This window comes from Aeromonas sp. R4-2 (assembly GCF_040908295.1).
Taxonomy (GTDB): domain Bacteria; phylum Pseudomonadota; class Gammaproteobacteria; order Enterobacterales; family Aeromonadaceae; genus Aeromonas; species Aeromonas veronii.
This window is the reverse complement of the sequence record NZ_JBFODL010000014.1, coordinates 543,032-598,899: the sequence shown is the minus strand read 5'-3', so window position 1 is coordinate 598,899 and position 55,868 is coordinate 543,032. Positions and strand designations below refer to the sequence as shown.

General features: G+C 59.8%; 53 protein-coding genes and 2 tRNA genes (1 of these 55 cut by a window edge). 28 read left to right on the top strand and 27 right to left on the bottom strand.

Annotated features, from left to right (window positions below; translation table 11 throughout):
* Positions 1-582 carry the 3' portion of a type II toxin-antitoxin system death-on-curing family toxin gene (locus AB5Y99_RS13245; protein ID WP_323909902.1) on the top strand. It extends 150 nt beyond the left edge of the window, so only the last 582 of its 732 coding nucleotides appear in the window; its start codon lies off the left edge, out of view; it ends in the stop codon at positions 580-582.
* A gap of 64 nt (positions 583-646) precedes the next feature.
* Here AB5Y99_RS13245 and thrC read toward each other — a convergent pair whose 3' ends face one another.
* The 4 genes from thrC to AB5Y99_RS13225 form a co-directional block, all read right to left on the bottom strand.
* On the bottom strand, positions 647-1,921 hold the full coding sequence (gene thrC / locus AB5Y99_RS13240) for a threonine synthase (protein WP_368209863.1): 1,275 nt from the start codon (positions 1,919-1,921) through the stop codon (positions 647-649).
* Positions 1,918-2,913 (bottom strand): homoserine kinase, encoded by a 996-nt coding sequence (gene thrB, locus AB5Y99_RS13235; RefSeq protein WP_368209862.1) that lies wholly within the window; start codon positions 2,911-2,913, stop codon positions 1,918-1,920. Before thrB ends, thrC begins: the two co-directional genes overlap by 4 nt.
* Positions 2,914-2,915: 2 nt before the next feature.
* Positions 2,916-5,375: a bifunctional aspartate kinase/homoserine dehydrogenase I gene (thrA, locus tag AB5Y99_RS13230; RefSeq protein ID WP_368209860.1), complete on the bottom strand. Its 2,460-nt coding sequence runs from the start codon at positions 5,373-5,375 to the stop codon at positions 2,916-2,918.
* Between the two features lie 250 nt (positions 5,376-5,625).
* Positions 5,626-6,333 (bottom strand): tRNA/rRNA methyltransferase, encoded by a 708-nt coding sequence (locus AB5Y99_RS13225; RefSeq protein WP_323891007.1) that lies wholly within the window; start codon positions 6,331-6,333, stop codon positions 5,626-5,628.
* Positions 6,334-6,539: 206 nt separating this feature from the next.
* Between AB5Y99_RS13225 and aceK the strand changes: the two genes are divergently transcribed.
* Positions 6,540-8,267 (top strand): bifunctional isocitrate dehydrogenase kinase/phosphatase, encoded by a 1,728-nt coding sequence (gene aceK, locus AB5Y99_RS13220; RefSeq protein WP_199416634.1) that lies wholly within the window; start codon positions 6,540-6,542, stop codon positions 8,265-8,267.
* 78 nt (positions 8,268-8,345) lie between these two features.
* Here aceK and tesB read toward each other — a convergent pair whose 3' ends face one another.
* Positions 8,346-9,212, bottom strand: coding sequence for an acyl-CoA thioesterase II (gene tesB / locus AB5Y99_RS13215; protein ID WP_005338122.1), 867 nt, complete (start codon positions 9,210-9,212; stop codon positions 8,346-8,348).
* 190 nt (positions 9,213-9,402) lie between these two features.
* On the opposite strand from tesB, the gene AB5Y99_RS13210 reads away from it, so the two are divergent.
* Positions 9,403-10,131: a transporter substrate-binding domain-containing protein gene (locus AB5Y99_RS13210; RefSeq protein ID WP_265784249.1), complete on the top strand. Its 729-nt coding sequence runs from the start codon at positions 9,403-9,405 to the stop codon at positions 10,129-10,131.
* A 154-nt stretch (positions 10,132-10,285) separates the two neighbouring features.
* Here the strand turns inward: AB5Y99_RS13210 and rluB are convergent, their stop codons facing one another.
* The 5 genes from rluB to AB5Y99_RS13185 form a co-directional block, all read right to left on the bottom strand.
* Positions 10,286-11,209 (bottom strand): 23S rRNA pseudouridine(2605) synthase RluB, encoded by a 924-nt coding sequence (gene rluB, locus AB5Y99_RS13205; RefSeq protein WP_005347347.1) that lies wholly within the window; start codon positions 11,207-11,209, stop codon positions 10,286-10,288.
* 134 nt (positions 11,210-11,343) lie between these two features.
* Positions 11,344-11,916, bottom strand: a complete 573-nt coding sequence (scpB, locus tag AB5Y99_RS13200) for an SMC-Scp complex subunit ScpB (protein ID WP_005350230.1) — start codon at positions 11,914-11,916, stop codon at positions 11,344-11,346.
* A complete protein-coding gene (locus tag AB5Y99_RS13195; RefSeq protein ID WP_162517490.1) occupies positions 11,900-12,769 on the bottom strand; it encodes a ScpA family protein in 870 nt (289 codons plus the stop codon). The genes scpB and AB5Y99_RS13195 overlap by 17 nt, the downstream gene beginning before the upstream one ends.
* Positions 12,762-13,382 (bottom strand): L-threonylcarbamoyladenylate synthase, encoded by a 621-nt coding sequence (locus AB5Y99_RS13190; protein ID WP_005338129.1) that lies wholly within the window; start codon positions 13,380-13,382, stop codon positions 12,762-12,764. Before AB5Y99_RS13190 ends, AB5Y99_RS13195 begins: the two co-directional genes overlap by 8 nt.
* Positions 13,383-13,608: 226 nt before the next feature.
* Positions 13,609-14,490, bottom strand: a complete 882-nt coding sequence (locus tag AB5Y99_RS13185) for a PHP domain-containing protein (protein ID WP_323891003.1) — start codon at positions 14,488-14,490, stop codon at positions 13,609-13,611.
* A 436-nt stretch (positions 14,491-14,926) separates the two neighbouring features.
* Between AB5Y99_RS13185 and AB5Y99_RS13180 the strand changes: the two genes are divergently transcribed.
* From AB5Y99_RS13180 to AB5Y99_RS13145, 8 genes are all read left to right on the top strand, one after another.
* Positions 14,927-16,561, top strand: a complete 1,635-nt coding sequence (locus AB5Y99_RS13180) for an anthranilate synthase component 1 (RefSeq protein ID WP_368209858.1) — start codon at positions 14,927-14,929, stop codon at positions 16,559-16,561.
* Positions 16,554-17,153, top strand: coding sequence for an aminodeoxychorismate/anthranilate synthase component II (locus AB5Y99_RS13175; protein WP_016351382.1), 600 nt, complete (start codon positions 16,554-16,556; stop codon positions 17,151-17,153). The genes AB5Y99_RS13180 and AB5Y99_RS13175 overlap by 8 nt, the downstream gene beginning before the upstream one ends.
* 10 nt (positions 17,154-17,163) lie before the next feature.
* On the top strand, positions 17,164-18,192 hold the full coding sequence (gene trpD, locus AB5Y99_RS13170) for an anthranilate phosphoribosyltransferase (RefSeq protein ID WP_346213980.1): 1,029 nt from the start codon (positions 17,164-17,166) through the stop codon (positions 18,190-18,192).
* Positions 18,192-19,688, top strand: coding sequence for a bifunctional indole-3-glycerol-phosphate synthase TrpC/phosphoribosylanthranilate isomerase TrpF (gene trpCF / locus AB5Y99_RS13165; RefSeq protein WP_368209952.1), 1,497 nt, complete (start codon positions 18,192-18,194; stop codon positions 19,686-19,688). The genes trpD and trpCF overlap by 1 nt, the downstream gene beginning before the upstream one ends.
* 76 nt (positions 19,689-19,764) lie before the next feature.
* The gene (trpB, locus tag AB5Y99_RS13160) at positions 19,765-20,958 is read left to right on the top strand and encodes a tryptophan synthase subunit beta (protein WP_005347359.1); all 1,194 of its coding nucleotides are present in this window, start codon (positions 19,765-19,767) and stop codon (positions 20,956-20,958) included.
* Positions 20,955-21,761, top strand: coding sequence for a tryptophan synthase subunit alpha (gene trpA / locus AB5Y99_RS13155; protein ID WP_043851420.1), 807 nt, complete (start codon positions 20,955-20,957; stop codon positions 21,759-21,761). Before trpB ends, trpA begins: the two co-directional genes overlap by 4 nt.
* Before the next feature lie 633 nt (positions 21,762-22,394).
* On the top strand, positions 22,395-23,138 hold the full coding sequence (locus AB5Y99_RS13150) for a toll/interleukin-1 receptor domain-containing protein (protein ID WP_290043833.1): 744 nt from the start codon (positions 22,395-22,397) through the stop codon (positions 23,136-23,138).
* A 134-nt stretch (positions 23,139-23,272) separates the two neighbouring features.
* On the top strand, positions 23,273-23,872 hold the full coding sequence (locus AB5Y99_RS13145; protein WP_368209856.1) for a hypothetical protein: 600 nt from the start codon (positions 23,273-23,275) through the stop codon (positions 23,870-23,872).
* Positions 23,873-24,349: 477 nt separating this feature from the next.
* Here AB5Y99_RS13145 and AB5Y99_RS13140 read toward each other — a convergent pair whose 3' ends face one another.
* A complete protein-coding gene (locus tag AB5Y99_RS13140) occupies positions 24,350-24,883 on the bottom strand; it encodes a metal-dependent hydrolase (RefSeq protein WP_368209855.1) in 534 nt (177 codons plus the stop codon).
* Between the two features lie 347 nt (positions 24,884-25,230).
* On the opposite strand from AB5Y99_RS13140, the gene AB5Y99_RS13135 reads away from it, so the two are divergent.
* The gene (locus AB5Y99_RS13135; RefSeq protein ID WP_368209854.1) at positions 25,231-26,007 is read left to right on the top strand and encodes a BPL-N domain-containing protein; all 777 of its coding nucleotides are present in this window, start codon (positions 25,231-25,233) and stop codon (positions 26,005-26,007) included.
* A 182-nt stretch (positions 26,008-26,189) separates the two neighbouring features.
* Here the strand turns inward: AB5Y99_RS13135 and AB5Y99_RS13130 are convergent, their stop codons facing one another.
* Positions 26,190-26,339 carry a hypothetical protein gene (locus tag AB5Y99_RS13130; RefSeq protein WP_005338159.1) on the bottom strand — a complete coding sequence of 50 codons (150 nt, stop codon included), beginning with the start codon at positions 26,337-26,339 and terminating at the stop codon, positions 26,190-26,192.
* A 444-nt stretch (positions 26,340-26,783) separates the two neighbouring features.
* Here AB5Y99_RS13130 and AB5Y99_RS13125 point away from each other — a divergent pair, with 444 nt between their 5' ends.
* Positions 26,784-28,883 (top strand): hypothetical protein, encoded by a 2,100-nt coding sequence (locus AB5Y99_RS13125; RefSeq protein ID WP_368209852.1) that lies wholly within the window; start codon positions 26,784-26,786, stop codon positions 28,881-28,883.
* 76 nt (positions 28,884-28,959) lie between these two features.
* On the opposite strand, the gene AB5Y99_RS13120 is transcribed toward AB5Y99_RS13125, so the two are convergent.
* The 7 genes from AB5Y99_RS13120 to AB5Y99_RS13090 form a co-directional block, all read right to left on the bottom strand.
* The gene (locus AB5Y99_RS13120) at positions 28,960-30,168 is read right to left on the bottom strand and encodes a NupC/NupG family nucleoside CNT transporter (RefSeq protein ID WP_279464554.1); all 1,209 of its coding nucleotides are present in this window, start codon (positions 30,166-30,168) and stop codon (positions 28,960-28,962) included.
* A 358-nt stretch (positions 30,169-30,526) separates the two neighbouring features.
* Positions 30,527-30,952 (bottom strand): glutaredoxin-dependent arsenate reductase, encoded by a 426-nt coding sequence (arsC, locus tag AB5Y99_RS13115; protein ID WP_203977043.1) that lies wholly within the window; start codon positions 30,950-30,952, stop codon positions 30,527-30,529.
* 76 nt (positions 30,953-31,028) lie between these two features.
* Positions 31,029-32,093 (bottom strand): ACR3 family arsenite efflux transporter, encoded by a 1,065-nt coding sequence (gene arsB, locus AB5Y99_RS13110; protein ID WP_047440564.1) that lies wholly within the window; start codon positions 32,091-32,093, stop codon positions 31,029-31,031.
* 109 nt (positions 32,094-32,202) lie between these two features.
* Positions 32,203-33,966, bottom strand: coding sequence for an arsenical pump-driving ATPase (gene arsA / locus AB5Y99_RS13105; protein ID WP_323890990.1), 1,764 nt, complete (start codon positions 33,964-33,966; stop codon positions 32,203-32,205).
* Between the two features lie 27 nt (positions 33,967-33,993).
* Positions 33,994-34,362 carry an arsenite efflux transporter metallochaperone ArsD gene (arsD, locus tag AB5Y99_RS13100; protein WP_139428829.1) on the bottom strand — a complete coding sequence of 123 codons (369 nt, stop codon included), beginning with the start codon at positions 34,360-34,362 and terminating at the stop codon, positions 33,994-33,996.
* Between the two features lie 4 nt (positions 34,363-34,366).
* Positions 34,367-34,735 carry a helix-turn-helix transcriptional regulator gene (locus tag AB5Y99_RS13095; protein WP_042054961.1) on the bottom strand — a complete coding sequence of 123 codons (369 nt, stop codon included), beginning with the start codon at positions 34,733-34,735 and terminating at the stop codon, positions 34,367-34,369.
* 239 nt (positions 34,736-34,974) lie between these two features.
* Entirely contained in the window at positions 34,975-35,373 is a 399-nt protein-coding gene (locus AB5Y99_RS13090) for an META domain-containing protein (RefSeq protein WP_279489502.1), read from the bottom strand.
* 157 nt (positions 35,374-35,530) lie between these two features.
* Between AB5Y99_RS13090 and AB5Y99_RS13085 the strand changes: the two genes are divergently transcribed.
* Positions 35,531-36,010 carry a hypothetical protein gene (locus AB5Y99_RS13085; protein WP_167557897.1) on the top strand — a complete coding sequence of 160 codons (480 nt, stop codon included), beginning with the start codon at positions 35,531-35,533 and terminating at the stop codon, positions 36,008-36,010.
* 1 nt (position 36,011) lies between these two features.
* Here the strand turns inward: AB5Y99_RS13085 and AB5Y99_RS13080 are convergent, their stop codons facing one another.
* Positions 36,012-36,491: a putative 4-hydroxy-4-methyl-2-oxoglutarate aldolase gene (locus AB5Y99_RS13080; protein ID WP_005338188.1), complete on the bottom strand. Its 480-nt coding sequence runs from the start codon at positions 36,489-36,491 to the stop codon at positions 36,012-36,014.
* A gap of 42 nt (positions 36,492-36,533) precedes the next feature.
* A complete protein-coding gene (locus AB5Y99_RS13075) occupies positions 36,534-36,941 on the bottom strand; it encodes a DUF3293 domain-containing protein (protein ID WP_368209849.1) in 408 nt (135 codons plus the stop codon).
* Positions 36,942-37,337: 396 nt separating this feature from the next.
* Here AB5Y99_RS13075 and arcA point away from each other — a divergent pair, with 396 nt between their 5' ends.
* Positions 37,338-38,057, top strand: coding sequence for a two-component system response regulator ArcA (gene arcA / locus AB5Y99_RS13070; protein WP_005338193.1), 720 nt, complete (start codon positions 37,338-37,340; stop codon positions 38,055-38,057).
* 161 nt (positions 38,058-38,218) lie between these two features.
* On the opposite strand, the gene AB5Y99_RS13065 is transcribed toward arcA, so the two are convergent.
* Positions 38,219-38,293: transfer RNA gene (locus tag AB5Y99_RS13065), tRNA-Gly, on the bottom strand.
* Between the two features lie 15 nt (positions 38,294-38,308).
* A tRNA-Gly gene (locus AB5Y99_RS13060) sits at positions 38,309-38,382 on the bottom strand.
* A gap of 201 nt (positions 38,383-38,583) precedes the next feature.
* On the opposite strand from AB5Y99_RS13060, the gene cydD reads away from it, so the two are divergent.
* The 4 genes from cydD to AB5Y99_RS13040 all read left to right on the top strand — a co-directional run bounded on the left by cydD (position 38,584) and on the right by AB5Y99_RS13040 (position 43,018).
* A complete protein-coding gene (cydD, locus tag AB5Y99_RS13055) occupies positions 38,584-40,353 on the top strand; it encodes a cysteine/glutathione ABC transporter permease/ATP-binding protein CydD (protein WP_368209848.1) in 1,770 nt (589 codons plus the stop codon).
* A complete protein-coding gene (gene cydC / locus AB5Y99_RS13050; RefSeq protein ID WP_368209847.1) occupies positions 40,346-42,076 on the top strand; it encodes a cysteine/glutathione ABC transporter ATP-binding protein/permease CydC in 1,731 nt (576 codons plus the stop codon). The genes cydD and cydC overlap by 8 nt, the downstream gene beginning before the upstream one ends.
* A gap of 174 nt (positions 42,077-42,250) precedes the next feature.
* Positions 42,251-42,622 carry an Rcs stress response system protein RcsF gene (gene rcsF / locus AB5Y99_RS13045; protein ID WP_368209845.1) on the top strand — a complete coding sequence of 124 codons (372 nt, stop codon included), beginning with the start codon at positions 42,251-42,253 and terminating at the stop codon, positions 42,620-42,622.
* A 9-nt stretch (positions 42,623-42,631) separates the two neighbouring features.
* On the top strand, positions 42,632-43,018 hold the full coding sequence (locus AB5Y99_RS13040; RefSeq protein WP_368209844.1) for a DUF488 domain-containing protein: 387 nt from the start codon (positions 42,632-42,634) through the stop codon (positions 43,016-43,018).
* A 159-nt stretch (positions 43,019-43,177) separates the two neighbouring features.
* Here the strand turns inward: AB5Y99_RS13040 and AB5Y99_RS13035 are convergent, their stop codons facing one another.
* Positions 43,178-44,176 carry an NAD-dependent epimerase/dehydratase family protein gene (locus AB5Y99_RS13035; protein ID WP_368209843.1) on the bottom strand — a complete coding sequence of 333 codons (999 nt, stop codon included), beginning with the start codon at positions 44,174-44,176 and terminating at the stop codon, positions 43,178-43,180.
* A gap of 210 nt (positions 44,177-44,386) precedes the next feature.
* On the opposite strand from AB5Y99_RS13035, the gene tsaA reads away from it, so the two are divergent.
* Complete coding sequence (gene tsaA, locus AB5Y99_RS13030; RefSeq protein ID WP_368209842.1) at positions 44,387-45,091, top strand: tRNA (N6-threonylcarbamoyladenosine(37)-N6)-methyltransferase TrmO; 705 nt, start codon at positions 44,387-44,389, stop codon at positions 45,089-45,091.
* 288 nt (positions 45,092-45,379) lie between these two features.
* Complete coding sequence (locus AB5Y99_RS13025) at positions 45,380-45,928, top strand: cytochrome b (protein ID WP_274161576.1); 549 nt, start codon at positions 45,380-45,382, stop codon at positions 45,926-45,928.
* Between the two features lie 87 nt (positions 45,929-46,015).
* Here AB5Y99_RS13025 and AB5Y99_RS13020 read toward each other — a convergent pair whose 3' ends face one another.
* Entirely contained in the window at positions 46,016-46,696 is a 681-nt protein-coding gene (locus AB5Y99_RS13020; protein WP_368209840.1) for a polymer-forming cytoskeletal protein, read from the bottom strand.
* A gap of 199 nt (positions 46,697-46,895) precedes the next feature.
* Between AB5Y99_RS13020 and AB5Y99_RS13015 the strand changes: the two genes are divergently transcribed.
* From AB5Y99_RS13015 to AB5Y99_RS12995, 5 genes are all read left to right on the top strand, one after another.
* Positions 46,896-47,570, top strand: a complete 675-nt coding sequence (locus tag AB5Y99_RS13015) for a response regulator transcription factor (RefSeq protein WP_041201856.1) — start codon at positions 46,896-46,898, stop codon at positions 47,568-47,570.
* Entirely contained in the window at positions 47,570-48,955 is a 1,386-nt protein-coding gene (locus AB5Y99_RS13010; RefSeq protein ID WP_005338217.1) for an ATP-binding protein, read from the top strand. The genes AB5Y99_RS13015 and AB5Y99_RS13010 overlap by 1 nt, the downstream gene beginning before the upstream one ends.
* A 183-nt stretch (positions 48,956-49,138) precedes the next feature.
* Positions 49,139-49,627, top strand: coding sequence for a TIGR00645 family protein (locus AB5Y99_RS13005; RefSeq protein ID WP_040065876.1), 489 nt, complete (start codon positions 49,139-49,141; stop codon positions 49,625-49,627).
* An 85-nt stretch (positions 49,628-49,712) separates the two neighbouring features.
* On the top strand, positions 49,713-50,141 hold the full coding sequence (locus AB5Y99_RS13000) for an N-acetyltransferase (RefSeq protein ID WP_368209839.1): 429 nt from the start codon (positions 49,713-49,715) through the stop codon (positions 50,139-50,141).
* A gap of 112 nt (positions 50,142-50,253) precedes the next feature.
* Entirely contained in the window at positions 50,254-50,502 is a 249-nt protein-coding gene (locus AB5Y99_RS12995; RefSeq protein WP_005338226.1) for a DUF3297 family protein, read from the top strand.
* 124 nt (positions 50,503-50,626) lie between these two features.
* Here the strand turns inward: AB5Y99_RS12995 and AB5Y99_RS12990 are convergent, their stop codons facing one another.
* Together AB5Y99_RS12990 and puuR are read right to left on the bottom strand one after the other, a co-directional pair.
* Positions 50,627-51,904: an FAD-binding oxidoreductase gene (locus AB5Y99_RS12990; protein WP_064336976.1), complete on the bottom strand. Its 1,278-nt coding sequence runs from the start codon at positions 51,902-51,904 to the stop codon at positions 50,627-50,629.
* 45 nt (positions 51,905-51,949) lie between these two features.
* Positions 51,950-52,552 (bottom strand): HTH-type transcriptional regulator PuuR, encoded by a 603-nt coding sequence (gene puuR, locus AB5Y99_RS12985; protein ID WP_368209837.1) that lies wholly within the window; start codon positions 52,550-52,552, stop codon positions 51,950-51,952.
* Between the two features lie 413 nt (positions 52,553-52,965).
* Here puuR and AB5Y99_RS12980 point away from each other — a divergent pair, with 413 nt between their 5' ends.
* Both AB5Y99_RS12980 and gabT read left to right on the top strand, forming a co-directional pair.
* Positions 52,966-54,429 carry an NAD-dependent succinate-semialdehyde dehydrogenase gene (locus AB5Y99_RS12980; RefSeq protein ID WP_043818781.1) on the top strand — a complete coding sequence of 488 codons (1,464 nt, stop codon included), beginning with the start codon at positions 52,966-52,968 and terminating at the stop codon, positions 54,427-54,429.
* A 123-nt stretch (positions 54,430-54,552) separates the two neighbouring features.
* Complete coding sequence (gabT, locus tag AB5Y99_RS12975; protein ID WP_368209836.1) at positions 54,553-55,842, top strand: 4-aminobutyrate--2-oxoglutarate transaminase; 1,290 nt, start codon at positions 54,553-54,555, stop codon at positions 55,840-55,842.
* The last annotated feature ends 26 nt before the right edge of the window (positions 55,843-55,868 follow it).

Sequence of the window (55,868 nt, the reverse complement as noted above, 5' to 3'; positions counted from 1 at the left end):
GCCTACGAAAGTATATTTGATAAAGCTGCTGCATTATTTCACTCATTAATAAACAATCATTGCTTTCATAATGGAAATAAACGTGTGGCTCTTCTATCTACTCTTGTGTATCTAAGTGAAAATGGTTACCTACTTAACTCCGCCTCTGATGAGGAGTTATTTGAATTTACTAGAAAAGCTGCTGCACATGAATTATCAGAAGATCGAACCGATGAACTGCGCATAATTTCAAGCTGGCTTATGACTAATTCAAGGCGGCGTAAACATGGTGAAAACCAACTTAAATTTTCAGACCTAAAAGAAATATTGGTTGGATTTGGATTTGACGTATCTGACTGTATGGGAAGAACTCATGATGTAATAAAAAATGATCATGTAGTAACAACCATCCTGCAGAAAGGAAGTAAAGGTAAAGAAGATTATGACAAACAATACATATCTAAATTAAGGAAGAAATTAAAGCTTACTGCTGAATATGGCGTTGATAGTTATGCTTTCTATGGTGATCGTGGCTTTGACCAAACGCTAGGTCGCTTTATGAAGATGCGAGACAAGGTCATGCGTGAGCTAGCTAAAATATAATGCCATAAAAAATCCCCCGTCACCGGGGGATTTTTCTTTCTATCGGTTATCTCAGCTCAACGGCTTAGCCCACCAAAAATGCCCTTAACCGGGCAAACTCCGCTGGCAAATTAACAGAGAGCAGTGGCAGCTCGGCGTGCTTGGCGAGCGGGCCGGGTAGCGGTACATCGAGACTCAGGATCTCGTCCACCGACTCCTTGAACTTGGCGGGATGAGCGGTGCAGAGGAACACCCCCACTTCGTCCTCGGCCAGCTGTTCACCCAGCAGATCCCAGGCAATGGCGCCGTGGGGTTCGCACAGGTAATCCAGCTGGTGCAGCCGTTTCAGGGCATCGCGGGTCTGGGCGTCGTCACGCATGCCTGACCCCAGGGTCTCCAGCGCCCAACCCTTGCGACGGCACAGCTCTTCTACCCGTGGCCAGTTGTTGGGGCGGCTGACATCCATGGCATTCGACAGGGTTGCCACTGTCTGGTATGGCTCCCACTGACCGGTTTTCAGGTAGCGCGGCACAGTGTCGTTGGCGTTGGTGGCGGCGATAAAGCGCTTCACCGGCAGCCCCAGCGCCTTGGCGATAAGACCTGCGGTGAGGTTGCCGAAGTTGCCGGACGGCACGCTGATCACCACCTTGGCGCGATCGGCCTTGGGCAGCTGGGCCACCGCCTCGAAGTAGTAGCAAACCTGCGCCAGCAAGCGGCTGATATTGATGGAGTTGGCGGAGTTGAGGCCAATGGCCTTTTTCAGCGCCTCGTCGTCAAAGGCCTGTTTTACCAGCGCCTGACAGGCGTCGAAGTCGCCGTCGATGGCGATGGTGCGGATATTGCCGCCGAGGGTGCAGAAGAGCTTCTCCTGCAAGGGGCTGATCTTGCCCTTGGGATAGAGGATCACCACTTCAATCCCCTCCAGCCCGTAGAAGGCGTGGGCCACGGCGGCGCCGGTGTCGCCGGAGGTGGCGGTGAGGATGGTGATCTTGTCATTTGTTCTGAACGCCGCGAGACACTGGGCCATAAAGCGGCCGCCGAAATCCTTGAACGCCAGGGTCGGGCCGTGGAACAGCTCAAGGGCATAGGTGCCATCTTTCAATTTGACCAGCGGCGCCGGGAAGGTGAAGGCGGCATTGATCAGCTCGCTCACTTTCGCTGCGGGCACTTCGTCCCCCAGCAGGTGGCTGAGGATGCGGGCAGAGCGTTCGGCCAGCGGCAGATCGAGCAGGGCATTCACATCGGCGAGCGGTTCGAGTTGTTCGGGGAAGAAGAGCCCCTGTTCGCGACCCAAGCCCTGACGCACCGCCTGCGCGAAGCTCACCTGTTCGCTGTTGTCCTTGATGTTGTAGAGATTCATAGCTCGCTTCCTGTTACCCGTGCCCCGGCCATGTCCAGTTTGCAGACCCGGGCAAATCCATCTTCGTTCTGCACGAAATGTGCTTCCATCCAATCCTTCATCCGCTCGGCCTGCGCCAGCTCCTTCATCACCACAAACACGGTGGGGCCGGAGCCGGAGATGCCGGTCGCGAGCGCCCCGTTCTGGGCCGCCTGCGCCCGCACCTCGGCAAAGCCTTCGATCAGCGCCGCGCGGTAGGGCTCGGCAATCACGTCTTTCAGTACGCTCGCCGCCAGCGGCTCCTGCCCGGTGTAGCTGGCGTGGACAAAGGCAGCCAGGCGGCGGCCATAGGTGAGGCAATCCTGACGGCGATATTGGGCCGGCAGAATGGCGCGAGCGGCAGCGGTGGAGACCACAGTGCCCGGGTAGCAAACCACCCAGTACCACTCGTCAAACACCGGGATGCCCTGGCTGATAACGCCCGCCTCCTCCACCACCAGCTGCATGCCGCCGAGATAACAGGGGGCGACGTTGTCGTAGTGAACGGAGCCGGAGATGCGCCCCTCCATCTCACCCATCAGCAGCAGCATGTCGTGCTCATCGAGGGGCGCGCCGTGGAAGGCGTTGATCCCCTCAAGGGCCGCCACCACGCTGCAGGCGCTGGAACCCAGACCAGAGCCCACCGGCAGGTTCTTCTCCAGCACCATTTCGAGCGGCTTGAGTTTAAGGCCGCGCTTCTCCAGCGCCGCGCCATAGGCGACCCAGCAGTCGTGGAGGATATTCTTTTTCGGATCATCCGGCAGCTTGTGGGCGTAACGGCCCACGGATGAGAGGGCGAACGGCACGTCAGCCGCTTTTACCTGCACCCGGTCGCCGAGCAGAGAGCCATCCACGGGGGCGAGCGCCGCCCCCAGTACATCAAATCCCACGCTCAGGTTGGCGCTGGAGGCGGGGGCGTAGGCGACTACGCTGCCGCCTTCAGTCATATAAGAGGGGTACATGTCTGAACTCATGCTTACAACTCCTGCTTCCAGTTCTGGGTGCGCAGCACGTCGGCAAAGACGCCCGCCGCAGTCACTTCGGTACCGGCGCCATAACCGCGCAGCACCAGCGGGATCGGCTGGTAGTAGGTGGAGAAGAAGGCGAGCGCGTTCTCCCCGTCTTTGACCTTGAACAGCGGCTCGTCGGCCCCGACCGCCTTGATGGCGACCTTGCACTTGCCACCCTCGATGGAACCCACATAGCGCAGCACCTTGCCCTGAGCTTGCGCTGCGGCGAACTGGTCGCGGAACCAGCCGTCGGCCTCCGGCAGGCGGGCCATAAAGGCTTCGACATCGCCACTGACGTCAAATCCGGGCGGCAGCGCCTGCTCCACCTCCACATCGGAGAGCTCCAGCGCCATGCCGGCTTCGCGAGCCAGAATGAGCAGCTTGCGCGCCACATCCATGCCGTTGAGATCGTCGCGGGGATCCGGCTCGGTAAAGCCGTTGCTGCGGGCGATTTTGGTCGCCTCGGAGAAGGCCATCCCCTCGTCCAGCTTGCCGAAGATAAAGGAGAGGGAACCGGAGAGGATGCCGTCAAACGCGCGCAGCTTGTCACCGGCCATGATGAGGTTCTGCAGGTTCTCGATAACCGGCAGACCGGCGCCGACGTTGGTCTCGTACAGGAACTTGCGGCGAGTCTGGCGGGCGGTGCGACGCAGCGCCTTGTAGTAATCGAGCGAACCGGTGTTGGCCTTCTTGTTCGGGGTGACCACATGGAAACCGGCGGCGAGGAAGTCGGCATACTGGACAGCCACCGCCTCGGAGGAGGTGCAGTCGACGATCACCGGGTTGATGATGTGGCTATCTTCCACCAGCTTTTTCACCCCTTCCAGCGAGAAGCTGTCACGGGCTTCCGCCAACTGTTCGCGCCAGTTGGCGAGGTTCAGGCCATCCTTGTTGACCGCCATCTGGCGGCTGTTGGCGATGCCGACCACGCGAAGGCCAGTGCCCTGCTCGGCCAAAACCGGTTGCTGGCGGGCGATCTGATCCACCAGCGCGGCACCGACGCCACCGACACCGACCACAAAGAGATCGATAAACTGCTGGCTGCCAAAGAAGTTCTGGTGGCACGCCTTGATGGCTTCCGCCACCTTGCGATCCCGCACCACCGCCGAAATGGAGCGCTCGCTGGAGCCCTGCGCAATGGCGACGATATTGATGGAGGCTTGCGCCAGCGAGGTGAAGAAGCGGGCCGCCATCCCCTTGCTGGTACGCATGCCGTCACCGATCAGGGAGATGATCGCAAGATCGCTGATGATATCCAGCGGCTCCAGCAGCTGGTTTTTGAATTCGAGCTCGAACTCGCGCTCCAGCACCTTGCGGGTCTTCTCGCTGTCGTAGCTGTGGATACAGAAGCTGACGCTGTACTCGGAAGAGGACTGGGTGATCAGCACGATACTGACCCCGGCGCGGGAGACGGCGGAGAAGATGCGACCGGCCATGCCGACCATCCCCTTCATGCCGGGGCCGGAGACGTTGAACATGCACATGCCGGAGAGATCCGAGATGGCCTTCACTTTCAGGTCATCGTCGCCGCTCTCCGGGCCAATCAGGGTGCCCGGACCTTGCGGGTTGAAGCTGTTCTTGATGAGGCAGGGAATATGGAACTGGGCCACCGGCGCGATGGTTTTCGGGTGCAGCACCTTGGCGCCGAAGTAGGAGAGCTCCATCGCCTCCTTGTAGGAGAGGGTTTTCAGCAGGTAGGCATCCGGCACCAGACGGGGGTCGCAGCTGTAGCAGCCCTCGACGTCAGTCCAGATCTCGCAGCACTCGGCATCGACACAGGCGGCCAGGACGGCGGCGGAGTAGTCGGAGCCGTTGCGGCCCAGCAGCACGGTCTCGCCCTTGTCGCTGCCACCGGTAAAGCCCGGCATCAGGTAAAGACAGTCGCTACGCAGCCCCTTGGCGGCAAAGCGCAGGCGGGAGGCTTCGATATCGACATGGGCTTCCAGATAGCCGCCGTCGGTGACCAGCAGCTCTTCCGGTACGATCAGCTCCAGATCCAGACCGCGCACCCGCAGCAGTTCGTGCATAAAGGCGATGGAGAGGTTCTCGCCACGGCTCAGAATGCGCGCCTGCACGTTGTCCGGGCAGAGGCCCAGCAGACGAATGCCCTGCATCAGGCGCTCCACCTGATCCAGCTCGGCGGTGAGGCGGGCCAGCAGCGCCTTGTCATCGAGCGCCGGATAGGCCGCTTTCAACCCGGCCAGCAGGCGGGAGAAGATGCCGTTGACTTCAAACAGGGTGGAACTGGCATCCATGCCGCGACTGGTCTGCTCCACCAGCGCTACCAGATGATTGGTCACCTTGGCAGGTGCAGAGAGCACCAGGGCTACCTGAGATTGGCCGTGGGTGTTGACCGCGATATCGGCCACCCGTAAAAAACGTTCTGCATCGGCCAGTGAAGACCCGCCAAATTTCAACACTCTCATCGCTTTCTCTCCCTGTAAATCTATGAAATTCAATCTAAAAACCAATCCAACAAAAAGGCCCGTACTGGGTGGGTACGGGCCTTTTCTGATTTCTGTGCTTGTTCGTCAGCGCATCAACCGGCCCCAGTGCCACCTGTGGTGGTACCGGTAATAATGGTGGTGGTGATGACGTTGGTGAATAACTGCATGACGAACACTCGTTGACGAAGCTGGCTTTTAGCAATACCGCGGCGGGCGATGGGCTGTCAACTTAAACCTCTTTGCCAAGTTTGCGCGCAAGGTCTTTGCAGAGCAGGTGGAGCATGTTCAAATCCCGCTGCGGCAGCATGGGCACCCGGTCCATCACCCACTGATGCAGTTTTTCATCCTGCGAAACTCCGAGTTCACCCAGAATTTCTGCTGTTTTGCTTTTCAGCACCCGAACCTGCCCGGCATTATCAAAATTTTCTGCTACCGCAGCGCCGCCGTCGGCGTTCAGCTCATCCATCAGCTGACTCATCTCGTAGGCGTAGAGCATGATCGCCTGCCCCAGATTGAGAGACGGGTAGCTCACCTTGAGGGGCAGATAGCTGATGAGATCGACCTCGGCCAGCTGCTCGTTGGAGAGCCCCGACTCCTCGCAGCCAAAAACGATGGCGACCTTGCCGAGGGAAGGCTTGCTGCGGATCTGCTCGCGGATCTCCCCCGGCGTGAGGTAGTGCTGGTAGCGACCGCGCTCACGGGCGGTGGTGGCGATCACCAGATCCATGTCGGCCAGCGCCTCGGGCAGGGTATCGAACGCTTCGGCCTGAGTCAGGATCTCCTGGGCGCCGTGAGCTACCCAGCTCGCCTCCTCCTCTTCGTGTACCCGGCTCGCCACCAGTCGCATGGCATCGAATCCCATGGTTTTCATGGCGCGGGCAGCCGCCCCCACATTCGCAGGACGGGCAGGTGCCACCAGGACAAAATAGAGCTTCATCGGGTTTCCTCACAGGCCGGACGGCCTCTCAAACAGACAGCAAACAGTCGCTAAACCATCACCAAAACAGGGGCGCAATCTACCGTTTATCCCCGAAAATTGCCACTTGAACAGACGTTTGAATGTTGCGATAGTGGCCTGACGTGTGAACAAATTACACCCAATCCTTCGCGCTATCGGCCCGACAGATCACAAGGAAGAGAGAGATGCAGCAGCCATTGGAACAGGCCGTCGCCGAGACTATCCTGCAACGCTTCGAGTCGTTTTACAGCCGGTTTCTCGAGATAACCCAGGGCAGCAAGAGCCGCTTCGAGAACAGTGACTGGCTGGGGGTACAGCTCGCCGGACGGGAGCGTATTCGCCTCTATGACCACCATGTGGGGGCCACCGCCAGCTCCATCCGCCAGATGATGGGGGAGCACCACGCCACCCAGGAGTTGCTCAAGCGGGTCAAAAGCGCCTTCAGCGATCTGCTGCCCCGTTGTGACAACTTCGAGGTGGCGGAGTCCTTCTTCAACTCCGTCTATCGCCGGATCTTTCGCCATCGCAATATCCGTGACGAGAACCTCTATATCCACCCCTTTGTCAGCCGTGGCGAAAAACCGGACCTGAGCGCCCTGCTGCGGATCTATCGCACCGATCTCGCCCACCTGCCGCAGACCTTGAGCCAGCTTTTGGGGGATTACAGCTTCACCCTCCCCTACGAGGACAAGCAGCGGGATATTGTCGACATCCACCGCCATCTTGCGGAGAACGGCCCGCAAATTATCCATGACGAGCCGTTTGCCATCGAGCTATTGAAAGAGGTGTTCTACCGCAACAAGGGGGCCTATCTGGTGGGACTGATCCGGGCCCGGGAGCAGGTGTTCCCGTTTATCCTGCCCCTGCTCAGCACTGGCCACAGCATCTATGTGGACACGGTGATCTTCGAGCCGGATCTCGCCTCCATCGTGTTTGGCTTCGCCCGCGCCTATTTCATGGTCTATGCCCGCGAACCGGCCCTGTTTGTCGCCTTCCTGCGTCAAATCATGCCCCACAAGCCCGATTACGAGATCTACAACGCCATCGGCTGCCAGAAGCACGGCAAGACCGAGCTCTATCGCCACTACCGCCACCATCTGGCCCAGAGTCGGGATCAGTTCATCATCGCCCCCGGCATCAAGGGGATGGTGATGAGCGTGTTCACCCTCCCCTCCTACGATGTGGTGTTCAAGGTGATAAAAGACGAGTTCACGCCACCCAAGGATGTGAGCCACGAGCAGGTGAAGGCAAAATACCGGCTGGTTAAACAGCACGATCGGGTGGGTCGGATGGCCGATACCCAGGAGTTCACCAACTTCGAGTTTCCGCTGGATCGCATCTCGCCGGAGCTCCTTGCCGAGCTCAAGACGGTGGCACCCTCGGCGCTCACCATCAGCGACGACAAGCTGGTGATCAAGCACCTCTATACCGAGCGCAAGATGATCCCCCTCAACCTCTATCTGGACAAGGCGGACGAGCAGCAGACCCGCCTCGCGCTGGAGGAGTACGGCAACGCCATCAAGCAGCTGGCGGCGGCCAACATCTTCCCGGGGGACATGCTGTTCAAGAACTTCGGCGTCACCCGCCACGGCCGGGTGGTCTTCTACGACTACGACGAGATCTGCTACATGACGGAGTGCAACTTCCGCCAGATCCCGCCGCCGCGCTACCCCGAGGATGAGTGGAGCGCCGAGCCCTGGTACTCGGTGGCCCCCAACGACATCTTCCCCGAGGAGTTCGCCACCTTCCTGCTGCAAAAGCCGCAGGTGCGGGAGATCATGCTGCAGCTGCACAAGGAGATGTTCGACGCCAACTACTGGAAGAGGCTGCAGAGCAACATCAAGGTGGGGGTGTTCGAGGATGTCTATCCCTACCGGCGCAAGAAGCGCTTCAAGTACCAACGCGGCGGCTGATCCCGCAGCGCCCGCCCACATCGCAGCAACGAAAACGGGGTGGCCCAGCCACCCCGTTTTGCTATCCGCTTTGAGGCCTTAACTGCCGCGACGGCGGATCACCCCCTCCTGCATGGTGCTCGCCACCAGCACCCCGTCACGGGTAAAGAACTGGCCGCGCACCAGACCGCGACCGCTGCTGGCGCTCGGGCTGTCTACCACGTAGAGCAGCCAGTCGTCGAAGCGAAAATCCCGGTGGAACCACATGGAGTGATCGATGGTCGCCACCTGCATATCCGGTTCCCAGTACGACACCCCGTGCGGCTGCAGCGAGGTGAGCAGGAAGTTGAAGTCGGAGGCGTAGGCCAGCAGGTATTTGTGCACCCGCAGATCGTCCGGCATCTGGCCGTTGGCCTTGAACCAGACGTGACGCACCGGATCCTGCACCGTCGGGCGAATAGGGTCGACCAGGGTCACCGGGCGCATCTCGATGGGCTGCTCACAGAGGATCTTGTCCCGCAGGGAGGCCGGGATCAGGTTCTCGTAGGGGCGCACCAGCTCCAGCTCGCTCTTGAGCTCCTCCGGCGGAGTGATGCCAGTCGGCATCTGCGCCTGATGCTCGAAGCCGTCGGCCGGCACCTGAAACGAGGCGTTGAGATAGAAGATGGGCTTGCCGCCCTGAATCGCCTTGACCCGGCGGGTGGAGACGGTCTGGCCGTCACGGATATTCTCCACGTCATAGACGATGGGACGGGTCACATCCCCCGGACGCAGGAAGTAGGAGTGAAAACTGTGAACCTGACGGCCGGTCTCGACCGTCTGCTTGGCGGCTGACAAGGCCTGCCCCATTACCTGTCCGCCAAACACGGCCCGCAGACCGAGATCCTGGCTCTGGCCCCGAAACAGGCCCTCCTCGATTTTTTCCAGCGCCAGCAACGCCAGCAGCTCATCAAGTACCTTGCTCATCGTTCACTCCTCTATCAGAGCCGCACAGGCTAACAAGCTCACCGGAGCAGAGCAACCGCCACAACCCCTTCCGCCCGCCAAAGGGAACGCCAAGGGCCATACGCCGCGACCAACAGCATTTATCGAGTCTGTTTTTTCCCTGCCAGAACCGCTACGCTGTCAGCAATCGATAGAGGTGAGGTCACCCGCCATGCACATCCGTTATCCGGTCACGCCCTCTGCCACTTATCGCCTCCGCTCGTCCCTTCGCTTTCTTGCCACCCTGTTTGCTCTCTCGCTGCTCCCGGCCGCCACGGTGCAGAGTGCGGTAATTATCACCGGCGAATTGCCCCCCTACTCTTCAGCGACGCTGGCCAATGGCGGCGAGCTGGCGAGCAAGGTGCTCACCACCCTCAAAGCGGCAGGCCACCCGGATCTGAGGGTCTCCTACCAGCCCTGGCCGAGGGGGCTTAAAAACATCGAGCTGGGCAACGCCATCGCCGCCTTCCCCTTTACCTGGACCAACGAGCGCAGCAACACCCTGCTGTTCAGTACCCCCATCGCCTTTGATATCCAGTCCTGGTACACCACGCCCGACAAGAAGGGACTGGAATCCCCGCCCTGGCAGCAGAAAACCGCCTGCGTGCCCAAGGGGTGGTTCTCCGATGCTATCGAGCGGGTGACCATCGAGCAGAAGCTGATCGTCAGAACCACCAACCGCCTCAACCAGTGTGTCGAACTGCTGAAAAAGGGCAAAGTCGATCTGGTGCCCATCAACGACACCTCGAAAAAGAACCTCTCGGAGGAGGACAACGCCGCCCTCTACCGCCTCTCGTTGTTTCGCCAGAACGTCACCTTCTATCTGGTCACCGCCCGCAATGAAGAGGGAGAGATGTTTATCCGCGACTTCAACAAAGAGTGGATGACACCGGCCAACTGAGGAGTGTGAGAGCAATCATTGCCATATGACCGGAGCCAGCCGGCAGCTGGAGGTCCCCCGCTAGAGATGAAAAGGCCCGCACCAGTTGGTGCGGGCCTTTGCTTGGCCGACTGCGCGCTCTTTGACGGCCCGCAGTTCGCAACGGGTTGTCGGCTTACTTGCTGCCGGTACCGGAGTTGCGGGTAGAAGCTTGCGGCTTGCGACGGGCGGTGGTGGCGCGAGCGCGGGGCTCTTTGCCCTGCATCTCTTTGTGACGCTGCACAGCGCGACGGATCTGGGCGGCCTGCTTGTGACGGCTGGTTTTGCCATCCTGCTGCAGATCGACCTTGGATTCGGTCTCCGGCGGCAGGTTGACCAGACCGCGCAGGTAGTTCACTTCCGGCAGTTTCAGCTCTTGCCAGCCGCCGCGCGGGATGCCGCGGTCCAGCTTGACGTCGCCGTAGCGGATCCGCATCAGGCGGCTCACCTGCACTTCCTGGGATTCCCACAGGCGGCGCACTTCACGGTTGCGTCCTTCGGTCAGGGTAACGTTGAACCACTGGTTCAGACCCTCACCGCCAGCCGGTTTGATCTTGTTGAACTTGGCGGTGCCATCTTCCAGCTGCACGCCCTTGCGCAGACGCTGCAGCATGGCTTCGGTGATTTCGCCAAACACGCGCACAGCGTATTCCCGCTCCACTTCGTGGCTCGGGTGCATCAGACGGTTGGCCAGCTCACCGTCGGTGGTGAACAGCAACAGACCGGAGGTGTTGACGTCGAGGCGCCCGACCGCAATCCAGCGGGCACCTTCCATCTTGGGCAGACGATCAAACACGGTGGGACGACCTTCCGGATCGTGACGGGTACACATCTCCCCTTCCGGCTTGTGGTAAGCCAGTACGCGGCAGATCACTTCCTCTGCGGCACGGGTCTTGACCTGGTGACCATCCACCCGGATCACGGCGTTCACTTCGACGCGATCCCCCAGTGTGGCGACCTTGCCATCCACACTGACCCGACCTGCGGTGATCAGGGCCTCCATCTCACGACGGGAGCCGTGACCCGCGCGGGCCAACACTTTTTGCAGTTTTTCACTCATCGGGGTTACCTGATTGTTGATCGCTGCCCACTGGTAAAAGGGGCAACGGGGTTAACTGTAACAAACGCCGGTTGGAGCACTCGCCACTGTTGAAAAATGTATATCTCGGTGACATCGGCACGCTTGGGCGCCATTCACCGGGCATCGCTCTCCCCGTCCACCGCAGAGGGCAACAGGGGTTGCAGCTCAGGATCCAGCTCGGGGAGCTGCTCCAGACTCTGCAGATTAAAGTAATCCAGAAACTCTCTGGTGGTGGCGAGCAGCTCGGGGCGACCTGCCACCTCTTTGTGACCGATGCTGCGCACCCAGCCACGCTCTTTCAGGGTATTAACTATCTGGCTCGACACCGCCACTCCGCGGATCGCTTCGATCTCGGCCCGGGTGATGGGTTGGCGATAGGCGATCAGGGTCAGCGTCTCCATCACGGCGCGGGAATAACGCGGCGCCCGCTCGCTCCAGAGCCGCGAGAGCTCTTCGGCATACTCCTGACGCGCCTGAAAGCGCCAGCCGGAGGCGACCTCTTTGAGCTCGACGCCCCGCGAGCTGTAATCTTGCCTGATCTCGGCCAACAGTAGCTGAACATAGCGACTGGTCACCGGATAATCCGCCAGCACGCTGCTTTTCAGTTCGCTGACATTGAGCGGGCGCCCGGCCACAAACAGCGCCGCTTCGATCAGGGTCTTGAGTCGTTCAGTGGGCAGCGCCACGGTTGCCCTCCTCGCTCTGCTCGGCCAATGCGAAATGAATTGGGCCGAGTGGTTCTGCCTGCAGGATCCAGATCAGTTGCTCCTTGCACAGCTCCAGCAGGGCCAGAAACGTCACCAGTACCCCCATGCGCCCCTCTTCGGCGCGCAGCACCTGCTCAAGGCGCAGGGTCTGCCCCAGCGTGAGCATGGCGAGGATCTCCGCCATGCGCACCCGGGTCGGGATCTGTTCGCGGCGGATCTGGTGATGTTCGAAATGAGTCGCGCGTTTTACCACACTTTGCATGTAAAGGGCGAGCTCAACCAGCGAAACATCGGGTGCCAGTGGCTTGAGGGCACCAAAATCGGGGGGCAAGGCAGTGGCGATATAAATCTCCCGCTCCACACGTGGCAGCTCATTGACCCTCTCTGCACCTACCTTGTAGCGCTCGTACTCCTGCAGGCGGCGAATAAGCGTCACCCGCGGGTCTTCCCCCTCCTCTTCATCCTCCAGCTCCGGAGCTTTGGGCAACAACAGACGGGATTTGATCTCCGCCAGCCAGGCCGCCATCAGCAGATACTCCGCCGCCAGTTCAAGGTTGAGCCCCTGCATCAGCTCCACGTACTCCATGTACTGGGCGGTGATCTGCAGGATCGGCAGGTTGAGGATATCGAGCTGCTGACGCCGGATGAGGTAGAGCAACAGATCGAGCGGCCCCTCGAAGGTATCGAGGAACACCTCCAGCGCATCGGGCGGGATGAACAGGTCCTGAGGCAACTCGTGATAGGGCTGCCCCAGGACTTTCGCGATGGGTAGCGCGGCGCCAGTCCCCGTCTCGGCGGAAGGAACTGTCACCGGTTCAGCGACATCACTCAAACGGAGTCGGGTCCCCGGCGCCGCGACGACGCAATACCGGCTCGTCGTCAGAGAAATCGACCACTGTGGTGGGCTGCTCACCCAGATAACCGCCGTTGACCACCAGATCGATCTGCTTGCCCAGCTTGTCGAAGATCTCTTCCGGATCGAACTCGGCCATCTCGGAGTCCGGCAGGATCAGTGTGGTGGAGAGCAGCGGCTCGCCGAGTGCTTCCAAGAGCGCCTGAGCTATCTTGTTGTCCGGCACCCGGATGCCGATGCTCTTCTTCTTCTCGTTCATCAGGCGGCGCGGCACCTCTTTGGTCGCCTTGAAGATGAAGGTGTAGGCGCCCGGGGTGTTGTTCTTGATCAGGCGAAACGCGCTGTTGTCGACCTTGGCGTAGGTGGAGATCTCGGAGAGATCGCGGCACACCAGGGTGAAGTCGTGGTTGGCGTCGAGGCGACGGATGCGGCAGATGCGCTCCAGCGCGCCCTTGTCACCCATCTGGCAACCCAGCGCATAACCGGAGTCGGTCGGATAGACGATAACGCCGCCGTTCTGGATGATCTGTACCGCCTGACCGATCAGTCGGGCCTGGGGGTTTTCAGGATGTACGTAAAAATGCTGACTCATAGCTTGTTCTCGCAATGGGGGCAGCAATACCTGCCCGCTCGTATGGTCACGGATCAAAGATCCATGACACTACCTTAACCTGTTTGTGGCCGCTTCGCTGGCGCCGTTACCGGCTCGCCAGCAGCTCGGCATGTTGTTCGGTGGTGAGCCCAAAGTGACCGGGATAGGCAAGCCACACTATGGGAATCCCCTCTTGCCCGGCTTGTTCCCTATTTCGCTGGCGCCGTTACCGGCTCGCCAGCAGCTCTGCATGTTGCTCAGTGGTGAGCCCAAAGTGACCGGGATAGGCCAGCCAGACGGGCATTCCCTCTTTGGGCAGCCAGAGGTGGCGGCCCAGCTCCGTCCAGTTGGAGGGGAAGTGAAAATCCGATCCCACCGAGATATAGAGGTCGTGATCCTTGGCCCACTGGCCCAGATTGGCCCGCTCCTGCGGGCTCTGCTGGGGCAATGAGACCTCCATGGCATCGCCACCGGCCGCCTTGAAAGCCACCAGCAGCCGCTTGATCCACTTGGCGGTGAGATCGTAACGGCTGGGGTGGGCCAGCACCGCCAGCCCGCCGGCAGCGTGAATGGCAGTGATTGCTTCGCGCATCTCGGGCCACTCGGCCGGGGCATAGCCTTTATTGCCACGGCTCAGGTACTTTTTGAATACCTTCTGCATGTTGTCGGCCACCCCGCGCGCCACCAATACCCGGGCAAAGTGGGCGCGGGTCACGGCAGCATCACCGGCGAGCTGTTTGGCCTCTTCATAGGTGCCCGGGATAAGGCACTTCTCCAGACGACGCCCGATTTCCTGCGCGCGCGCCTCACGGCGTGCCAGCTGACCGGCCAGAAAGTCGGTCAGCTGCGGATTTTTTTCTTCCACCCCCAGCGCCACGATATGAATTTCGTGATGCTCCCAGCCGGTGGAGATTTCGACCCCGCTCACCAGCCGCAGCGGCAGTTGCTCGTTCTCGATGGTGCGGCGCACCTCATCAAGTCCGGCAAGGGTATCGTGGTCAGTAACTGCTAACACCTCGACCTGTTTTTCGGCGGCGCGGCGCACCAGTTCGGCCGGGCTCAGCACCCCGTCGGAGGCAGTGGTATGGCAGTGAAGATCGAATCTCATCAGGTTATTCCGCTCTCGTGGTCAGGTCACCATTCATGGCAAATCGGTGAAAGAAGGCTAAAAAGCGACTTGACTTGGCCGCGGCTTTATCGTTTTCTGTAGGCACTTCATTGCAAACATCTTTTTACAGGACTTTATCATGCAAACGACTTCCATCCTGACCATCTGGTGGTGGCACACTCCCTGACATGCGGGCGTGTGGTCGTTGCTGTACCTGTAATCTGACAGCAAATTAAGAACCCAAAGAAAAAGCCCGCTGACCCCAGCGGGCTTTTTTATTATCCGGCAAATGGACCTGTGATGAAACCGAGAATTCAGACAAGCAAGCTGACCTGGCGATGGCGCCCCTGAACCAGCCACCCCGGACCAATTAAATTTTCAAGGAATTCAACGTCATGAACATCGGTAAAAAGCATCACACGCAAGGGAACGCACTATGACAGCCACACATCGCCTTCCTCTGGGTGAATTCGATACCCTCAAACTCAACGCCCCCTATGTGGCCGATCCGCTGGCGCTCTATACCCGCCTCTGTCAGGGCCGCCCCAACAACCTGCTGCTGGAATCGGTCGAGATCGACTCCAAGGCAGGCAAACAGAGCCTGCTGCTGGTCGATGCCTGCCTGCGCATCGAGTGCCGTGGTCGCACCGTACGGGTGCGCAGCCTGAACGACAACGGCGCCCAGTTGCAGAGCCTGCTGACCAAACGCCTGCCCGCCGCCGTTATCCAGAGCCTGGTGGCCGGTGAGCTGCAGCTCGACTTCCCGGCCTCCGATCGGGAGCAGGATGAAGATAGCCGCCTCAAGGGGATCAGCGTGCTGGACGTGCTGCGCACCCTGCAGCGGGAGCTTGATTGCCAGTTGGGTAAAGAAGCCCTCTTTATGGCGGGCAGCTTTGCCTACGACCTCATCGCCTCTTTTGAAGATCTGCCCGAAGTGCCGGAGGGGAGCAACGACTGCCCCGACTACTGCTTCTATGTGGCCGAAACCCTGATCACCATCGACCATATCGAGCGCACCACTCAACTGCTGGCCTGCATCTTTGGCGGCGACAGCGACGAAAGCCAGGTTGAAGACAGATACACCCGCCTGACCGAGCGACTCACCGACTTCAAACAGATTTGCCAGCAACCTCTAAGCGCCGAGCTGACCACCCAGCCCCTGACCGGTGGCATGAGCGTGGACAAGAGCGACAAGCAGTTCTGTGCCGAGGTGGAGAAACTCAAGGGCTTTATCCGCCGTGGCGACATCTTTCAGGTGGTGCCGTCCCGCTGCTTCTCCCTGCCCTGTCCGAGCCCCCTGGCCGCCTATCGCCGCCTCAAGCAGACCAACCCCAGCCCCTACATGTTCTACGTGCAGGATGAGGGCTTCACCCTGTTTGGCGCCTCGCCGGAGAGCGCGGTGAAATTCTGCGCCGCCAGCCGCGACGTGGAGATGTACCCCATCGCCGGTACCCGCCGCCGCGGCTTCAACCCGGATGGCAGCATCAACCGCGATCTCGACGGCCGCATCGAGCTGGAGCTGCGTCAGGACGAAAAAGAGGTGGCCGAGCACCTGATGCTGGTGGATCTGGGCCGCAACGACATCGCCCGCATCTCGGAGCCTGGCACCCGCTACGTCAAGGAGCTGCTGAAAGTGGATCGCTACAGCCACGTGATGCATCTGGTCTCCAAGGTGGTGGGCACCTTGCGCGCCGACCTTGACGCCCTGCACGCCTATCAGGCCTGCATGAACATGGGTACCCTCACCGGCGCCCCCAAAATCCGCGCCAGCGAGCTTATTCGCATGGTGGAAGGCAAGCGCCGCGGCAGCTACGGCGGCGCGGTCGGCTACATCAACGGCGCCGGCGAGATGGATACCTGCATCGTCATCCGCTCCGCCTTTGTCAAAGATGGCGTGGCCCATGTGCAGGCCGGTGCCGGGGTGGTCTATGACTCCAAGCCGCAAGCCGAAGCGGATGAAACCCGCGCCAAGGCGGCCGCCGTGCTGGCCGCCATCGCCGCCAGCCATGGCACCTCCCTGCAAGCCCTGAGCGCCCAGCAGGAGCAACATAAGGACGTGAGCCATGACTAATATCTTTCTGCTCGACAACTTCGACTCCTTTACCTACAACCTCGTCGACCAGTTCCGCTCCCTCGGTTATCCGGTGCGGATCTACCGCAACAGCCTGCCGGCCAGCCGCATCATGAGCGAAATTGCCGCCTGCGAAGGGGACGCCGTGCTGGTGCTCTCGCCGGGGCCGGGCGCCCCCCACGAGGCGGGCTGCCTGATTGATCTGATCAAGCTGGCCCGCGGTCAGGTGCCCATCCTCGGCATCTGCCTCGGCCATCAGGCTCTGTGCGAAGCCTACGGCGGCACCGTCGGCGCGGCAGGCGAAATCGTCCACGGCAAGCGGTCCCTGATTGAGCACAACGGCCACGGCGCCTTCGCAGGGCTGCAAAGCCCCTTGCCGGTGGCCCGCTATCACTCGCTGGTCGCCACCTATGTACCGGAAGAGCTGACGGTGATTGCCCACTATCAGGGCATGCCCATGGCCATCGAGCAGCAGGATGAGCGGGTACTGGGCTTCCAGTTCCACCCGGAATCCATCATGACCTCGGAAGGGGCCCGTCTGCTGACTCAGGCGCTCGCCCATATCACCCGTCCAGAAAGCAGTGTGCGGTAAGGAGACCAACATGCATCAACATCTCAACACCCTCTATCAGGGTCAGTCTCTGAGCCGTGAAAGTACCCGCGACGCCTTCGGCCAAGTGGTTCGTGGCGAAGTGGACCCCATCGTGCTCGCAAGCCTGCTGACTGCCCTCAAGATCAAGGGGGAGACCCCGGAGGAGATCGCTGGCGCCGCCGAAGCGTTGCTGGCGGAAGCGCGCGACTTCCCGCGTCCGGATTATGAGTTCTGCGACATCGTCGGTACCGGTGGCGATGGCCTCAACACCATCAACGTCTCCACCACCTCGGCGCTGGTCGCCGCCGCCTGCGGCCTGAAAGTGGCCAAGCACGGCAACCGCTCGGTTTCGAGCAAGTCGGGCTCGAGCGATCTGCTGGACAAAATGGGCATCAAGCTCGACATGAGCCCGGCGCAGGCGCGCCGCTGCCTGGATGAGCTCGGCATCTGCTTCCTGTTCGCCCCCCAGTATCACGCTGGCGTGCGCCACGCCATGCCGGTGCGTCAGGCCCTCAAGACCCGCACCCTGTTCAACGTGCTGGGGCCGCTCATCAACCCCGCTCGCCCCACCTATCAGCTGATGGGGGTCTATGCCCCCGAGCTGGTGCGCCCCATCGCAGAAACCCTGCTGGCACTGGGGCTGAAAACCGGTATGGTGGTGCACGGTGCCGGGCTAGATGAAATTGCCATCCACGGCCCGACCCAGGTGGCCCAGATCCGTGACGGCGAGATCCGCGAATTTCTGCTCACCCCGGCTGACTTTGGCCTGGAGACCTATCCGGTCAGCGCCATTCAGGGTGGGGAGCCTGAGGAGAACCGCGCCATCACCGCCGCCATCCTGGAAGGGCGTGGCACCCCGGCCCACAACGCCGCCATTGCTGCCAATGTGGCGCCACTGCTGCTGATGGCGGGCAAGGCGAAGGATCTCAAGAGCGCGGCGGCCGAGGTGCTGGCGGTGCTGGCGAGCGGCAAGGCAGCGGATCTCGCCGCCCGGCTCGCCACTTTGAGCCATCAGGAAGCGGGCAATCAGGAGGCATGATGTCAGCCACCATGTCGCACAGCAGTCATTCAGAACGCCCACAGGGCAAGAGCCAGTTTCGCAAGGATAACGAGATGTCAGACCTTATTGCCCCCCATGCATTTCTGAACATGGCCTCCATCAGCCAGACCATTCTCGGCAAGATCGTGGCGGCCAAACAGGAGTGGGTTGCCGCCCGCAAGCTGGCCCAACCGCTGGATAGCTTCCAGAGCGAGCTGACCCCCAGCGATCGGGATTTCGTAGGCGCCCTCAAGGCGGGCTCCACCCGCTTTATTCTGGAGTGCAAGAAGGCCTCTCCCTCCAAGGGCTTGATCCGCGACGATTTCAGCCCGGAGGCCATCGCCGACATCTATGGCAAATACGCCACCGCCATCTCGGTGCTGACCGACGAGAAGTTCTTTCAGGGGGATTTTACCTTTTTGCCACGGGTGCGTAGCCGCGTATCGCAGCCGGTGCTCTGCAAGGATTTCATGATTGACCCCTATCAGGTCTATCTGGCCCGCCACTATCAGGCGGACGCCATCCTGCTGATGCTCTCGGTGCTCACCGACGAGGGCTATCGCGCCCTGTTCGCGGTGGCCAAGGAGCTGGGCCTTGGCGTGCTCACCGAGGTAAGCAACGAGGAGGAGCTGACCCGCGCCATCGCGCTGGGCGCGCCGGTGATTGGCATCAACAACCGGGATCTGCGCGATTTGAGCGTCGATCTCACCCGCACCAAACAGCTGGCCGCAGACATTCCAAGCGATCGGGTAGTGATCAGCGAATCCGGCATCAACCACCGCGCTCAGGTGGCGGATCTGCGCCACCACGCCAAGGGCTTTCTGGTGGGCTCATCCCTGATGGCCGAGCCGGATCTGGAAGCGGCGGTGCGCAAGCTGGTACTGGGCCAGAACAAGGTGTGCGGCCTCACCCGCGCCGAGGATGCCGCCGCCGCCCATCAGGCGGGTGCGGTATTTGGGGGTCTTATCTTTGTTTCCAAAAGCCCGCGCTATGTGGACATTCCCGCTGCCCGCGCAGTAATGGCGGGCGCGCCGCTCGCCTATGTGGGGGTATTTCGCAACGCCCAGCCCGCCACCATCGTCAAGACGGTGGAGGCGCTGGGGCTCGCCGCGGTGCAGCTGCACGGCGATGAAGATGCCGCCTATATCGAGGGACTGCGCGCGCTGCTGCCGGCTGGCTGCCAGATCTGGAAGGCAGTTGGAGTCACAAGTGGCGAACCGCTGCCCGCCCTCGACTACCCGGCCGATCGGCTGCTGCTGGATACAAAAGTGGGCAGCCAGAGCGGCGGTACCGGTCAGGCGTTCGACTGGGCCATGCTGGCCACGCTCGATAAAGCCAAGCTGATGCTGGCGGGTGGCCTCAATCCCGACAACGCCCTGCAGGCTGCGCAAGTGGGCTGCCTCGGCCTTGATTTCAACTCCGGGGTGGAGAGTGCCCCGGGCCAGAAGGATGCGCACAAGATTGCAGCTGCCTTCGGCGCTCTGCGCCAACTGTGAAAGAGCGCTGCGAACCCGCTAAATACATGCACCAAATGAATGAATCGCTTAAGCCTATAAATACAAGGAATAGTCTATGACCCTGCTCAACCCGTTTTTCGGTGAATTTGGTGGCATGTATGTGCCCCAAATCCTTATCCCGGCCCTGCTCCAGCTGGAAAAAGCCTTTGTCGATGCCAAGGATGACCCGGCCTTTATCGCCGAGTTTCAGTCGCTCTTGACCGAGTATGCCGGTCGCCCGACCCCTCTCACCCTGACTCGCAATCTGACCAAAGGCACCAAGACCCGCCTCTATCTGAAGCGTGAAGACCTGCTGCACGGCGGCGCCCATAAGACCAACCAGGTGCTGGGTCAGGCGCTGCTGGCCAAGCGGATGGGCAAGAGCGAGATCATCGCCGAGACCGGTGCCGGTCAGCATGGCGTTGCGACTGCGCTGGCCTGCGCCCTGCTCGGCCTCAAGTGCCGGGTCTATATGGGTGCCAAGGATTGCGAGCGCCAGAAGCCCAACGTCTTTCGCATGAAGCTGATGGGCGCCACCGTTATTCCGGTGCACTCAGGCTCCAGCACCCTGAAAGATGCCTGCAACGAGGCGCTGCGCGACTGGGCCGCCAACTACGAGTCGGCCCACTACCTGCTCGGCACCGCCGCCGGTCCGCACCCCTTCCCCACTATCGTGCGGGAGTTCCAGAAGATGATCGGCGAAGAGGCCAAGGCCCAGTGCTTCGAGAAGGAGGAGCGACTGCCCGATGCGGTGATCGCCTGCGTCGGCGGTGGGTCGAACGCCATCGGCATGTTTGCCGACTTTATCGATGAGCCATCAGTGCGCCTTATCGGCGTCGAGCCGGGTGGTCACGGCATCGAGAGTGGCGAGCACGGTGCGCCGCTCGGTCACGGCAGCAAGGGGGTCTTCTTTGGCATGCACTCCTACCTGATGCAGGACAATCAGGGGCAAATTCAGGAGTCCTACTCCGTCTCGGCGGGGCTGGACTTCCCCTCCGTCGGCCCGCAGCACGCCCATCTGGCCGCCATCGGCCGCGCCGAGTACCCATCGGTAACCGACAAGGAGGCGCTGGATGCCTTCCAGGAGCTGGCCAAATCCGAAGGCATCATACCCGCGCTGGAGTCCTCCCACGCGCTGGCCCACGCCCTCAAGATGGCCCGCAGTGAACCGGAAAAAGAGCAGGTGCTTATCGTCAACCTCTCCGGCCGTGGCGACAAAGATATCTTCACCGTCGCTGACATCTTTGAAAAAGAAGGAACCTTGTCATGAACCGTTACGCACAACTCTTCTCCCGTCTGGACGCGGCCAATCAGGGCGCCTTTGTGCCGTTCGTGATGCTGGGTGACCCCACCCCCGAATTGTCGCTAGCCATCGTCGATGCGCTGGTAGAAGGGGGCGCCGATGCCCTCGAGCTCGGCATTCCCTTCTCCGATCCGGTGGCGGACGGCCCCACCATTCAGGGCGCCGCCCTGCGCGCATTTGCCAGCCACACCACCCCGGATGACTGCTTCGAGCTGCTCGGCCGCATCCGCGCCAAGTACCCGCAGCTGCCCATTGGCCTCTTGGTCTACGCCAATCTGGTCTATGTGCGCAAAATTGACGGCTTCTACGAGAAGTGCCAGCAAGCAGGCGTGGACTCGGTGCTGGTCGCCGATGTGCCGGTGCAGATGTGCGCCCCCTACAAGGCGGCCGCCGACAAGTTCGGCATCGACAGCATCTTTATCGCCCCGCCCAATGGCGACGCCGAGACCCTGAAACAGGTGGCGGAGCTCGGCAATGGTTACACCTATCTGGTGAGCCGCGCCGGCGTCACCGGTGCCGAGACCAAGGCCGGCATGCCGGTGGAAGGGCTGATCAATACCCTGCGCGAGTTCAACGCTCCCCCCGCCCTGCTCGGCTTTGGCATCAGCGAACCGGCTCAGGTGCGTGAGGCCATAGCCGCTGGCGCCGCCGGTGCCATCTCCGGCTCCGCCGTGGTGAAGATCATCGAGACCCACCACCAGAATCCGGAGCATATGCTCACTCGTCTGAAAGAGTTTGTGGAAGGGATGAAGGCCGCGACAAATAGATAAAGTCGGGTATGGGGTCGGCTGGTTGTGACCCTGATCTGCCAGTTCGCATAACCACGCCATAACCATGAGAAAGGGAGCCTGACCGGCTCCCATTCTTTTTATCTCGCTTGTGCCCGCTTGCTGCTCTGGGCGTCTTGCCCCCTCTCCCTCCGGGAGAGGGCTGGGGTGAGGGCGGCTTTGCATTCCCTGCCAAAGGAGTTGTTCACACAGCCCACGCCCCAATGACTAATTTATTGATCCAACACAGATTCCCGCCAAAACCCGCTTCTCAACGCACCACTCTCCCCCTTAAGATACCCGAATGACAATCAACCTCTCGGAAAACGCCATGACAGCGATTGTTACTATCTCGCAGGTTAAAAGCAGCGAACTGGGGGCTGTCACTCAGGGGCGGTAGCGTGGTTTTTTGTAGGTTGGCGCTGCGCAGAGCGAAGCCCAGCAGGCGAGCATTATTACGCCAACCAGTGCGGGATAAATATGGATGTGACAGATCCGTAAAACAGATTTACAAATATATTTCGCGGTAAACGTTGGGTTTCAATTCATTCAGCTCCAACCTACGCTTTTTAGCCCAACATTCGAGATGTGAAGTGAAAAATCTAACTGCATCTAGTTTAAACATCAGGATAGACAATGAATCCACCAAGAGCTTTTATTTCATACTCACATGATACAGCCCCACATAAAGAGTGGGTTTTAGATTTTGCAACCACACTTAGAAATCGAGGAATTGATGCAGTCTTAGACCAATGGGATTTGAAACCAGGAGATGATTTACCCCATTTCATGGAAACACAGCTAGAAGCAGCTGACTACATTCTTATGATATGCACTGAGAAATATGTTGAAAAAGCTAATGCTGGAGAAGGTGGTGTTGGCTATGAAAAAATGATTATGACATCCTCATTGTTATCAAAAATTGATAGCCGTAAAGTTATACCAATTATTCGACAGTCAGGAACTGATTATCGTCCAACGTTTTTAAAATCGAAGCTATATATCAATTTTTCTAACAATTCAGATATTGAATATAGTTTTGACGATTTACTTAGAACACTGCTAAATGCCCCGCTATATGAAAAGCCAGCAATCGGTGAAAATCCATTCAAACCAATGGAAAGTGCTAGACCAGATAGATCAGCTGATGGCGTTAAAGAAGTGATGAAAGCTGTAGCTAGATGCTATGAAGGAAGAGAGTATGACTATATTTGGTATAAATCTCTTATGCTAAACGTATCTATGCATAGATTTACGCTTGATAAGTACATTGAACAAGCATGCAATCAAAACCTACTAACCTGGTACTCCAATGAGAAATTAAGCATTACAAAACAAGGTATTAGTTATTTGGAGCAACATGGTATTATAGACGAGTGAAAAATTAGGATATCCACCTTTCTGATCACAAAAAACACGAAATAATGGTCTCAGCGTTGCTTGGCATTTCCTGCATATTACGCGAGAGTTATGAAATTCAAATCCTCATTATAATCAACAACAAAGGAAATAAATTGAACAAAGTAATATCTTTTATAATTATGCTATTACCTGGTATCGCGCAAGCCTTAGAAGTACCACAAATCGTCCGAGAAAAGGTAAAAGAACAACTCGCCTACACAGAATGTAGCAATCTTAAGTTAGATGACTGGCAAATCTATCCAAACCAATATATCGACGATTCAAGATTTCTCTACCATAAAATGGTCGATGACAATGATATTATCGTATTAGATATTGGAGCAGCACAAAAGGATGGTAAACGTTGCTATCTGGGAGGTAGTGCAGGCACGCCATTAGTCGTATTTATTAAAACACAAAATGGTCAATGGGATATAGCCTTTGACAGTGAACTTGCAGTTCAAGAACATACCTGGAAGAAACAAAGCGGTAGAGATCAACTAATACTTGCTCTACACGGTAGCTACTGTAATGGTGCTGGAGCTCAGGAATGTTGGTCAGCACTCGAACTAAGAGGAACAAAATTTACTCAAGTTAAAAAACACTCAGACTATAAAAAATCGCCATACAGCAGTGGTGAAAATAATGTTATTCGTTCTTATGCACCAAGTAACTCTATTGCAAAACCACTAAATCAGGACCCCCAAATTTAGAACGCTCATCTTTCTGGACAAAACATAAATCTCAAATCAGGGACACCCACCTTTCTGAACAAGGCATAACGTAGCCAATATTCAAAATGATGGATGTCCCAGCTCTGCTGTATCTAAGCCCCAAACGTTAACGTTGGTAGATTTGAGAAGTTGCATGACAACAATCAGCCAAAAAACAAAACGACTGGCTATCATCTGCTTTTCCCTGTTTCTGTTAAGACTCGGATTTCGCGCCTTTGGCTATGACCTGCTTTATCACAATCCGAATGATCCATACGGTATATCGGATTTAATTGAAGTGGCGTTAGCCCTCATATATCTGGTGAGTCTGGGTCTCTGCATACTGCATGCCCTGTGGGTATTACTCCAGAAGCGGGATCGAGGTGCCCTGGCAGCATCAGCCCTACTCGCTCTCTGTGCCATACAGTGGCACAGTTATGACTATCTTCATCACTTGGCCGCTAGTCTCAGCATCCCCTAGGGCCCCCTGCCCCACACCCGCCATCCCATCAACACCAGCATCAACACAACCCCCGGCAGCCAGACCCAGTAGAGCTCGGAGAGGATCACCGCTTCACCTCGGGCTGTGAGGTAGGCCTCCAGCTTGAAGGGGGCAACCCGGATCACCTGCCAGGGGGCGAAGAAGCGCTCGTCACGCCACGGCCAGAGCCAGCCAACCCCTTTGCCGCCGGTGGTAAGGGAATCGAGCAGGCTGTGGGAGAGCAAAGAGACCAGCAGAAACGACCAGACAGTGGTGGCGCTTGCCCTAAACTGGCGGTGAAACAGCATGGCCAGTGTTGGCAGGGCAAAGGCGAACAGCAGTGAGTGAGTAAAGCCGCGGTGGCCAAAGACATGGCCGTAGGCGACCCCCAGTTTAAAGGCGAGCACATCGGCATCGGGCAGCATGGCGATGGCGACACCGGCCAACAGCAGGCGGGGCGGGATAATCCGGCTGCCAAGCCCGAGACCAAGGCAGAGGGGTACGGCGGCGTGAGTGACGATGGTGGGCATAGGGTGAAGCTCCAACTGAAAACGTGAGCCTACCTTATCCCCGCTCGGTGAAGTGAAGGTGAAGTGCACTTTCTTTTGTTGTTGGATATCCCCCTCGAATCCTTATGCATCAGCCATAAAGGCGTCACTCCAGAAGTGATAAAAACGGCTGTGACACGACCCCTCCAAACCGGGGCTGAACTTCTGTCATTTGTCCCTTCTGTATTGGCTCGTTCGTTGTGTGTCGAACGCAGGCCCAATCAGCGTTGGCACGTTAACTTGAAATGTTCATTTAACAGCGGCTGACATGCAGAACGGGATCGTGATAAGTAGTCTCTTCGGTTCACATCACAGGGACAGTGGCAGCGATGAATGTACCAAAAAGCGTCATGCGGATTGCGAGCGTTATCAGCCTTTGGTTAGCGACTGGGTGCATGACTGAAGCCGCCTCTGCGCAGCCGCAGCAAGAGCCGTACGCGCTGATCTATAACGGGCCGGTTTCTGATGGGGATAGCACCAAAGCGATTGCGGATGTGGTCAAGCAGGTGGGCTTGCCGGTCAGGTATCTCTCCAATATTGGGGCGCTGCCTGCAGAGCTCGATAATGCCAGGGTGTTTATCGTTGGCGGCACAGAGGACGATGTTGAGCCGCTCCTCAACGCCTTCACCGCGGACGCGCGTTCGGCATTAAAAACCTATTTGCAGAATGGTGGCCGCTACCTCGGGATCTGTGGGGGTGCCTTTGTGGCATCCACCGGCTGGTCTGAAGAAGAGGGCTTTTTGCCGGCGCTGGGCCTTGTTCCTGCCACATCCGATGATTATGACGGCGACTTTAGCGCCAGGATCTTCCCGATCAGCTGGCTTGGCGAAGAGCGCCAGATGTACTACCAGGCCGGCCCGCAATTTACGCCGGTGCCAAGCCCCGAGCAGATCAAGGTCATCGCCCATTTTCAAAACCATCAGATTGCCGCGCTGATCAGCTCATATGGCAAAGGCAAGGTGGCCGTCTCCGGGCCACATCCCGAAGCCCCAGAATCGTGGAAAGCGAACGCGGTGAACGGCGACAAGATGGAGTCGAATATTCATCTGGCTGCAGGACTCGTTAACGAGTTGCTCTCCGAAGAGCCCGTCACCGATTCGAAGTAGGCGCGTCCCTACGCCCCTGGATGTGACCCCATTGCTCGGCCCGGAAGTGAGGGCAGCCAATCAGCCGCTATCCATAAAAAAACCACCGACCTGCAAAAGGTCGGTGGTTTTTTTATCGGTGGTAGATAACGGGTAGCCGATACGAAGCGTTCGCTACCTCAACTTTCGCCCGGGTGCGAGCACTACTCTTCCTGCTCCTCCGGTTGTCTCTCCTCACCCCGTATCTGTAGCAGCTCCTCGACCCTGGCTTGCCACTTGTCGTGGGCCTGTTTGCGCTCCTGCTGCATAAATGCTTCTCGCATGGTGTCGATTTTCTGGTCAAGTGTTTCCATCAGAGTGTCTCCTTGTGTGACCGCGTAAAGACTGGCTGACGGCGCGTTGGCCAACCTGCTCCCCTAATCTGACACCGCTAATGCCGTTACTGCCCAATCAAATAATCGATTGGAAGTGCGAAAACCAATCTAAAAATTCTTTTTCGTGTTTGTTCCACCACGCCAGCGCAAGGGAAACAGACCGCTCAGAGCGGGATGATCCGGCGCACGGCCAACACGTTGTTGAGTGTGGTCGTCCCCCCTTTCAGGGGAATGGGGCGCCGTTGCCCCATCCGTCCAGTGAGGAGTACCGGCAGATTTCCGGGGTGTTGCTGTGCCCATGATCACACAGTCACAACTCTCGCCCTCCTCTCACCGCGCCCCCGCTTTTTATCATCTAGAGTTACCGGGCAGTCGAAAAGCTGCTGATTTATATACATTCGCCGCCAAGAGGGATCTTTTTTCATGACCGAGCATATCGATCTGCTACCTATCAGCACGGATGATGAGCAGGACGCAGGCAACCGTTACCTCTACTACACCGAAGGGGATCTGGCCCGCATTCTTGCCAATCTGGAACAGCTGCGCCATGCGGTGTTTCCCGCCGCCATCGGAGAGAGTGAAACGGGCGCTACCGTACCTCACAACTTTCCGTCCGTCTGTCTGGTGGGGCTGGGACGCTGCGGCTCCAACATCGCGCAGGATGTGGCCTCGCTGGTCTACAACGCCCGCAGCTTTTATCTCAATGAGTTCAACAGTGAAGAGCAACGCAAGCGGGAGAAGGAGTTTGGTCCGGTAAGCTGGATCCGGCGCAATCTGCGACTGCCAAACAACGGGGCCCGACCGATCTTTCTGATCGAGCCCATGGTGATGCTGGGGGATCTGGACAAGGACATCGATGGTCGGATCCGCCACTCCAATCGCAGCGGCGAAGGTGGCTCCTTGCGTGACTACGCCAAGATGCGGGTGATGGACTTGTCGGAGATCCACGCGGGAGGCGCGGGTAACGCCCCTATCCTTGGCCAGTATCTGGCCAAGATCATCCTCAACAAGAGCCCCCACTACTTCGCCAACTCCGAGTGGCAGGCTATTCATACCTATCTGGTGGACTCCTGCGGCATCAAGGCCAACCAGTCCCGCCTCTATTTCTACATCTTCAGTGCCGGGGGCGGCACCGGCTCCGGCATGGCCTCCGAGTTCGGGCTGGCCCAGCAGTACTCCTACATGAGCAAGACCTTTTCACCCCCGTCAGAAGAGGAGGAGCACCTCTCCCTCGGGGAGCACTTCATGTTCGATCCCATCTTCACCAGCGGCATCTGCATCCTGCCCAATATCTGTGATCGGGGTATCGAGATCTCGGAAGCCCTGCACATCAACGCGGGGCGTTTGCTGTGCAAATACCTGGCCGAGGAGTGGGACTTCTCCTATCACTTCGACAACGAGCAGGCGTGCGATGTCAGCATGCTCAAGCGGATCAGGCCCTGGAATGCCATGATGCTGATCTCCAACGACATCATGCGCTACGCCGAAGAGAGCGACGATGGCGAGATCCAGCATGTTGATGTCAACACCATGGAGAAGTACGCCAACCAGTACATCTCCCAGCAGATCTTCAACATCCTCACCGCCCAGGCCGTCACCACCGACTACGACGAGAACTACTTTCGCCGGGCGGGCATTGATATCAGCGAAACCATTCGGCTCGATGCCAACGACCTCTTTATGAGTCTGGCTGGGCCGGTGGCGGTGGCGTATGCCGAGTCCATCTCGCCCCCCGGCGGCCTGTTTGACAAGGAAGACGGGCTCAATGTGGACGATCTCTTCACCCGTTCCATCGAGCTGCCCCACTTCAACAAGATGACCCAGGCCATCGAGGGGATCAGTCTGCTGCCCATCGAGGCGGGCAACTATCGGGAGTATCTGGACGACTATGTGAAAAGCGGCCATGACCCAGCCCACCTCAACGAACTGCACTTCTTCAAGAACTGCTCATCGGTGGTGTCGATCATCTCCCTGCCCAAGGAGTACAAGCTCTCCTATATGGATCTCAACCGGCTCAAGTCTCACCTCAACGGGCTCTTCCCCAATACCACCCTCAAGCGTTATGCGCTGGTCATCGGGGCGTCGGCTAACATCTCCCTCACCACCCTGATCGTCAAGAGTCCCTGCCTGAGCGATGACTTCCTGACCCTGATCGTGGCCTTTATCAAGCGCTGCTTTGCCAAGGATCACTATCGCTTCGATGAGCATCTGGACAAGGCGGTGATCGAGATGATCTGCAATGAGGAGTGGAACGATGCGCTGCTCGACAGCATGCTCAACGAGTTCGAGAACCCGGCCAAGATCCTCGATACCAACTGGTACGCCATCAAGCCCATGTATGAGAAGAAATATCGGGAGCTTATCCGCGAGAAAGAGAAGTTCGTCTCCATCAACGATATTCGCCTCAGCCGTGAGTCGGTGAAAAAGGCAGTGCTCTATCTGCGGGAGATCTATCGCCACCGGGTCAGCAAGACCCGGATCCTCTCCCTCAACCCACGACTGGGGGAAGCGAACGCTCGCTAGCCCCCTGCCCATAAAGCAAAGCGCCCGCCCCAGATGGGGGGGCGCTTTTTTACTGGCGCAGCCTGGCTTTATCTCATCAGAGGGAGACAAAGATCCCGGCCAGGGTGGCGCTCATCAGGTTGGCCAGGGTCGCAGCCAACACCGCCTTGAAGCCCATATTGGCCACGTCGTGACGGCGCTCCGGTGCCATGGTGCCGATGGAGCCAAGCTGCACCGCAATGGAGCCCAGATTGGCAAAACCGCACAGGGCGAAGGTGATGATGATCTGGGTGTGGGCGCTCAGATCAGCCTTGATATTGGCAAAGTCCAGATAGGCGACGAACTCGTTCATGATCACCTTCTGACCAATCAGGGATCCTGCCGCCATCATCTCGCTGGCGGGCACACCAATCAGCCAGGCCACTGGGGCAAACAGATAGCCAAGCAGCTGCTGCAGGGAGAGATCGGCCCAGCCGAACCACTCGCCGACGCTGGTGAGGCCAGCGTTGATCATGGTGATGACGCTGACAAAGGCGAGCAGGATGGTGCCGATGGCCACCGCGATCTTCATGCCACCCATGGCACCGCCCGCCAGCGCATCGATGGCGTTGCTGTAGTCGCTCTTGTCGAGGGTGATCTCGGTCTGATCGCTCACCTGCTGCTGTTCCGGCACCATCAGTTTGGCCATCAGCAGGCCACCCGGCGCCGCCATAAAGGAGGCGGCGATGAGGTATTTAAGATCCACCCCCAGACCGGCGTAACCGCCCAGCACCGAGCCCGCTACCGAGGCCATGCCGCAGGTCATCACCGCGAAGAGTTCGGAGCGAGTCATACCAGCGAGGAAGGGACGAATAAGCAGCGGCGACTCCCCTTGCGACAGGAAGATATTGCCGGTGGCCACCAGAGATTCGGCGCGGCTGGTGCCGAGCAGACGGTGAATGGCGCCGCCCAGTACCCGGATCACCCACTGCATGATGCCGAAGTGGTAGAGCACGGCGATCAGCGCACTGATAAAGATCACCAGCGGCAGCACCCGCACGGCGAAGATAAAGCCGTTGCTGGCGAGATCGCCAAACACAAAGCGGATGCCGCTGTCGGCAAAGCCGAGCAGGGCGGAGACGCCATTGCTCATGGCACCGAGCATGATTTGTCCGGGGGGGAAATAGAGCACCAGAGCAGCAAAACCGGTTTGCAGGGCGAGCGCACCCAGCACGGTTCGCCAGCGGATGGCTCGGCGGTTTTCACTCGCCAGCCAGGCGATAAACATCAGGGCCAGCATACCGACCAGACTCAATAACAGTGTCATCTTGCACCTATGAAGAGAGGAGTTTCATATGGCAAGTCTGCAGACAGGCGTCGCGGGAGATCCGGCGGGAGAGGTGCCGACCCACGCGACACGCAGACCACAAACCTACAGGTTAGTGGCGGGTCCCATCCTGGGGTCATTCACGTTCCGGGTGACAGCATGTATCGGGTGACGCCAGCGCCGTCGCAGGGGGAGATGCGGCCGGGTGACAGGTCGGGCGGCGATGGTACAGTGATCATCGTCACAGAAAAAGCGGTAAAACGATTGGCCGGAATAACTTTTTCAACTTGTTCACACAACGAAACAGGGCCAGCGTGACGCTGGCCCTGTTTCAATCTGTACTTGAGTACTCAGATGATTACTTGAGACGCTTGCCGCTCGCATCCACCACCTGCTCGCCATCCTCCTTGGCGAAGGCCCCTTTTTGTTGATCGGGCAGAATATCGAGCACCACTTCCGACGGGCGGCACAGTTTGGTGCCGAGGGGGGTGACCACGATGGGCCGGTTGATGAGGATGGGGTGGGCCAGCATGGCATCGACCAGCTCATCATCGCTGAAACGATCTTCCGCCAGACCGAGCGCCTCGTAAGGGGGCACGTTCTTGCGCAGCAGATCGCGCACCGGCATGTCCATGGCGGCGATCAGCGCCACCAGCTGGTCACGGGAGGGGGGCGTCTCCAGATAGTGGATGACAGTGGGCTCGACGCCGCTGTTGCGGATCAGCTCCAGGGTGTTGCGGGAGGTACCACACTCCGGGTTGTGATAGATGGTGATTGCACTCATTTGCGTGTCTCTCATTAATCAAGTGAATAGAAAATGGATAGCATCAGTTCGCGGCCAGCTGTTAGGCGGCCATCAGTCAGCGGCTTAGACCCGCTTCGTACCAGGGTTTGCTGGCGTTAACCACCCGCACCACCAGCAGCATGACCGGCACCTCGATCAGCACGCCAACCACGGTGGCGAGCGCCGCGCCGGAGTGAAAGCCGAACAGGCTGATGGCGGCGGCCACCGCCAGCTCGAAGAAGTTGGAGGCACCGATCAGGGCTGAAGGACAGGCAACCGAGTGCTTCTCCCCCACCTTGCGGTTGAGCCAGTAAGCCAATCCCGAGTTGAACAGCACCTGGATCAGGATCGGCACCGCCAACAGGGCGATGACCAGCGGCTGCTCGATAATGGCGTTGCCCTGGAAGGCGAACAGCAGCACCAGAGTGAGCAGCAGGGCCGCCACCGACCAGGGCTGGATGCGGGTCATAACGCCGTCAAAATGGGCCTCTCCCTTTTTCAGCAAAGCCTTGCGCAGCAGCTGGGCGATGATGACCGGGATGACGATATAGAGCACCACAGAGGTGAGCAGGGTATCCCAAGGCACCACTATGCTGGAGACCCCGAGCAGCAGCGCCACCAGCGGCGCGAAGGCAAACACCATGATGAGGTCGTTCACCGCCACCTGCGACAGGGTGAAGTAGGGATCGCCGTTGGTAAGGCGACTCCAGACAAACACCATGGCGGTGCAGGGGGCCGCCGCCAGCAGGATCAGGCCCGCTACGTAACTGTCGAGCTGATCAGCCGGCAGCCAGTCGGCAAACAGCACGCGGATAAAGAGCCAACCGAGGAAGGCCATGGAGAAGGGCTTGACCAGCCAGTTGATAAAGAGGGTGACCCCAATGCCCTTCATGTGCCCCTTCACCTGATGCAGGGCGCCAAAATCGATCTTGAGCAGCATGGGGATGATCATCACCCAGATCAGCAGCCCCACCGGCAGGTTGACCTTGGCCACCTCCATGGCGCCGATCGCCTTGAAGAGATCCGGCAACCCCTGCCCGAGACCAATCCCCACCAGAATGCAGAGGGCGACCCAGGCGGTCAGATAACGTTCAAAAAAGCCGATGGCAGGCACGGCCTTGGCATCACATGTTGCAGACATCACAGCTCCCGATGCGGCGCAATCCCGCATCTTCTATTGGTTCAAAACACAGGTTTATAACAAGTAACGGCATATTCAAGCCGCCCCGGCAGCAGACCGGGGCGGCGACTCAATGGTGCTGGCAGAGACGGCGCAGGGCATCGGGCCCCACTGGCTCCTCGGCGAGCAGCGGCACCACGGCGTAGCGGCTGGCATGTTGCTGCTCGACCGCTTCGATATGGGGCAACTGGCGCTCGGCCCGCAGTTGCAGCAGCGGTGAGCTGACCGCGGCTTGCTGCAAGCTGTGGTTGATGAGCCAGCCCCAGGGCTCGATACCGGCCCGGCGCAGATCGGATTGCAGATTGGCAGCCTCCTGCACTGGCGTCGGCTCGGGCAGCGTCACAATCAACACCTTGGTCTGCTTGGGATCCTGCAACTGCATCATGGGGGTGGTGAAGTGCAGCCCCTTGTTTCCCATCTGGCGAGCGATCTCCCTGTGGTAGGCGCCGGTGGCGTCAAGCAGCAGCAGGGTGTGGCCAGTGGGGGCAGTATCCATCACCACGAAGCGCTTGCCCGCCTCGCGAATAATGCGCGAGAAGGCCTGAAACACGGCAATCTCCTCGGTACAGGGGGAGCGCAAGTCCTCCTCCAGCAGTGCTCTCCCCTGCTCGTCCAGCGCCGCCCCCTTGGTGGCCAGCACCTGGGCGCGGTAACGCTCGGTCTCGGCGTGGGGGTCGATGCGGCTCACCTCCAGATGGGGCAAACTAGCTGCCAAGGTCTCACTCAGGTGCGCAGCGGGATCAGAGGTGGTGAGGTGCACCGGCAAACCGCGGCTCGCCAGCTCCACCGCCACGGCGGCAGCCAGGGTGGTTTTGCCCACCCCGCCCTTGCCCATCAGCATGATAAGGCCGTGACCATCGGCGGCAAGCTCGTCCACCAGCGAACTCAACTCGGGCTGGGCTTGCTTGACAGTGGACTGTCCTGTCGGGGATTGGGCGGCTGTTCCCTCTGATTGCAGCAGCTGGCGCAAACTGTCGACCCCCACCAGATTGGTGGCCAGCAGCGGGATATGATCCTGCGCCAGCCCCTTTACCCCCTGCGGCATCTGGGCGAGAGCCTGTTGCTCGCGCTGCCAGAGCGCCATTGCCAGCGGATCTCCGGCAATAGAGCCTTCGGGGAAGAGGCCATTGATCACCAGTTGCTGGTTCAACAAGCCGATGGCGGCCAGCTCCTCGTGGGTGCGAGCCACTTCCCGCAGAGTGGATTGCTGGGCCCGCGCCACCAGCACCAAGCGGGTGCTGGCAGCATCAGCCAGGGCGGCGACCGCCTCGGCATACTGGCTGCGCTGTTTCTCCAGCCCCGCCAGCGGGCCGAGGCAGGAGGCATCCCCCTTGCCCTGCTCCAGAAATTCGCTCCAGGCGCCCGGCAGTTGCAGCAGCCGGATGGTATGTCCGGTTGGGGCCGTATCAAAGACGATGTGGTCATACTCGGCCAGCAGTGTTTGGTCGGTCAGCAGGGCGGTGAATTCGTCAAAGGCGGCGATCTCGGTGGTGCAGGCGCCGGAGAGCTGCTCCTCGATGCTGCGCACCACGCTCTCGGGCAACTTGCCGCGCACCGGCCCGACAATCCGCTCCCGATAGGCTTTGGCCGCTGCGGGGGGATCTATCTCCAGCGCCGACAAACCGGGCACAGCGGCGATGGCAGTGACGCGATTGCCGATCTCGGTGGCAAACACCTGCCCCACGTTGGAGGCAGGGTCGGTGCTCACCAGCAGCACCCGCTTGCCAATATCACAGAGAGCCACCGCACTGGCGCAGGCTAGCGAGGTCTTGCCCACCCCGCCCTTGCCGGTGAAAAAGAGAAACGGCGGTGGATTGGTCAGAAAATGGTACATAGCCTCTCCCGAATGGTGCGTCGCGACTCAGCAGCAACCGCTGCCGGAGCAGCAGCCGCCCTTGACGATCCCCTTGATGGCCGCTTGTGGCGCAGGCAGCCCGGCATAACGGGCCAGCTCGCTGCGGCTCGGATAACGGCCGGTCAACACCACCTGCCCTTCCACCAGCACCAGTGGCAACCCCTCCTCCCCGGCGTGGGTCAGAAAAGCGCTGACGGCAGGTGTCTCGGCAAATTGCATCGGCTGCTGGGCCAGATTGAAACGCTCGATGGCAACCCCCTGCTCCTTGGTCCAGGCAAGATCGGCTGCGAAGGTGACCAGTGCCTGATCAACCTCGGTACCGCAGACACCGCTGGAGCAGCAGAGGGCGGGATCAAAAATCTGAATGGAGGGCATGGCATTACTCCTTGTTGCAGCAGGGCTGCACAGGCAGAACATGGGGAGAGCAGGCTGACTCGGCACGCATCACGCCGCACGCCTCGGGATGACCAGCGCAGCACTCCTCGGTAAGGTAGGCGATCACATCCAGCATCAGGGGAATATTGGCGCGGTAGCGCAGAAAGCGCCCCTCCTGCTCCACCGACAGCAGACCAGTGTTGAGCATCGCCTTGAGGTGAAACGAGAGGGTATTGGGGGCAATATCGAGCTCGCTGGCCAGTTCACCGGCGACCCGCCCCTCCAGCCCGGCCTTCACCAGCAGCCGCCATACATCGAGCCGGATGCCGGATGCCAGCGATTCAAAGACCTTGGTGGCCATCTCTTTGTTCATCTTCACTCCCCTTGGTGCGACCTTTCATTTCAACTATACAAGAATAATTGAAATGATCAAGATACGTACCGAAGCGAAGATATGAGGTTCTGGCATCAAACAGGCAGAAAGGGGGACGACGAGTGAACAACAGTAGCGGACGACCACACAGGGTTCATCGCAGATAAACAAACGCCCTCCAGAGGGAGGGCGTGTATCAGACAGTCAGCGCTGTCGGGGCAATCAGACGAACGCGTGCCTTATTTGGCAGCTGGCACAGCGTTGAAGGTGAGCAGGGCCGCCTTGTTGGCATCGCTCAGAGTCAGCTGGTTGCCGTTGATGGAGTAGGTTGCCACCTTCTCCAGCTTTTGCAGGAACTCGGTCTCTTTGTTCATGGCGTCGCCGATGCACATCATGCGAGTGGAGCCCATGGTGCCCAGCGTCAAGACACCGTCACCCTGCTTGGTGATACCGCCAAAATAGCGGTTGCAGCCGCCCTTGCCCGCCACCTTGCCGTCGACCACTTGCAGGGTGAAGGTATCGCCGGTGGCGCCTTGCAGCTGCCAGCCGGATGCTTGCAGTTGAGCCATGCTGGAACCTGTTGCCATTGCGCAGCCTCCCAGTGCCAGCGCGGCCAGCAGAGTCAGTTTCTTGTTCATGGATTCACCTCTTAATGATTAGAGCCATCAATACGGCAGCCTGTTTAACATGGCTGGCGCCCATGCCAAAGGATTTTATTGTGATCTCCCTTCACTTTACTACCAGCTGGCATGTGCCATGCTTAGGCTCAGTTCCGGACCCAGGGAGGGGAAACGAATGGTCAAATCGCTCATCATCACACTGCTTGCAACCTGCGCCAGCATGGCCGCACAGGCCGCCGACTGGGCAGTGGTTCAGCCGCAATCCAACCCGTCTCTCTATGTCAAAAGTTACTCGGGTGTGCTGCTCAATGGCCATAGCCATCACAGCGACAGTTTTGATCTCTGGCTGGTCAATAGCGGCTATCAATATCCGGTGGTGGATGATGTAACCCTCTTTATGGAAGCGGGCCCGGCAGTGGCGGATCAGAATCGCACATCCGGTTTCAATATGAGTTCGGGGGTACGCTACCAGCTCTCTCCGGCATTCAATATCGGCAGCCAGATCAAGCATCTCGATCTCAACAAGGCCAGCACCCTGCTGGAGTTCAACTCCAGCCTGCTGCTGACCCCCAGACTCTCCCTCACCGCCAACTACGGCGTCAGCGCCATCACTGCCGATCAGGCACTGAGTCTGGGGGTCGGTTTCAACTTCTGAATCAGATCAGCGGCGTGGCACTCACCACCACGCCGTTGCGATCCGCATAGACGTAATCCCCTTCGTGGATGGTCACCCCGGCAAAGCTGACCACGGCCCCCAGCTCTCCCAATCCCCGCTTCTCGGTCTTGACCGGACAGGCCGCCAGCGCCTTGACCCCGAGCGCCAGTGTCGCCAGGGTGCCCACATCCCGCGCCGCGCCGTGGATCAGGATACCCTCCCACCCCTGCTCCACCGCCTTGACCGCCAGTTGATCGCCAAGCAGCGCACGGCGCAGCGAGCCGCCGCCGTCGATCACCATCACCTTGCCGTGACCGGGGCGGGTCACCAGATCCCGCACCAGGCTGTTGTCTTCATAACAGGAGAGCGTTACGGCGCGACCATAAAAGAGGGCCTTGCCGCCAAAATCCTGAAACACCGGGTCGGCCACTTGCAGCAAGTCGCCATGTTGATCGCAGAGGTCGGGCAGGAGATCCAGCATGATTTGATTCCTTTCAGATGCATGAAGGTGTTCATTCTTTCATCAGGCAAGGTTTCTGGCAATCCAGAAGGATTCAATATTGCCCAGACAAACTGCTGATTTATCCGTCAATACTGGTGTCAGCCAAAGCTGGCCATCCTCCACCCAGTAGATGGCGTTCTGGCCAAAACGCGCAGCCAGCTGACGGGCTTGTGGCAGGGATAGCGCCACCGCCAGCGATGACTCCTGCCAGCGTTCGTCCGGGTCAGATCCCCAAAATGGCCCCACCACGGGCACCTGCAAATCCACGGTCAGATGGCGCCACAGCGCCCGTTCCCGCCGTATATTGCGTCGTTCTGTGACCCACTGGCTGGCCGGATTCCAGGCTGTGATGATGGCAAAAGCAGACCAATCTGGTGGCTCAAATGGCGCGATAAAGCAGATTTTCTTGTAGTTTTCCCACAAATTCATGTCAATCACATGTTACATTCCATTACATTTTGTAGGGGCGAAAACCCGGTTCAGGCCAAGTATGATGCTGCTGTACCAGGGTTTGACCTATATCAAATCAGAGTTAAAAAGTTGCTATCTGACGGCAAAGAGTGTTGTTATGCTCCTGTTAACTGATAAAATGCGGCCACTTTCGTAATGGACGACCTTTCCAGGCTCTGCTCGACCAGACTTGTCGGGAACCTATAAGTGGCACAGGGATACTTGCCGGTACTGATGCCTAATTCGCGATATTCCGACCTGACTCTCATACCCAGGATGACGTAATAAATTTTCAGGATCAGTCAGGAAATCGGTTTGAAACGCCAAAGAGTGTTAAATTTAAGATAATTAACTGATAAGAATCTGGGAATACTCATGCAAACACCACACATTCTGATCGTCGAAGACGAGCTGGTCACACGCAATACCCTGAAAAGCATTTTTGAAGCCGAAGGCTACATCGTGCTCGAAGCCAACAACGGCGACGAGATGCACCAGGCCCTCACTTCCCACACCATCAATCTGGTGATCATGGACATCAACCTGCCGGGCAAGAACGGCCTGCTGCTGGCCCGTGAGCTGCGTGAGAACGACAACATCGCCCTGATGTTCCTGACCGGTCGTGACAACGAAGTGGACAAGATCCTGGGTCTGGAGATCGGCGCCGATGATTACATCACCAAGCCGTTCAACCCGCGCGAGCTGACCATCCGTGCCCGCAACCTGCTGAGCCGCACCATGAACGTGGCAGCCGGTGGCGAAGAGAAGAAGCTGGTTGAGCGCTACCTGTTCAACGGCTGGGCGCTGGATATCAACAGCCGCGCACTGGTCAGCCCGACTGGCGACATGTTCAAGCTGCCGCGCTCCGAGTTCCGCGCCATGCTGCACTTCTGCGAAAACCCGGGCCAGATCCAGACCCGTGCCGAGCTGCTGAAGAAGATGACCGGCCGTGAGCTCAAGCCCCACGACCGTACCGTCGATGTGACCATCCGTCGCATTCGCAAGCACTTCGAAAGCGTCAACGATACTCCGGAGATCATCGCCACCATCCACGGTGAAGGCTACCGTTTCTGTGGTGAGCTGGAGCAGGAATAAGCTCCCGCTACGCTGTTGATCTGAAAAGGCGCCTTGGGCGCCTTTTCTGTCTCTGCGGTTTGCCTTAAAAGCTGAGAAACGGTGAGCGTGACGTCGAACGGCGCACAAGACAGATGAAAAACAAAAAGCCCACTCGCAGGAGTGGGCTTTTTTTTTGAAGCTGGAGCGGGCAGCGGGAATCGAACCCGCATCATCAGCTTGGAAGGCTGAGGTAATAGCCATTATACGATGCCCGCCTGGCATCTGAAATTTGGAGCGGGTGATGGGAATCGAACCCACGTATGCAGCTTGGGAAGCTACCGTTCTACCATTGAACTACACCCGCGTCAGGGCTCCTACTATATGCATTTTGCCGCCGAGCGCAATGGCGCCTTTGCCACTTTTTTCAATAAATCAATCTGTTCGGACAAGGATTGAACAGACGGTTGCTTTTTCAATCAAACATTTTCAACACAGATAATTTACAAGGTTGCCAAGGCCAAACGGCAAGGATAGTCTTGCGCCACTCGACGCGAGGATGGTGGTAATGGATAAAAAAACGCAAAAACGTCTCTATGGCTGGTTGCGCAAGCAATCAAGTCACGGTCGCCGCTGGATCACGATATCCATCGCTTTTGGCCTTGGCCAGGGCATTCTGATGGTGGCGCAAGCCTGGCTGCTAGCGACCCTGTTGCACGGCTTTATCATCGAAGGCTCAACGCCTGAGCAATCCATCACGCTCTTTATTACCCTGCTGCTGGTGACGCTTGGCAAGGCCGCTCTGGCCTATGGCCGCGAAGTGGCCAGTTTCAAGGCGGGCAGCGCGGTGCGCCAGACCATCCGCCAGCTGGTGCTCACTCGCTTGAGTCGCCTCGGCCCTGCCTATATCCAGCGCCGTCCGGCCGGTAGCTGGGCCAGCCTGCTGCTGGAACAAATTGAAAACATGCAGGATTTCTTCTCCCGCTATCTGCCGCAGATGGCCATCGCCGTCTTTATTCCGGTGGTCATTCTGGTGGCCGTGTTCCCGGTCAACTGGGCGGCGGGCCTGATCCTGCTGGGCACGGCGCCCCTCATCCCCATCTTTATGATCCTGGTAGGTGTGGGTGCCGCCGATGCCAACCGCCGCAACTTTCAGGCGCTGGCCCGCCTCTCCGGCCACTTCCTCGATCGGCTGAAGGGGCTACGCACGCTGCAACTCTTTATGCGTACCCAGGCTGAAGGTGAAGCCATTCGCGATGCCTCGGAAGATTTTCGCGAACGCACCATGGAAGTGCTGCGCCTGGCGTTTTTGAGCACCGCCGTGCTGGAGTTTTTCGCCGCCATCTCGGTAGCGCTGGTTGCCGTCTACTTCGGCTTCTCTTATATCGACCATCTGAACTTTGGTAGCTATGGGGTCAAGGTCACCCTCTTTACCGGCCTGTTCGTGCTGTTTCTCGCCCCCGAGTTCTACGCCCCGCTGCGGGAACTGGGTGCCCACTACCACGCCAAGGCGCAGGCCATTGGCGCTGCCGAGCAGCTGCTTGAATTCCTCGAAACCGAGGTGAGCGAACCGGCCGCAGGCACGGCGCCATTCCATGCCGACAGCCCGGTCAAGGTAGAAGCAAAAGGCCTTGAAGTGCTGAGCGCCGAAGGCAAGGTGCTGGTCGGCCCTATCGATTTCACCCTGGAAGCCGGTTCGCGCACCGCCCTCATCGGCGTCAGCGGCGCAGGCAAGAGCTCGCTGGTCAATGCCCTGCTCGGCTTTGCCCCCTATCGCGGTGAACTCAAGGTCAACGGACAGGAGCTCGCCACCCTCGACATGAGCCAGTGGCGCCTGCAACTGGGCTGGCTCTCGCAAAACCCGCAGCTGTTCCACGCCTCCTTGCGTGACAACCTGCTGCTGGCCAAGCCAACGGCCAGCGATGCCGAGCTGGAAGATGCCCTGAAACGGGCGCAGGCGTGGGAATTTGCCATGGAGAAGGGGCTCGACTATCCGGTCGGCGATCAGGCAGGCGGCCTCTCGGTCGGTCAGGCCCAGCGCCTTGCCCTAGCCCGTACCCTGCTCAAATCGACCCAGCTGATGGTGCTCGATGAACCGACCGCCAGTCTGGATCGCCACTCCGAACGCGCCATCATGACCACCATTGAGCAGGCGATGGCTGGCCAGACCCTGCTGATGATCACCCACCGCCTCGACCAGCTTACCAAGATGGACAAGATAATGGTGCTGGCCCGCGGCCAGCTGGTGGAGCAAGGCAGCTTCCAGCAACTTAGTTCTGGGCAGGGGCCTTTTGCCCGCCTGCTCTCCCAACGTTCCGGAGGTTCTCTCGATGAGTGATCTGTTGCCGTTTCTGCGCCTCTATCGCCAACACTGGCTCAGCCTCACCATTGGTTTGCTGCTGGCGCTGGTGACCCTGGCCGCCGGCATGGGGCTGCTCTCCCTCTCCGGCTGGTTCCTCTCCGCCGCCGCCGTGGCGGGGATGACAGTTGCGACGACCCATGCCTTTAACTACATGACCCCTGCGGGCGGGGTACGCTTCTTCTCCATCGTCCGCACCGCCGGTCGCTGGGGTGAGCGGGTCGTGAGCCACGATGCCACCTTCCGGGTATTGACCCGACTGCGGGTCTGGTTCTGGCAAAAACTCTCGCCGCTCTCCACCGGTACCCTGGCCGGTTTCCGTCAGGCGGATCTGCTCAACCGACTGGTAGCCGACATCGATGCGATGGACCACGTCTATCTGCGGCTGCTCACCCCCATAGGCGCGGCCCTGCTCAGCACCGCCGGACTGGTCTTCTTCCTGTCGTTTTTTGACAGCCGTCTCGCCCTCACCCTGGGTGCCATTCTGCTGTTTGGCATGATCGCCCTGCCGCTGGTGTTCTACTTCCTCGGTCGTCGTCCCGGTCAGGCGCTGATTGCCGAAAAATCGACCCTGCGTACCCGGATGGTGGACTATCTGGATGGACAGGCCGAGCTGCAGATGTTTGCCGCCGCCCCCAAGGCGCTGGTTGAGCTGCAACAAGCCGAACAGGCGCTGCTCGTCGCGCAGGCCCGGATGGCCAAGGTGAGCGGGCTGGCCAACTTCTCGGTGCAACTGCTGAGCGGCTGGACCCTGACCCTGATGCTCTGGCTGGCCGGTCATGGGGTGGCGGGTGCTGCGCCCGACCCCATCACAGCACTGATGGTCTTTGCCACCCTGGCAAGCTTCGAGGCACTGATGCCGCTGGCGGGGGCTTTCCAGCACCTCTCCACCAGCCTCACCTCGGCACGCCGCCTGAACGAGATCCTGCAAGAGGCAAAAGCCCCCGTGTGGGGCGACGAGCAGACCCACGCCACCGCTGGCGCGCTGCAGATCAATGACCTCTATTTTGGCTACCCCGGCAACCCCCAGCCGGTGCTGCGTGGCTGCACCCTGCAGCTGCACGCCGGTGAGAAGCTGGCGCTGCTGGGCCAGACCGGCTGCGGCAAATCGACCCTGATGGGGCTGCTGACCCGGGAGTGGAGCCCGCAGGCTGGCAAGATCCTGCTGGGTGGCAAACCGCTCACCGACTACAGCGAAGGGGCGCTGCGCGCCTCCATCTCGGTAGTAAGCCAGCGGGTGCATCTGTTTGCCGATACCCTGCGGGGCAACCTCAAGCTGGCCGCCCCGACCGCCACTGACGAGCAGCTGATTGCGGTACTGACCCAGGTCGGACTGGCCAATCTGCTGGAAGATGAGGCGGGCCTCGACGCCTGGCTCGGTGACGGCGGCCGCCCCCTCTCCGGTGGCGAGCGCCGCCGTATCGGCATCGCCCGCGCCCTGCTGCACGATGCGCCGCTCTGGCTGCTGGACGAACCGACCGAAGGGCTCGACAGTCAGACCGAACGGGAGATCATGGATCTGCTGTTCCGGCTCGGGGCAGATCGCACCTTGCTGCTCATCTCCCACCGTCTGCTGGGGATGGAACAGATGGACCGGATTGCCCTGATGGAAGAGGGACAGATCCGCCTCTGCGCCCCTCACAACGAGCTGCTGGGGGATGATTACTACCGCAGCCTATATCAGCGACTGGCTCCTGTTTGATATCAGCCTGATATCAGGCTGATGGGGGTCACACCCTGACAACCGGGCGCAAAACGGGGCTGGTCGCCGCAGGCAGCTGGCCCCTATAATGTCCCCCTCATTATTCAACAAGATGCCGACATGGAGCGCCTGCGCATTTCTACTGTCCTCATCACCGACACAAGATACGAGACGATGAAACGCCTGATCCTGATGATGCCCCTGATTGCCTCCGGCTGTGCCAACTACGCCTTCAACAGCAATCTGGATAAAGAGAACTTCGACGAATACTTCAAACCCGGTAGCGTGCGCATCTATGAACAGGATGAGCTGGCTGACCTCAACTACCTCTACCTCGGCACCATCGAGGGTGAATCCTGCCAGGCCGATGCCAACCAGCCGGTGCCCAACGCCGGTGAAGCGCGCACCCTGGCTCGCCGCCGCGCGGCCTACATGGGTGGCAACGGCGTCACCATCGACAAGTGCGCCGAGTTCAGCGACACCCCGGGCTGCCTGAAACAGGTGATCTGCTACGGGCAGGCGCTGAAAGTGGCCGAAGAGAAGTAACCCGCTGTCATGGCCCTCGCTATCGTTCGCCTTGGCAGCCCGCGCCTGCCCGATGAGGGGCTGCGGATCGGCACGGTGCGCCGCCCACCCCGCGGCGTACCCAAGAGCGAATTTGCCAGCCAGCATTGGTACGATGTCTGGTTCCCCAATCTGGCCCCCAGCAGCGAGACCATGAAGCTGGGGCAGGCAGCCGAGACACCCGCCCAATGGGCGGAGTTTGGCAAACAGTACAAGGCCGAGATGGCGCAACCTGCCGCCAGGCATGATCTGGCGCTGCTGGCCGCCCTCTCCCACACCACCAATCTGTCGGTGGGTTGCTACTGCGAGCAGGAGTCCCGCTGCCATCGCGCCATCTTGAAAGAGCTGCTGGTAGCCGCAGGCGCCGCCATCCGCTAACTCGGTGAGCGACAGCGATGGGATGGGGAATTGCGTCAGCCTCTATTCGGCAACCATCAGGCATGGATAGACAGAGAGGGCATCCCGCGGGATGCCCTCTCTCGTTGTATTTACACCTGCCGTGCCACGCTCGGTAGCAGCGGCACGATGCTCCCTCTCCTATTGCAGACTGGGCTCCAGCAACTGCTGCCGTAGCGAGGTTTCCTGTGCCTCAGTCATGGCATTCGCCGCTACCCCGGCGGCAGGCTCGATGGCCAGCCAGTGGGCAAGGTCGGCGGCGGTCTCTTCCAGCGGCCGGAAATTCAACCCGTGGACGATGGCCGCCTCGGCGCTTATAGAGCCGTAACCGGCAAACTCCGCCTGCGCGCAGGGCAAGAGGGTGGGATAGCTCTGCCAGGGCTCAATTCCGGCCGCCATCAGGGTCGACCAAGGCAACCACTCGGGCTGGATGGGGCGAGCGGGCTGCAACCGGGCGCTCAGCCGCTCCAGCCAGTCACTCAAGGTAATACCGGATTTGAGCAAGTTGAATGTGCCCCCCAACTGCTGCTCGGCCGCGCGCAACACAAACTCGGCGCAGTCGCGCACATCGAGATACTGCAAGCGATCCTCGCCACTGCCCGGCAGCAACCAGGGCCCGCCCTGCTGCACCCGCTTAATCCACCAGGCCATGCGCCCGGTAGGATCATGGGGGCCGCACAACACGCCCGGGCGCAGGATGCAAAGCCGCTCACCCCAGCGGGCGCGATACTCCTGCTCGCACAATACCTTGAGGGGGCCATAGTCAGTGGGCATTTCCCCTTCGGGGATAGCATGCAGCGGCGCCGACTCATTCATCCCGGGCATTGAGAAATCGCGATAGACGCTGATGGTGGAGATAAAGATCAACCGCGCGCAGCGCCCGAGCAAAGCTGCCGAGAGGCTTGCCGCCTGCTCGGGGCGATAGCAGCAGGTATCGATGACGAGATCCCACTGCAACCCGGCCCCTTGCAGGGCACTCAGGCTCTGGTCCCTGTCGCCGGTGAGCTGCACCAGATCGCGCCAGTCCGGATGCTGGTGCAGGCCGCGATTGAACAGCGTCACTTCATGGCCCCAATCCAGCGCCAGCGCGGTGAGGTGGCGCCCCAAAAAGCCGGTGCCACCGATAATCAGCAGTTTCATCCCTCTCCCTCCCTTCGGCGCGAGTGCGCATATTTCATCCTGACACGCCAATGCCTCCACCCTACGCAACTCGGCGCGCGGGCACAGCCCCCGACTGGCCGGGATGGGACAGGGATCACGGCAGCGCCGCAGAAAAGGGCGTAGCGAGGCCAAGCCTGCGTTTTGGGGCCGCCTGTGCTAAATTGCCGGGGTTTTCAGTCAGGATCCGCCATGAAGTTCGAAATCGACACCCTCGGGATCATCCGCTCTCCCTACAAGGAGAAGTTCGCCATCCCCCGCCAGCCCGGTCTGGTCAAATCGGCCCGAGCCCGCCTCGAGCTGCTCCCCCCTTACGATCAGCCGGATATGCTGCGCGGTATCGAGCAGTTCTCCCATCTGTGGCTCAGCTTCGTCTTTCACCAGACCATGGCGCAGGGCTGGCACCCGACGGTGCGCCCGCCGCGCCTTGGCGGCAACGAGCGGGTCGGCGTCTTTGCCACTCGCTCCACCTTCCGCCCCAATCCGCTCGGGCTCTCGGTGGTCGAGCTGCACGGGCTCGGCCGTGAGCGGGGCAAGCTGTGGCTGGAGCTGGGGGCGGTGGATCTGCTCGATGGCACCCCCATCGTCGATATCAAGCCCTACATTCCCTATGCCGACAGCCTGCCGGATGCCCGTGGGGGCTTTGCCCCCGACGCGCCCACCCCGCCGCTGGCGGTGAGCTTCAGTGCCGAGGCAGAGCAGCAGCTGCAACCCTGGCTCAAGGCTCACCCCGAGCTGCGCCAGCTGGTAAGCGAAGTGCTGGCACAAGATCCGCGCCCCGCCTACAAGAAGGGCAAGCCCGATGAGAAGGAGTACGGGGTGCGGCTGTTTGACTGCAACGTCCGTTTTCGCATCAGCGAGCCGGATTGCGTGGTGCTTGCCATCGAGCCCGCCTGAACCTGGGCGGGCCGACATCACTGATGCTATTTCACGCCTTCTTCACGTCACAAGGGGCTTAATGAGCCTGTAAATTGTGTGGCATTGATCAGACTATCCACCCGGTTGCCAGTGATACCATGCAGACAGCAGAGGGCATCTCCTCTCTGACTGATGCCAGAAGCAGGCTATCGATGTATGGCAAGCATGCTAGCTCTGCTATTGCCGCTAAAGGATCTGGCCTCGCCCCGACACGTTTGAGTGCGGGGATGCCACACGGATGTGACAGCACTTCGAAGGAACAAACCTATGCTGATGAACAGTGAACAACGTTATGGCACCCTGAATATCGGGCTGCACTGGCTGACCCTGTGGGCCATGATCGCCGTCTACGCCCTGATCGAATTTCGCGATATCTTCCCCAAAGGGGACCCTGGCCGTGATCTGATGAAGGAGTGGCACTTTATGCTGGGGCTGCTTATCTTCGCCCTGGTCTTTGTCAGACTGGCCCTGCGCTGGATGAGCCCGACGCCCCGTATCGTGCCCGAGCTCTCCCCGGTCATGCACAAGCTGGCAAAACTGGCCCACCTCGCCCTCTACGGTTTTCTGATTCTCACCCCGCTGTTTGGCTGGCTGCTGCTGAGCGCCGCGGGCAAGCCCATCCCCTTCTTCGGGCTTGAGCTGCCTGCCCTGCTCTCCCCCAGTCCGGACCTCAAGGGGCTGATCAAGGAGGTACACGAGACGCTGGGTAATATCGGTTACGCCCTGATCGGCCTGCACACGGTGGCGGCCCTCTATCACCACCATATTCTCAAAGACAACACCCTCACCAATATGCTGCCGCCGCGCAGCAGCTAACGGCTAATGGGGAAATGCAGAGGGGGCCATTGTGGCCCCCTCTCTGTTTTCCTGAACAACCGTCATCTGCACCGCTGGCAAACGGCATCACGCCTGCTTGGCCAGCTCCTCGGTCGGCTTGCCTTTCGGCTCGTGCGGCAGCTTTTTCACATTGCTCTTGCTCTCCGGCTGCTTGCTCCCGGACGCACTGTTTTCAGACAAGGCTTGCAACACGGGATCGGCCTTGCTGGCCACGGTGGGTTGGGACTGGCCAACAAAGTTGCCGCCCTTGCATATGGAGAGACTGCCCCCCTTGAAGATCCCCTGCATCTTGCCGCTCTCCAGGATCTCCACCTCGGCGGAGGTACAGGTGCCTTCCAGCAGACCATTGATGATCACGTGGGGTGCACTCACCTCTCCCTCAACGCTACCACCCTCCATGATGCGCAGCACACCACCGATGAGCTGGATGGTGCCATTGACCTGACCGCGCACCTCCAGATCCCCCTCCACCTGCAACTCGCCCTTGAAGCGGGCACCGGCTGCAATCACGGTGGCGCCGGCCGACCCAGCAGCCGCACCACCTTTGTTTCTTCCAAACATCCGTACTCTCTCCACCAACCACACAAGCAGAACCAGCGGCATCGGCGCCACTGGCCACAGAAAACAGGGCGACCCCAGCACGTAGAGCAGCAAGGCTGCCCCCCAGCAGAGCCAGACAATATAGAGGAGGTCGCTGCGCTCACGCTGTTGCAGTCGCGCCAGCAGCCTCCCGGCCATCTCTCTCATCACATCAAACCTTTCGCAACATGGCTGCCGACCAGCATGCCATCGACAACCCGGACCATGGTTAAACGACCAGTTGGCGCGAACACTGAAGTCCCGTTGATTCAGTCCCGATACAGCCGGGATGCATTAGGATTCGAATTGACTCGAAGCGACATACACTTTCTAATTGACAGCCTGGATCCCTATGACCGCTCACATCATGAAAATTCTGTTGGTCGAAGACGACAAGCTGCTCAATCACCACCTCTCCTCTCTGCTGACCGAAGCCGACAATCAGGTCTACAGCACCGACCAGGCCGGGATTGCACTGCACTACGCCGCCGACTATCCCATTGATGTGGCCATCATCGACCTCGGTCTGCCCGATATGGACGGCCTGCAACTGATCCGGCAACTGCGTGAACGGCAGATCCCCTTCCCCATCATTGTGCTGACCGCCCGTGGCAACTGGCAGGACAAGGTCGAAGGACTGGAAGCAGGTGCTGATGACTATCTGGTCAAACCGTTCCAGAAAGATGAGCTGCTGGCCCGACTCAATGCGCTGGTGCGCCGCAGCGCCGGTTTTATCTCGCCCAGGGTGAAAGCCGGTGATTACGAGCTGGATCTCTCCCGCAAGGAGCTGACCATCGCCGGAGAAGTGGCGGTGCTCACCAGCTTTGAATACCTGATTCTGGAGTACCTGATGCGCAACGCCCGTCAGGTGGTCTCCAAGCAGCAACTGCTCGACCAGCTCTACGGTGACGGCGAAGGGGACCCCAACACCATCGAGGTGATGGTGAGCCGCCTGCGCAAGAAGCTGGATCCGGAGGGAACGATTCAACCCATCTCCACCATCCGGCGCCAGGGTTACATCTTCAACCTCTCCTGTAACTGATGCAGTTTCATCTGCCACGCCCCATCAAGATGATCCGCAGCTCACTGCACATCAAACTGCTGCTCAGCTCGCTGCTGGTCATCGCGCTGATCATGGGGTTTGCCGTCTACGCCCTCTATCTTGGCCACGTCGAGGAGCAAACCCAGAAGGCCAGCGCCCGGATGCAGGAGAACCTGGCCAAGCTGTTTTCCTCCACCGAGCCGGATGACAAGGGGTCAAACGTCGAGCTGGGGCGGATATCCCGTGGTGCGGGGGATCGCAACCTCGATACCCTGATCTGCCGCGCCGATGGCGATCTGGTCTGGTCGAGCCTCCATATGCCGGAGGTGATCAAGGCCAAACAGACCATCTGCGGCGATCTGATGAAGTATCTGGGGGGGATGGATCTCGACTACTTCTTCAAGAAGCACACCATCAAGAACGGCGAGAGCTACTTCGTCTACAGCCTGCGGTTTATCCGCAATCCCGGCAGCGGCACCACCGCCTACTACGTGGTGATGATCGACTCGGCCAAACGCTACCACGAAGAGTCCCGCACCTACCTCTACCAGACCGCCAAACAGGCACTGCTCGCCTATATGCTGCTGGCCGGGCTGCTGCTGCTCACCACCTTCTGGAGCCTCAGCTCACTGCGCACCATCGCCCGTCAGATCGACGATATCCGGGCCGGCAAGCGCGATGACCTCTCGAGCGATTTTGAGCGGGAGCTGGCCCCGCTGACCGACTCCATCAACCAGCTGCTGGAGAACGAACGCCAGCAGACCCAGCGCTACCAGCACGCCCTCAACGATCTCGCCCACAGCCTGAAAACCCGGCTGGCGCTGATCCAGATCACCACCCGCGAAGTGAAGCTGGGGCGGGAGATCCACGACAACATCAACGAGCAGATCCTCACCATGGATCAGATGATCCAGTATCAGCTCAGACGGGCCGTGACCGGCCGCCAGCGCCTTGCCAGCAAGGGCACCGAACCGGTACCGCTGATTGAAAAACTGCTGGCCAGCCTGACCAAGGTCTATCGCCACAAGAAGCTGCAAACCCACTTCAAGTTCGATGATGACGCCCTCTTTCACGGCGAACAGGGCGACCTGATGGAACTGATGGGTAACCTGCTCGACAACGCCTGCAAGTTTGCCATCAGCGAAGTGAAGGTGACGGTGCGCCGCCATCTCGAGCGGCTGCGCATCGAAGTGGAAGATGATGGCCCGGGTATCGATCCGGCCAAATCGGAACAGATCTTCCAGCGCGGCGTGCGGGCTGACAGCTCGCCGGGTCAGGGCATAGGTCTGGCGGTGGTCACCGAAATCGTCCACAGCTACGGCGGCCAGATCCGGGTCGATGAATCCCCCCTCGGCGGCGCCCGCTTTACCCTGGATCTGCCCTGACACCGTATAGGCCCGACCACGGGCCCTCAGCCTCCAGCTCCATCGCCCTACCCAGGGTTAAAAACTCCTGCCTGACACCACCCAATTCAGCAATATGCTATCGAGATGCTTGAGATGTGAGGCATCTCGGTTAAGCTATGGCCGACTCGTTTGTTAACCATTTGATGGACCTGTAATCGCTCTATGGAAAACATGTTTGAAAGATTGATGTACGCATCCCGCTGGATCATGGCCCCCATTTATCTTGGGCTCAGCCTCATACTGCTGGCACTGGGAGTGAAATTCTTTCAGGAGATCCTCCATATCCTGCCCAACATACTGGAGATGAAAGAGGTGGATCTGGTGCTGGTCACACTGTCGCTGATCGATATCACCCTGGTGGGGGGACTTATCGTGATGGTGATGTTTTCCGGCTATGAGAACTTCGTCTCGCGCCTCGATGTCGGGGATGAGAGCGACAAACTGGTGTGGCTCGGCAAGCTCGATGCCGGCTCCCTGAAAAACAAGGTCGCCGCCTCCATTGTCGCCATCTCCTCTATTCACCTGCTCAAGGTGTTTATGAATGCCGAAAATCTCCCCAACGACAAGATCAAGTGGTACCTGCTGATCCACATCACCTTTGTCCTCTCGGCCTTCGCCATGGGCTACCTCGACAAGCTGACCCGCAAATAGTAGCCAGCCTGCGATAGATGATATGCCCGATAACACGACATGGCTCGGGCATATCGTGCGACCACTCTTCACAGTCAAGGCCAATATGATCCGCCCATTATTAACAACCGATCTGGATGCCGCCGTCGAGCTCTGGTATCAGGCATCGGTGCAGGCCCACGACTTTATTCCCACCGCCTTTTGGCACGAGCAACGGGCGGCGATGCGCGATAGTTATCTGCCCGCCAGCCAGAGCTGGGTCTATGAGGAGGATGGACAGCTACTGGGCTGTATCTCCTGGTATCAGGGGTCTGTTGCCGCGCTGTTTATTTCCCCTGATCACCAATCACACGGGTTGGGTCGCCAACTGCTCGAACACCTCAAAGCCCAATATGACCGGCTCGAGTTGACGGTCTACGCCGAAAATGAGCAGGCGCGGCGCTTCTATTCCCGCAACGGTTTCAAAGAGGGTGAGCAGCAGTTGTGCGAGCATAGCGGTCGCCCCGAGCTGGTGATGCATTGGCAACGAGGATAAGCGGGTCGCCCATAGCGATGGCGAGCACGCTTTGCCTGTTTGGTGGCCGCCTTGAATGCCATGGCGGCATTCTCTACAATGACCCACTTTTTATTCATTTCGGGTTATATCGATGAGCGATACCAGCACCAAACCGGCTCTGCCGGATCACCTCTCCTGCAATCCCCGCAGCCCTCACTATGTGGCCGCCTGCTTCGAGCACCCGATCGGTATTCGCCTGAACGGCAAAGAGCGCACCGATGTCGAGGAGTACTGCATCAGCGAAGGTTGGGTGAAGATCCCCTCCCCCAAGGCGCTGGATCGCCGTGGTCAGCCCATCCTGATCAAGCTCAAGGGCACCGTTGAAGCCTTCTACAGCTAATCAGCGCGCTGCAGCGTGATAAACAAGGCCACCCTCGCGGTGGCCTTGTTGTTTCCGGTATTGGTGCTGGCGTCAGCGTTATCTAAGCGGCAGCCACCAGCCCACATTTCTCGCAGAGCGGCTCTTATACCCCCAACCGATCGCGCAGGGTGTACCAGGCAGCGCCCGCGGCGGTAAAGGGGATGCGGAACAGGCGGCCACCCGGGAAGGGGTAGTGCGGCAGTTTGGCGAATGCATCGAAGCGCTCCGCCTGACCGCTCAGCACCTCGGAGAGCAGCTTGCCCGCCAGATGGGTACAGGTGACGCCGTGGCCGCTGTAGCCCTGCATGTAGTAGATGTTGGGGCCGATGCGACCAAACTGTGGCAGCCGCGACAGGGTGAGCAGGAAGTTGCCGGTCCAGGTGTACTCCACCTTGACGTCGGCCAGTTGCGGAAAAGTCTTGAGCATTTTGGGGATGATCAGCCGCTCGATATCCGCCGGATCCCGCGCGCCATAAACCACACCGCCGCCATAGAGCAGCCGGTGATCGCCGGAGGTGCGGTAGTAGTCGAGCAGGTAGTTGCAATCCTCCAGACAGTAGTTCTGCGGCAGCAGTGAACGGGCCCGCTCCTCTCCCAGCACTTCGGTGGCGATCACCTGGGTGCCACAGGGCATGCTCTTGCTGGCCAGTTCCGGCACCAGATTGCCGAGGTAGGCATTGCCCGCCACCACCACAAAGCGCGCCTTCACCGCCCCCTTGGCGGTCTTGACCAAGGCTGGCTGCCCCGGGGTGATACTGGTGACGGCGGATTGTTCGAAGATCTGCCCGCCCTGGATGCGGATGGCTTCCGCCTCCCCCAACGCCAGATTGAGCGGGTGAATATGGCCGCCGCTCTTGTCGAGCAGGGCGCCGACGTAGCGGTCGCTCGCCACCACCTCGCGCACCCCCTTGGCATCGAGCAGCTCCAGCTGGTCGTTGCCCCACTTCTGCCAGCGGGCGTATTGGGATTTGAGCTCGTGCAGCTGCTTCTCGGTCTCGGCGGCAAAGACGCCCCCCTCCTGCAGATCGCACTGGATGTTGTAGCGCTTGATCCGCTCGCGGATGATCTGTCCCCCCTCAAACAACATGGAACCGAGCAGCCTGGCCTGATCCGGCGGGCAGTTCGCTTCTATGGTGTCGATGTCGCGGCTGTAGGAGTTGACGATCTGGCCGCCATTGCGGCCGCTGGCGCCAAAGCCGACTCGTGCGGCCTCCAGCACCACCACCTTGTAGCCCTTTTCTACCAGATGCAGCGCGCTGGAGAGGCCGGTATAGCCCGCCCCGATGACGCAGACATCGCACTCCAGCTGCTCGGTCAATGTCGGGTAGGGCGCGTGTTTATTGGCGCTGGCTGCGTAGTAACTGTTTACATGTTCGGTCATGATCCCTGTTTCCTTACCGGTTCGGTTGCCAAACTACTGTCAGGATTAAAAGCTCGCCGGGGTGTGGGCGCTGACGATGCGACAGGTCTCCCCCGACGGATTGCTGAAGCTGTGGGGCTCGCCGGTGTCGATCACATAGCTGTCGCCCGCCTCCAGCGGATAACTCTGGCCCGCCACCGTCAGGATCACCGACCCCTCCAGCACTGTGCCGACCTCCTCCCCCTGATGGGTTACCTGACCTCCGGTGTCGGTGCCGGGGGGATAGGTCTCCAGCATAAAGCCGAGCTGGCGGCGGTTGTTGCCGTTGTGCACCAGCTTGAGGGAGACCCCCTGACTGCCCAGCTCGATAAGCTGATCCGCCTTGATCACCACCTCCGGAGTGCGGCTCTCCTCCTCGGCGAAAAAGCGCGACAGCGGCAGGCCGTAGATGGTGAGCAGCTTTTGCAGGGAGGCGACGGAGGGGCTCACCTTGTCCTGCTCGATCATGCAGATGGCGCCGTGGGTCAGGCCGCTCAGCTCGGCCGCCCGCCGCTGGGAGAGCCCCAGCTGATGGCGCACCGCCGACAGCCGTTCCCCCATGGTGCGCGCCCCGGCGTCAGCCGCACCCAACGGTCGAGCCACGCCCTCCCGGCTCTGCGGCCCGCTCATGACAAGCCCCCTGCTGCGCCATGTCTGCATCCTTGCATCATCAGCCTCTCCTGCTTGCGCGTGATCGCATCGGATCAGGCGCTGCCTGTTTACCCTGCTGGTTAAAATAGCCGACCAGCTTTCCCTTGCCGTTCACTATGTTACACAGCGAAACCGTTCATTATTTTGCACACCTGATTTACCATCCCCCGGTCATCTGCCCACTTGCAGCCTGCAAGCGAACCGGAGAAAGCGCGCTACACAGCCCATTTTCTAGCATGGCGCCCCCCAGCAATTCAAATATATTTAACACTTGAAAAACATTTCAGCTCAAATTATGGTCTTCCTGTGCTTATTATTTTATACGGCAGCGGCGCAGGAAAGGTCGGCTCACTCCGGCAACCAGCTGCTCTGACCCACACTCGAGGCTTCTCATGTCAGGAACAACATCCCACTCCAGCTTGATCACATCCCGCGCCTATATAGATGGACAGTGGTGCGAGGCCGCCAGCGGCCGCACCTTCGAGGTCACCAACCCCGCCAGCGGTGCCGTCATTACCCAGGTGCCCGACATGGATGCCGAGGATACCCGCCGCGCCATCGCGGCCGCCCACGCGGCGCAACCCGCCTGGGCAGCGCTGACCGCCAAGGAGCGCAGCAACAAGCTCTACGCCTGGTTTGCCGCCATCACAGCCCACAGCGACGAACTGGCCCGCATCATGACCTGCGAGCAGGGCAAGCCACTGGCGGAAGCAAAGGGAGAGGTGGCCTATGGCGCCAGCTTTATCCAGTGGTTCGCCGAGGAGGGCAAGCGCGCCTATGGCCGCACCATCCCGGGCTTTAGCGGCGATCGCCGGTTGGCAACCATCAAGCAGCCGGTGGGCGTGGTCGCCGCCATCACTCCGTGGAACTTCCCCATTGCCATGATCACCCGCAAGGCGGGCCCTGCGCTGGCCGCCGGTTGCACTATCGTCATCAAGCCCGCCGCAGAAACGCCGCTCTGCGCGCTGGCGCTGGCGGTGTTGGCCGAGCAGGCGGGCATCCCCGCCGGGGTCATCAATATCGTCACCAGCCATCAGGCGAGCGCGGTGGGCAACGAGCTGTGCAGCAATCCGGTGGTTCGCAAGCTCTCCTTCACCGGCTCCACCCGCATCGGCAAACTGCTGATGCGCCAGTGCGCCGACACCATGAAGAAGCTGTCGCTGGAGCTGGGCGGTAACGCCCCCTTTATCGTCTTTGACGACGCCGACCTCGACGCCGCCGTGGCCGGGGCGCTCGCCTCCAAATACCGCAACGCCGGGCAGACCTGCGTCTGCGCCAACCGCATTCTGGTGCAGGCCAGCGTCTATGACGCCTTCGCCGAGAAGCTGACTGCCGCCGTCGCCGCCTTCAAGGTGGGAGATGGCATGAGTGAAGGCACCCAGATCGGCCCGCTCATCAATCCGGCCGCCGCCAGCAAGGTCGCCGAGCTGGTGCAACAATCTGTTGCCGCCGGTGCCGAAGTGCTGCTGGGTGGCGAGCCCCACCCCGCCGGCCCCCTCTTCTACCGCCCCACCATTCTGGGCAAGGTCGCCAGGGACAACCCCATCCTGCAGGAGGAGATCTTCGGCCCGGTCGCCCCGCTGGTGCGCTTCGAGACGGAAGCCGAGGCCATCGCCATTGCCAACGACACCCCTTATGGCCTGGCCGCCTACTTCTATGGCCGCGACATCGCCCGGGTGTGGCGCGTCGCCGAGCAGCTGGAGTACGGCATGGTCGGCATCAACGAGGGGATCATCTCCACCGAGCTGGCCCCCTTTGGCGGCATCAAGGAGTCGGGTCTGGGCCGGGAAGGGGCCGCCGAGGGGCTGGAGGAGTATCTCGAGACCAAATACCTCTGCTTTGGCGCCATTCGCTAGGGCTGCAACAGAGAGACAAGGCGCCGCCGATCTGGCCCGATGGGGTGATCGGCGGTGATGGGCGCCAAAACGCCTGCCACATTTTCAGGGAATATCGGGGCCATGGCCCCTCAGGGAGGAAAGATGAGTCAGTCAGAATCAAACAAGGCGTGGCAAGCGCGCCGCGAAGCAGCAGTGGTCAACGGCGTCGGCACCCTGCTGCCGGTCTTTATCGACCGGGCGCAAAACGCCGAGCTGTGGGATGTGGAGGGCAACCGCTACATCGACTTTGCCTCCGGCATCGCCGTGCTCAATACCGGCCACAACCACCCCAAAGTGGTAGCGGCGGTGCGCGAGCAGCTGGAAAAGTTCAGCCACACCTGCTTTCAGGTCACCCCCTACCCCGGCTATATCGAGCTTGCCGAGAAGCTCAATGCCCTGGTACCCGGCCCGACCCCGAAGCGCACCCTGTTTCTCTCCACCGGCGCCGAGGCGGTCGAGAACGCCATCAAGATTGCCCGTGCCCACACCGGTCGCAGCGGCACCATCGCCTTCAAAGGGGGCTTTCACGGCCGCACCATGATGGGGATGGCGCTCACCGGCAAAGTGGTCCCCTACAAGACCGGCTTTGGCCCCTTCCCTGGGGAGGTCTACCACATCCCCTTCCCCGCCGATTATCTCGGGGTGAGTGAAGAGGATGCCCTGCACGCCCTCGAGCTCTGCTTCAGCGCCGACATAGAACCCTCCCGCGTTGCCGCCATCATCATCGAGCCGGTACAGGGCGAAGGGGGCTTCTATCCCGCCTCCCCGAGCTTTATGCAGAAGCTGCGCAGCGTCTGCGATCAGCACGGCATTCTGCTGATTTGTGACGAGATCCAGAGCGGTTTTTGCCGCACCGGCAAGACCTTCGCCACCGAATATGCCGGCATCGAGCCGGACATCATGACCCTGGCCAAGAGTCTGGCGGGTGGCTTCCCCCTATCAGCCGTGGTGGGCAAAGCGGAGATCATGAACTCGGCCAAGCCGGGGGGCCTGGGTGGCACCTATGCCGGTTCCCCCATCGCCTGCGCCGCCGCGCTGGCGGTCTTGCAGGTGATCGACGAGGAGAAACTCAACCAGAAAGCGCTGGATCAGGGGGTGCAGATCAAGGCGGGGCTGGAACGCATAGCCGAGCGTTTTGATTGCATAGGTCAAATTCGCGGCCCCGGTGCCATGGTGGCCATGGAGCTGGTGAAACGGCGTGATGCCAGTCAGCCCGATCCCGACCTTACCAAGCGATTGGTGGCCGAGGCAGGCAAACGGGGACTGGTCCTGCTCTCATGCGGGGTGCGCGCAAATGTCATCCGTTTTCTCGCCCCCCTGACAGCCCCTGCGGCAGTGATTGACGAGGGGCTGCAACTCCTTGAAAAATCACTGGAGGCCGTGCTGGCCTGACCAGCAGGAAAGTGACCACTCACCTG

Coding starts and splice junctions, on each gene's coding strand:
- AB5Y99_RS13120 (WP_279464554.1), bottom strand. CDS start 30,168: ATGACACTGTTATTGAGTCTGGTCGGTATGCTGGCCCTGATGTTTATC.
- AB5Y99_RS13040 (WP_368209844.1), top strand. CDS start 42,632: ATGGCCCTCGCTATCGTTCGCCTTGGCAGCCCGCGCCTGCCCGATGAG.
- AB5Y99_RS13075 (WP_368209849.1), bottom strand. CDS start 36,941: ATGAATTTGTGGGAAAACTACAAGAAAATCTGCTTTATCGCGCCATTT.
- trpCF (WP_368209952.1), top strand. CDS start 18,192: ATGTCAGCCACCATGTCGCACAGCAGTCATTCAGAACGCCCACAGGGC.
- AB5Y99_RS13135 (WP_368209854.1), top strand. CDS start 25,231: ATGAATGTACCAAAAAGCGTCATGCGGATTGCGAGCGTTATCAGCCTT.
- AB5Y99_RS13025 (WP_274161576.1), top strand. CDS start 45,380: ATGCTGATGAACAGTGAACAACGTTATGGCACCCTGAATATCGGGCTG.
- AB5Y99_RS13035 (WP_368209843.1), bottom strand. CDS start 44,176: ATGAAACTGCTGATTATCGGTGGCACCGGCTTTTTGGGGCGCCACCTC.
- arsD (WP_139428829.1), bottom strand. CDS start 34,362: ATGCCCTCCATTCAGATTTTTGATCCCGCCCTCTGCTGCTCCAGCGGT.
- AB5Y99_RS13130 (WP_005338159.1), bottom strand. CDS start 26,339: ATGGAAACACTTGACCAGAAAATCGACACCATGCGAGAAGCATTTATG.
- trpB (WP_005347359.1), top strand. CDS start 19,765: ATGACCCTGCTCAACCCGTTTTTCGGTGAATTTGGTGGCATGTATGTG.
- tsaA (WP_368209842.1), top strand. CDS start 44,387: ATGAAGTTCGAAATCGACACCCTCGGGATCATCCGCTCTCCCTACAAG.
- AB5Y99_RS13190 (WP_005338129.1), bottom strand. CDS start 13,382: ATGAGTCAGCATTTTTACGTACATCCTGAAAACCCCCAGGCCCGACTG.
- AB5Y99_RS13020 (WP_368209840.1), bottom strand. CDS start 46,696: ATGAGAGAGATGGCCGGGAGGCTGCTGGCGCGACTGCAACAGCGTGAG.
- cydC (WP_368209847.1), top strand. CDS start 40,346: ATGAGTGATCTGTTGCCGTTTCTGCGCCTCTATCGCCAACACTGGCTC.
- AB5Y99_RS13095 (WP_042054961.1), bottom strand. CDS start 34,735: ATGAACAAAGAGATGGCCACCAAGGTCTTTGAATCGCTGGCATCCGGC.
- AB5Y99_RS13150 (WP_290043833.1), top strand. CDS start 22,395: ATGAATCCACCAAGAGCTTTTATTTCATACTCACATGATACAGCCCCA.
- trpA (WP_043851420.1), top strand. CDS start 20,955: ATGAACCGTTACGCACAACTCTTCTCCCGTCTGGACGCGGCCAATCAG.
- gabT (WP_368209836.1), top strand. CDS start 54,553: ATGAGTCAGTCAGAATCAAACAAGGCGTGGCAAGCGCGCCGCGAAGCA.
- AB5Y99_RS13005 (WP_040065876.1), top strand. CDS start 49,139: ATGGAAAACATGTTTGAAAGATTGATGTACGCATCCCGCTGGATCATG.
- AB5Y99_RS13140 (WP_368209855.1), bottom strand. CDS start 24,883: ATGCCCACCATCGTCACTCACGCCGCCGTACCCCTCTGCCTTGGTCTC.
- cydD (WP_368209848.1), top strand. CDS start 38,584: ATGGATAAAAAAACGCAAAAACGTCTCTATGGCTGGTTGCGCAAGCAA.
- puuR (WP_368209837.1), bottom strand. CDS start 52,552: ATGAGCGGGCCGCAGAGCCGGGAGGGCGTGGCTCGACCGTTGGGTGCG.
- trpD (WP_346213980.1), top strand. CDS start 17,164: ATGCATCAACATCTCAACACCCTCTATCAGGGTCAGTCTCTGAGCCGT.
- tesB (WP_005338122.1), bottom strand. CDS start 9,212: ATGAGCAAGGTACTTGATGAGCTGCTGGCGTTGCTGGCGCTGGAAAAA.
- AB5Y99_RS13000 (WP_368209839.1), top strand. CDS start 49,713: ATGATCCGCCCATTATTAACAACCGATCTGGATGCCGCCGTCGAGCTC.
- AB5Y99_RS13015 (WP_041201856.1), top strand. CDS start 46,896: ATGAAAATTCTGTTGGTCGAAGACGACAAGCTGCTCAATCACCACCTC.
- AB5Y99_RS13210 (WP_265784249.1), top strand. CDS start 9,403: ATGCACATCCGTTATCCGGTCACGCCCTCTGCCACTTATCGCCTCCGC.
- AB5Y99_RS13125 (WP_368209852.1), top strand. CDS start 26,784: ATGACCGAGCATATCGATCTGCTACCTATCAGCACGGATGATGAGCAG.
- AB5Y99_RS13085 (WP_167557897.1), top strand. CDS start 35,531: ATGGTCAAATCGCTCATCATCACACTGCTTGCAACCTGCGCCAGCATG.
- AB5Y99_RS13175 (WP_016351382.1), top strand. CDS start 16,554: ATGACTAATATCTTTCTGCTCGACAACTTCGACTCCTTTACCTACAAC.
- AB5Y99_RS13080 (WP_005338188.1), bottom strand. CDS start 36,491: ATGCTGGATCTCCTGCCCGACCTCTGCGATCAACATGGCGACTTGCTG.
- AB5Y99_RS12990 (WP_064336976.1), bottom strand. CDS start 51,904: ATGACCGAACATGTAAACAGTTACTACGCAGCCAGCGCCAATAAACAC.
- thrB (WP_368209862.1), bottom strand. CDS start 2,913: ATGAGTTCAGACATGTACCCCTCTTATATGACTGAAGGCGGCAGCGTA.
- arsB (WP_047440564.1), bottom strand. CDS start 32,093: ATGTCTGCAACATGTGATGCCAAGGCCGTGCCTGCCATCGGCTTTTTT.
- AB5Y99_RS13185 (WP_323891003.1), bottom strand. CDS start 14,490: ATGAGATTCGATCTTCACTGCCATACCACTGCCTCCGACGGGGTGCTG.
- rcsF (WP_368209845.1), top strand. CDS start 42,251: ATGAAACGCCTGATCCTGATGATGCCCCTGATTGCCTCCGGCTGTGCC.
- AB5Y99_RS12995 (WP_005338226.1), top strand. CDS start 50,254: ATGAGCGATACCAGCACCAAACCGGCTCTGCCGGATCACCTCTCCTGC.
- AB5Y99_RS12980 (WP_043818781.1), top strand. CDS start 52,966: ATGTCAGGAACAACATCCCACTCCAGCTTGATCACATCCCGCGCCTAT.
- arcA (WP_005338193.1), top strand. CDS start 37,338: ATGCAAACACCACACATTCTGATCGTCGAAGACGAGCTGGTCACACGC.
- thrA (WP_368209860.1), bottom strand. CDS start 5,375: ATGAGAGTGTTGAAATTTGGCGGGTCTTCACTGGCCGATGCAGAACGT.
- AB5Y99_RS13180 (WP_368209858.1), top strand. CDS start 14,927: ATGACAGCCACACATCGCCTTCCTCTGGGTGAATTCGATACCCTCAAA.
- AB5Y99_RS13090 (WP_279489502.1), bottom strand. CDS start 35,373: ATGAACAAGAAACTGACTCTGCTGGCCGCGCTGGCACTGGGAGGCTGC.
- arsA (WP_323890990.1), bottom strand. CDS start 33,966: ATGTACCATTTTCTGACCAATCCACCGCCGTTTCTCTTTTTCACCGGC.
- AB5Y99_RS13010 (WP_005338217.1), top strand. CDS start 47,570: ATGCAGTTTCATCTGCCACGCCCCATCAAGATGATCCGCAGCTCACTG.
- aceK (WP_199416634.1), top strand. CDS start 6,540: ATGCAGCAGCCATTGGAACAGGCCGTCGCCGAGACTATCCTGCAACGC.
- AB5Y99_RS13225 (WP_323891007.1), bottom strand. CDS start 6,333: ATGAAGCTCTATTTTGTCCTGGTGGCACCTGCCCGTCCTGCGAATGTG.
- arsC (WP_203977043.1), bottom strand. CDS start 30,952: ATGAGTGCAATCACCATCTATCACAACCCGGAGTGTGGTACCTCCCGC.
- thrC (WP_368209863.1), bottom strand. CDS start 1,921: ATGAATCTCTACAACATCAAGGACAACAGCGAACAGGTGAGCTTCGCG.
- rluB (WP_005347347.1), bottom strand. CDS start 11,209: ATGAGTGAAAAACTGCAAAAAGTGTTGGCCCGCGCGGGTCACGGCTCC.